The sequence below is a fragment of the Methylobacterium sp. WSM2598 genome (assembly GCF_000379105.1).
Lineage (GTDB): Bacteria > Pseudomonadota > Alphaproteobacteria > Rhizobiales > Beijerinckiaceae > Methylobacterium.
In genome coordinates this window covers 3,704,586-3,761,247 of record NZ_KB900609.1, presented here as the reverse complement: position 1 = coordinate 3,761,247, position 56,662 = coordinate 3,704,586, and the positions used below count along the sequence as shown (strand labels likewise).

At 71.6% G+C, this 56,662-nt stretch carries 50 protein-coding genes and 1 pseudogene (2 of these 51 only partly in view); 33 read left to right on the top strand and 18 right to left on the bottom strand.

The features are described from left to right. The 13 genes from MET2598_RS0117925 to MET2598_RS0117865 form a co-directional block, all read left to right on the top strand. On the top strand, nt 1-506 hold the 3' portion of the coding sequence (locus MET2598_RS0117925; RefSeq protein ID WP_012331806.1) for a branched-chain amino acid ABC transporter permease. It extends 367 nt beyond the left edge of the window; 506 of the gene's 873 nt are visible here — the last part of the coding sequence; its start codon lies off the left edge, out of view; its stop codon occupies nt 504-506. Continuing rightward, the gene (locus tag MET2598_RS0117920) at nt 503-1,459 is read left to right on the top strand and encodes a branched-chain amino acid ABC transporter permease (RefSeq protein ID WP_018261794.1); all 957 of its coding nucleotides are present in this window, start codon (nt 503-505) and stop codon (nt 1,457-1,459) included. The genes MET2598_RS0117925 and MET2598_RS0117920 overlap by 4 nt, the downstream gene beginning before the upstream one ends. 3 nt (nt 1,460-1,462) lie before the next feature. Next, nucleotides 1,463-2,206 (top strand): ABC transporter ATP-binding protein, encoded by a 744-nt coding sequence (locus MET2598_RS0117915; RefSeq protein WP_018261793.1) that lies wholly within the window; start codon nt 1,463-1,465, stop codon nt 2,204-2,206. Then, nucleotides 2,199-2,900 carry an ABC transporter ATP-binding protein gene (locus tag MET2598_RS0117910; protein WP_012331809.1) on the top strand — a complete coding sequence of 234 codons (702 nt, stop codon included), beginning with the start codon at nt 2,199-2,201 and terminating at the stop codon, nt 2,898-2,900. Before MET2598_RS0117915 ends, MET2598_RS0117910 begins: the two co-directional genes overlap by 8 nt. A 1-nt stretch (nt 2,901) precedes the next feature. Next, entirely contained in the window at nt 2,902-4,305 is a 1,404-nt protein-coding gene (locus MET2598_RS0117905; RefSeq protein ID WP_018261792.1) for an MmgE/PrpD family protein, read from the top strand. A 63-nt stretch (nt 4,306-4,368) separates the two neighbouring features. Next, nucleotides 4,369-5,268, top strand: coding sequence for an isocitrate lyase/PEP mutase family protein (locus MET2598_RS0117900; RefSeq protein WP_012331811.1), 900 nt, complete (start codon nt 4,369-4,371; stop codon nt 5,266-5,268). Next, nucleotides 5,265-6,950, top strand: coding sequence for a hydantoinase B/oxoprolinase family protein (locus MET2598_RS0117895; RefSeq protein ID WP_018261791.1), 1,686 nt, complete (start codon nt 5,265-5,267; stop codon nt 6,948-6,950). The genes MET2598_RS0117900 and MET2598_RS0117895 overlap by 4 nt, the downstream gene beginning before the upstream one ends. After that, nucleotides 6,947-9,019, top strand: a complete 2,073-nt coding sequence (locus MET2598_RS0117890; protein WP_018261790.1) for a hydantoinase/oxoprolinase family protein — start codon at nt 6,947-6,949, stop codon at nt 9,017-9,019. The genes MET2598_RS0117895 and MET2598_RS0117890 overlap by 4 nt, the downstream gene beginning before the upstream one ends. Next, on the top strand, nt 9,016-9,639 hold the full coding sequence (locus MET2598_RS0117885; RefSeq protein ID WP_018261789.1) for a cysteine hydrolase family protein: 624 nt from the start codon (nt 9,016-9,018) through the stop codon (nt 9,637-9,639). Before MET2598_RS0117890 ends, MET2598_RS0117885 begins: the two co-directional genes overlap by 4 nt. Beyond that, a complete protein-coding gene (locus MET2598_RS0117880) occupies nt 9,636-11,030 on the top strand; it encodes an FAD-dependent oxidoreductase (RefSeq protein ID WP_018261788.1) in 1,395 nt (464 codons plus the stop codon). Before MET2598_RS0117885 ends, MET2598_RS0117880 begins: the two co-directional genes overlap by 4 nt. Nucleotides 11,031-11,052: 22 nt before the next feature. After that, on the top strand, nt 11,053-12,459 hold the full coding sequence (gene leuC / locus MET2598_RS0117875) for a 3-isopropylmalate dehydratase large subunit (protein WP_018261787.1): 1,407 nt from the start codon (nt 11,053-11,055) through the stop codon (nt 12,457-12,459). A 2-nt stretch (nt 12,460-12,461) separates the two neighbouring features. Further along, complete coding sequence (gene leuD, locus MET2598_RS0117870) at nt 12,462-13,064, top strand: 3-isopropylmalate dehydratase small subunit (RefSeq protein WP_012331817.1); 603 nt, start codon at nt 12,462-12,464, stop codon at nt 13,062-13,064. 226 nt (nt 13,065-13,290) lie between these two features. Further along, entirely contained in the window at nt 13,291-13,737 is a 447-nt protein-coding gene (locus tag MET2598_RS0117865; RefSeq protein ID WP_012331818.1) for a DUF3617 domain-containing protein, read from the top strand. 204 nt (nt 13,738-13,941) lie between these two features. On the opposite strand, the gene MET2598_RS42865 is transcribed toward MET2598_RS0117865, so the two are convergent. From MET2598_RS42865 to MET2598_RS0117850, 3 genes are all read right to left on the bottom strand, one after another. Further along, nucleotides 13,942-14,256 (bottom strand): hypothetical protein, encoded by a 315-nt coding sequence (locus MET2598_RS42865; protein WP_018261786.1) that lies wholly within the window; start codon nt 14,254-14,256, stop codon nt 13,942-13,944. Between the two features lie 275 nt (nt 14,257-14,531). Next, complete coding sequence (locus tag MET2598_RS0117855; protein ID WP_018261785.1) at nt 14,532-16,124, bottom strand: hypothetical protein; 1,593 nt, start codon at nt 16,122-16,124, stop codon at nt 14,532-14,534. 492 nt (nt 16,125-16,616) lie between these two features. Then, the gene (locus MET2598_RS0117850; protein ID WP_012331821.1) at nt 16,617-16,799 is read right to left on the bottom strand and encodes a hypothetical protein; all 183 of its coding nucleotides are present in this window, start codon (nt 16,797-16,799) and stop codon (nt 16,617-16,619) included. 487 nt (nt 16,800-17,286) lie between these two features. On the opposite strand from MET2598_RS0117850, the pseudogene MET2598_RS40480 reads away from it, so the two are divergent. Together MET2598_RS40480 and MET2598_RS39360 are read left to right on the top strand one after the other, a co-directional pair. Then, nucleotides 17,287-17,473, top strand: a pseudogene (locus MET2598_RS40480) (DDE-type integrase/transposase/recombinase); the annotation flags it as partial. A gap of 251 nt (nt 17,474-17,724) precedes the next feature. Continuing rightward, a complete protein-coding gene (locus MET2598_RS39360) occupies nt 17,725-19,710 on the top strand; it encodes a multicopper oxidase family protein (protein ID WP_157182190.1) in 1,986 nt (661 codons plus the stop codon). Between the two features lie 472 nt (nt 19,711-20,182). On the opposite strand, the gene MET2598_RS0117835 is transcribed toward MET2598_RS39360, so the two are convergent. Further along, entirely contained in the window at nt 20,183-20,476 is a 294-nt protein-coding gene (locus tag MET2598_RS0117835) for a hypothetical protein (RefSeq protein ID WP_018261782.1), read from the bottom strand. A gap of 740 nt (nt 20,477-21,216) precedes the next feature. Here MET2598_RS0117835 and MET2598_RS0117825 point away from each other — a divergent pair. Then, on the top strand, nt 21,217-21,474 hold the full coding sequence (locus MET2598_RS0117825; protein ID WP_012331825.1) for a hypothetical protein: 258 nt from the start codon (nt 21,217-21,219) through the stop codon (nt 21,472-21,474). 806 nt (nt 21,475-22,280) lie between these two features. On the opposite strand, the gene MET2598_RS42195 is transcribed toward MET2598_RS0117825, so the two are convergent. Next, a complete protein-coding gene (locus tag MET2598_RS42195) occupies nt 22,281-22,571 on the bottom strand; it encodes a hypothetical protein (RefSeq protein WP_198293083.1) in 291 nt (96 codons plus the stop codon). A gap of 108 nt (nt 22,572-22,679) precedes the next feature. Between MET2598_RS42195 and MET2598_RS0117820 the strand changes: the two genes are divergently transcribed. Both MET2598_RS0117820 and MET2598_RS0117815 read left to right on the top strand, forming a co-directional pair. Next, on the top strand, nt 22,680-25,085 hold the full coding sequence (locus MET2598_RS0117820) for a M10 family metallopeptidase C-terminal domain-containing protein (RefSeq protein ID WP_236728741.1): 2,406 nt from the start codon (nt 22,680-22,682) through the stop codon (nt 25,083-25,085). A gap of 116 nt (nt 25,086-25,201) precedes the next feature. Next, complete coding sequence (locus tag MET2598_RS0117815) at nt 25,202-25,528, top strand: hypothetical protein (RefSeq protein WP_012331827.1); 327 nt, start codon at nt 25,202-25,204, stop codon at nt 25,526-25,528. A gap of 110 nt (nt 25,529-25,638) precedes the next feature. Here MET2598_RS0117815 and MET2598_RS0117810 read toward each other — a convergent pair whose 3' ends face one another. Next, nucleotides 25,639-26,187: a hypothetical protein gene (locus MET2598_RS0117810; RefSeq protein ID WP_236728740.1), complete on the bottom strand. Its 549-nt coding sequence runs from the start codon at nt 26,185-26,187 to the stop codon at nt 25,639-25,641. A 431-nt stretch (nt 26,188-26,618) separates the two neighbouring features. Here MET2598_RS0117810 and MET2598_RS0117805 point away from each other — a divergent pair, with 431 nt between their 5' ends. Further along, entirely contained in the window at nt 26,619-28,553 is a 1,935-nt protein-coding gene (locus tag MET2598_RS0117805) for a PHA/PHB synthase family protein (protein WP_018261779.1), read from the top strand. Nucleotides 28,554-28,936: 383 nt separating this feature from the next. Then, nucleotides 28,937-29,404 (top strand): hypothetical protein, encoded by a 468-nt coding sequence (locus MET2598_RS0117800; protein ID WP_036270424.1) that lies wholly within the window; start codon nt 28,937-28,939, stop codon nt 29,402-29,404. Nucleotides 29,405-30,061: 657 nt separating this feature from the next. Here the strand turns inward: MET2598_RS0117800 and MET2598_RS0117790 are convergent. Then, complete coding sequence (locus MET2598_RS0117790; RefSeq protein WP_018261778.1) at nt 30,062-31,492, bottom strand: pyridoxal phosphate-dependent decarboxylase family protein; 1,431 nt, start codon at nt 31,490-31,492, stop codon at nt 30,062-30,064. Between the two features lie 173 nt (nt 31,493-31,665). Then, entirely contained in the window at nt 31,666-32,589 is a 924-nt protein-coding gene (locus MET2598_RS0117785; protein ID WP_012331833.1) for a LysR family transcriptional regulator, read from the bottom strand. 176 nt (nt 32,590-32,765) lie between these two features. On the opposite strand from MET2598_RS0117785, the gene MET2598_RS0117780 reads away from it, so the two are divergent. The 7 genes from MET2598_RS0117780 to MET2598_RS0117750 all read left to right on the top strand — a co-directional run bounded on the left by MET2598_RS0117780 (nt 32,766) and on the right by MET2598_RS0117750 (nt 39,095). Further along, nucleotides 32,766-33,071, top strand: coding sequence for a Dabb family protein (locus MET2598_RS0117780; protein WP_012331834.1), 306 nt, complete (start codon nt 32,766-32,768; stop codon nt 33,069-33,071). Between the two features lie 4 nt (nt 33,072-33,075). Beyond that, a complete protein-coding gene (locus MET2598_RS0117775) occupies nt 33,076-34,143 on the top strand; it encodes a maleylacetate reductase (protein WP_018261777.1) in 1,068 nt (355 codons plus the stop codon). A 196-nt stretch (nt 34,144-34,339) separates the two neighbouring features. After that, nucleotides 34,340-35,215, top strand: a complete 876-nt coding sequence (locus tag MET2598_RS0117770; protein ID WP_018261776.1) for an intradiol ring-cleavage dioxygenase — start codon at nt 34,340-34,342, stop codon at nt 35,213-35,215. Nucleotides 35,216-35,293: 78 nt separating this feature from the next. After that, nucleotides 35,294-36,577 carry an MFS transporter gene (locus tag MET2598_RS0117765; RefSeq protein ID WP_018261775.1) on the top strand — a complete coding sequence of 428 codons (1,284 nt, stop codon included), beginning with the start codon at nt 35,294-35,296 and terminating at the stop codon, nt 36,575-36,577. Between the two features lie 14 nt (nt 36,578-36,591). After that, on the top strand, nt 36,592-37,464 hold the full coding sequence (locus MET2598_RS0117760; protein ID WP_018261774.1) for an NAD(P)-dependent oxidoreductase: 873 nt from the start codon (nt 36,592-36,594) through the stop codon (nt 37,462-37,464). Between the two features lie 120 nt (nt 37,465-37,584). Beyond that, on the top strand, nt 37,585-37,881 hold the full coding sequence (locus MET2598_RS0117755; protein ID WP_012331838.1) for a YciI family protein: 297 nt from the start codon (nt 37,585-37,587) through the stop codon (nt 37,879-37,881). Between the two features lie 284 nt (nt 37,882-38,165). Beyond that, a complete protein-coding gene (locus MET2598_RS0117750; RefSeq protein ID WP_018261772.1) occupies nt 38,166-39,095 on the top strand; it encodes a pirin family protein in 930 nt (309 codons plus the stop codon). 40 nt (nt 39,096-39,135) lie between these two features. Here MET2598_RS0117750 and glpK read toward each other — a convergent pair whose 3' ends face one another. From glpK to glpD, 10 genes are all read right to left on the bottom strand, one after another. After that, a complete protein-coding gene (glpK, locus tag MET2598_RS0117745; RefSeq protein WP_012331840.1) occupies nt 39,136-40,659 on the bottom strand; it encodes a glycerol kinase GlpK in 1,524 nt (507 codons plus the stop codon). A gap of 10 nt (nt 40,660-40,669) precedes the next feature. Continuing rightward, nucleotides 40,670-41,059 carry a type II toxin-antitoxin system VapC family toxin gene (locus MET2598_RS39355; RefSeq protein ID WP_084673864.1) on the bottom strand — a complete coding sequence of 130 codons (390 nt, stop codon included), beginning with the start codon at nt 41,057-41,059 and terminating at the stop codon, nt 40,670-40,672. 40 nt (nt 41,060-41,099) lie between these two features. Next, nucleotides 41,100-41,354, bottom strand: coding sequence for a type II toxin-antitoxin system Phd/YefM family antitoxin (locus tag MET2598_RS0117735; RefSeq protein WP_018261770.1), 255 nt, complete (start codon nt 41,352-41,354; stop codon nt 41,100-41,102). An 84-nt stretch (nt 41,355-41,438) separates the two neighbouring features. Next, a complete protein-coding gene (locus MET2598_RS0117730) occupies nt 41,439-43,205 on the bottom strand; it encodes an ABC transporter substrate-binding protein (protein WP_012331843.1) in 1,767 nt (588 codons plus the stop codon). Nucleotides 43,206-43,320: 115 nt separating this feature from the next. Beyond that, entirely contained in the window at nt 43,321-43,602 is a 282-nt protein-coding gene (locus MET2598_RS0117725; RefSeq protein WP_012331844.1) for a DUF2160 domain-containing protein, read from the bottom strand. An 11-nt stretch (nt 43,603-43,613) separates the two neighbouring features. Beyond that, nucleotides 43,614-44,411, bottom strand: a complete 798-nt coding sequence (locus MET2598_RS0117720) for a carbohydrate ABC transporter permease (protein ID WP_018261769.1) — start codon at nt 44,409-44,411, stop codon at nt 43,614-43,616. Next, the gene (locus MET2598_RS0117715; RefSeq protein ID WP_012331846.1) at nt 44,411-45,370 is read right to left on the bottom strand and encodes a carbohydrate ABC transporter permease; all 960 of its coding nucleotides are present in this window, start codon (nt 45,368-45,370) and stop codon (nt 44,411-44,413) included. The genes MET2598_RS0117720 and MET2598_RS0117715 overlap by 1 nt, the downstream gene beginning before the upstream one ends. Nucleotides 45,371-45,407: 37 nt before the next feature. Then, the gene (locus MET2598_RS0117710; protein ID WP_018261768.1) at nt 45,408-46,490 is read right to left on the bottom strand and encodes an ABC transporter ATP-binding protein; all 1,083 of its coding nucleotides are present in this window, start codon (nt 46,488-46,490) and stop codon (nt 45,408-45,410) included. 10 nt (nt 46,491-46,500) lie between these two features. Beyond that, a complete protein-coding gene (locus MET2598_RS0117705; protein ID WP_018261767.1) occupies nt 46,501-47,589 on the bottom strand; it encodes an ABC transporter ATP-binding protein in 1,089 nt (362 codons plus the stop codon). Nucleotides 47,590-47,600: 11 nt separating this feature from the next. Further along, nucleotides 47,601-49,130 carry a glycerol-3-phosphate dehydrogenase gene (gene glpD, locus MET2598_RS0117700; RefSeq protein WP_018261766.1) on the bottom strand — a complete coding sequence of 510 codons (1,530 nt, stop codon included), beginning with the start codon at nt 49,128-49,130 and terminating at the stop codon, nt 47,601-47,603. A 326-nt stretch (nt 49,131-49,456) separates the two neighbouring features. Here glpD and MET2598_RS0117695 point away from each other — a divergent pair, with 326 nt between their 5' ends. From MET2598_RS0117695 to MET2598_RS0117670, 6 genes are all read left to right on the top strand, one after another. After that, the gene (locus MET2598_RS0117695; RefSeq protein ID WP_018261765.1) at nt 49,457-50,677 is read left to right on the top strand and encodes an ABC transporter substrate-binding protein; all 1,221 of its coding nucleotides are present in this window, start codon (nt 49,457-49,459) and stop codon (nt 50,675-50,677) included. A 61-nt stretch (nt 50,678-50,738) separates the two neighbouring features. Continuing rightward, on the top strand, nt 50,739-52,619 hold the full coding sequence (locus MET2598_RS0117690) for an ABC transporter permease (RefSeq protein WP_018261764.1): 1,881 nt from the start codon (nt 50,739-50,741) through the stop codon (nt 52,617-52,619). Continuing rightward, nucleotides 52,616-53,395, top strand: a complete 780-nt coding sequence (locus tag MET2598_RS0117685) for an ABC transporter ATP-binding protein (RefSeq protein ID WP_018261763.1) — start codon at nt 52,616-52,618, stop codon at nt 53,393-53,395. The genes MET2598_RS0117690 and MET2598_RS0117685 overlap by 4 nt, the downstream gene beginning before the upstream one ends. After that, on the top strand, nt 53,395-54,105 hold the full coding sequence (locus tag MET2598_RS0117680; protein ID WP_012331853.1) for an ABC transporter ATP-binding protein: 711 nt from the start codon (nt 53,395-53,397) through the stop codon (nt 54,103-54,105). The genes MET2598_RS0117685 and MET2598_RS0117680 overlap by 1 nt, the downstream gene beginning before the upstream one ends. A gap of 91 nt (nt 54,106-54,196) precedes the next feature. Next, nucleotides 54,197-56,278 carry a hydantoinase/oxoprolinase family protein gene (locus MET2598_RS0117675; protein WP_018261762.1) on the top strand — a complete coding sequence of 694 codons (2,082 nt, stop codon included), beginning with the start codon at nt 54,197-54,199 and terminating at the stop codon, nt 56,276-56,278. Further along, nucleotides 56,275-56,662 carry the 5' portion of a hydantoinase B/oxoprolinase family protein gene (locus MET2598_RS0117670; RefSeq protein WP_018261761.1) on the top strand. The gene runs 1,301 nt beyond the window's last position, so 388 of the gene's 1,689 nt are visible here — the first part of the coding sequence; its start codon is at nt 56,275-56,277; its stop codon lies off the right edge, out of view. Before MET2598_RS0117675 ends, MET2598_RS0117670 begins: the two co-directional genes overlap by 4 nt.

Here is a 56,662-nt window from a genome sequence, read left to right as displayed (position 1 = left end):
CGATCGAGTCCGACGCGGCGCTCCAGGTGGTCGAGGTCGGGCCGCTGCTGCTCTCGACCCCGCGGCTGATCGGCCTCGCCGGCTCGCTCGTGGTCACGGGCCTGCTCTGGCTGCTCCTCAACCGCACCGACACGGGCCGGGCGATCCGGGCGGTCTCCCGCGAGAAGCTCGGGGCCCGCCTCGTCGGCATCGAGGTCGACCACGTCTACGCGGTCACCTTCGGCCTCGGCTGCGCCTGCCTGGGCGTGGCGGCATGCCTCCTGATGCCGACCTACTACGTCAATCCGCGCTCGGGCGCCGCCTTCGTGCTCGTCGCCTTCACCATCGTGGTGCTCGGCGGCATGGGCTCGATCACCGGCGCGCTGGTGGGCGGCCTGGTGATCGGGGTCGTCGAGAGCTTCTCCGGCCTCATCCTCGGCGACAGCCTCGGGCAGATCGGCATCTTCCTGATCTTCATCCTGGTGCTGCTGGTGCGGCCGACCGGCCTGTTCGGGGCGCGCGCATGACCCTTCGCGACGTCCTGCCCCCGCTCCTCGCCCTGGCGGCGCTGGGAGCGCTGGCCTTCCTCGGCCTCTCGGGCAGCGCCCTCAACTTCCTCATCACGACGCTGATCATCGCGCTCGCGGGCCTCGGCTGGAACGTGCTCGGGGGCTTCGGCGGCCAGTACTCCTTCGGCCACGCCGCCTTCTTCGGCACCGGCGCCTACGCCACGGCGGTGCTCCAGCTCAGGTTCGGCTGGAACGCCTGGGCCGGGCTCGCCGCCGGGATCGGCCTCGGCACCGCGACGGGGCTCCTGATCGGCACCCTGAGCTTCCGGGCCGGCCTGCGCGGCTCCTACTTCGCCCTGGTCACCCTCGCCTTCGCGGAAGTGTTCCGCATCCTCGCCAACGCCGCCGACCTCACCGGCGGGGCGGCGGGACTGCTCCTGACGCTCCAGCCCGGTTTCGGCACCATGCAGTTCGTCGACCGGCGCCTGTTCTGCCTGCTGGTGCTCGGCTTCGTCGGCGCGGCGCTCCTCGCCTCGCGCTGGATCGAGCGCTCGCGCTTCGGCGCCCAGCTGATCGCCGTGCGCGAGAACGAGGAGGCGGCCCGGGCGCTCGGCGTCGACGCCCTGCGGGTGAAGCTCGGGGCCATCGCCCTCTCCGCGGCGATCACCGCGGCGGCCGGGGCCCTCTACGTGCAGCACTTCCTCTACCTCGACGCCGGCGTCGCCTACGGCACCTGGATCTCCGTCGAGGCGCTGCTCGCGCCCATCGTCGGCGGCATCGGCACCGCCTTCGGGCCGCTCGTCGGGGCGCTCGCCCTCCAGGGGCTCGGCGAGGCGACCAAGCACCTCTCCGGCGGCGTCCCGGGCCTCGACCTCGTCGTGTTCGGCATCTGCCTCGTCGCCGTCATCGCCTTCGCGCCGCAGGGGCTCATCGGCCTCCTCCGCCGCCGGGCCGCGGCCGCGGGAGCCTGAACGATGCTCGCCGCCCAATCCCTCACCAAGCGCTTCCAGGGGCTCGTCGCGGTGAGCGACGCCTCGCTCGCGGTGCCGGCCGGCTCGATCACCGGGCTGATCGGCCCGAACGGGGCCGGCAAGACCACCCTGTTCGGGATGATCTCCGGCTTCCTCGCCCCGAGCGCCGGCCGGGTGCTGTTCGAGGGCCGGGACGTCACCGGCGAGGCGCCGCACCTGCGGGCGCGCCGGGGCATCGCCCGCACCTTCCAGATCGTCCAGCCCTTCGCCGGCCTCACCGTGGCCGAGAACATCGCGGTCGGCGCCTACCTGCGCCATCCGCGCCGGGCCGAGGCGGTGGCGCGGGCCCGCGAGGTCGGCACCCGCGTCGGGCTCGGCGGCCTGCTCGACCGGCCGGCCGCCAGCCTGACGGTGGCCGGGCGCAAGCGCCTGGAGGTCGCGCGCGCGCTCGCCACCGAGCCGCGGCTCCTCCTGCTCGACGAGGTGCTGGCCGGGCTCAACCCCTCGGAGATCCGAGACATCCTGCCGGTGGTGCGGGCGATCCGCGCCGAGGGGGTCACCATCCTGATGATCGAGCACATCATGCAGGCCGTGATGACCCTGTGCGAGGAGGTCCACGTCCTCGCGCAGGGGCGCATGGTCGCCTCCGGCCCGCCGCGCGAGGTCTGCCGCGACCCCCGGGTGATCGAGGCCTATCTCGGCCGGGGCGCCGCCGCCCGCCTGGAGGCGCAGGCCTCCGATGCTTGAGGTGACGGGCCTGCGCGCCGGCTACGGCGCCACCGAGGTGCTGCGCGGCCTCGACCTCGCGGTGGCGGCGGGAGAGATCGTCGCCGTGCTCGGCGCCAACGGCGTCGGCAAGACCACGCTCAACAAGGTCCTGTCCGGGGTGCTGCCGGCGCGCGCCGGCACGATCCGGTTCGACGGCCGCCCGATCACCGGCCTCTCCGCGGCCGCCATCGTCGAGGCCGGCCTGATCCACGTGCCGGAGGGGCGCCGGATCTTCCCGAACCTCAGCGTGCGCGAGAACCTCGAACTCGGCAGCTACCGGCGCGGCCGGGCGCGGCGCGGCGCCAATCTGGAGCGCGTCTACGCCACCTTCCCGCGCCTGAGGGAGCGGGCGGGGCAGGCCGCCGGCACGCTCTCGGGCGGCGAGCAGCAGATGCTCGCCATCGGCCGCGGCCTGATGGCCGAGCCCCGCCTGCTCATCCTCGACGAGCCCTCGCTCGGCCTCTCGCCGCTCCTCGTCGAGGAGATGTTCGCCCTCGTGGCGCGGCTCAACCGCGAAGGATTGCCGATCATGCTGGTGGAGCAGAACGTGGTGCAGTCGCTCGATCTCGCGACCCGCGCCTACATCCTGGAGAACGGGGCCGTCTCGCTGCAGGGCGAGGCCGCCGCGCTCGCCGCCGACCCGGCCCTGCGCCGGGCCTATCTGGGGCTCTGAGATGGGCATCGTCACCCCCGGCATCATACCGGCCTCGGAATTGCTCGGCCCCGGCGCGGCGCCCGCGCCGGCCTGGCTCGCGCGCTGGACCGGCTTCGCGGCGGATCTCACCCCCGCCGACTTGCCCGCCGCCGTAGTGGAGCGCACCAAGCTCGTCCTCCTCGACAGTCTCGGGGTGATCGCGGCCGGCCTGCAGGAGCCCGAGTGCCGGGCGCTGGCCGAGCGCCTCGCGGCCCGCCGCCCCGGCCCGGCGCCGGCGCCCGGCAGCGGGCTTCGCCTCGATCCCCGCGACGCCGCCCTCGTCAACGGCTGCGCCGGCACCGCCCTCGAACTCGACGAGGGCAACCAATATGCCCGCGGCCATCCGGCGATCCACGTGGTGCCGGCCGCCCTCGCCGCCGCGCAGGACCGCGGGACCGGCGGCCCGGCGCTGCTCGCCGCCATCGCCCTCGGCTACGAGATCGGTGCGCGCATCGGCATCGCCTCGCGCCTCGCCGTGGCGATGCACCCGCACGGCACCTGGGGCACGGTCGGCGCCGCCCTCGCGGTGGCGCGCCTCAACGGCGCCGACGCGGCCGGGATCGGCCGGGCGGCCGGCATCGCGGCGACCCTCGGGCTCGCCACCAGCCGGCGCACGATGCTGGAGGGGGCGACCATCCGCAACGCCTATGCGGGCTTCTCGAACCAGCTCGGGCTCACCGCCTGGGACCTCGCCGAGAGCGGATTCCTGCCCGAGCGCGACGGCATCGCCACCGTCTACGGGAGCGTCATCGCCGAGGGCTTCAGCGCCGCGGCGATGATTGAGGATCTCGGCACGCGCTGGGAGATCGCCCGCAACTACTTCAAGCGCCACGCGGCCTGCCGCTACACCCACGCTGCCCTCGACGCCCTGGCGCGGATCCGCGCCGAGGCCGGGCCGATCGATCCCGGAACGGTGCGCGCCGTCGAGGTCGCCACCTATGTCTGGGCGGCGCAGCTCGACCACCCGGCCCCCGCGACGATGCTCGCCGCCAAGTTCTCGCTGCCCTACACGCTCGCCGCCGCCCTGATGCGCGGAGAGGCCGATGTCGCGGCCTTCCGGCCGGAGGCCCGGGCCGATCCGCGCATCCTGGCGCTCGCCCGCCGGGTGAGCGTGCGGGAGGATCCGGCCATGACCGCGCGGCTGCCGGCCTTCCGCCCGGCCCGGGTCACGCTGAGCCTGGCGGATGGGCGCCGCCTCTCGGCGGAGGTCGAGACCAACCGCGGCGACACCGAGGATCCCTACGCCCCCGAGGAGGTCCGCGCGAAGTTCCGCGCCCTCGCCGGCCCCGTCTGGGGGAGCGCCCGGGCGGACCGCATCGCCGCGGCGGTGGCGGAGATCGACCGCGCCGCCGACCTCGGGCCGCTCCTCGCCCTGATCGCGTAGGCGGCTTTCCCCGCCGCGCGCCGAGACCATCCGTCAAGGACGACAATCAGGAAGTCCCGCGTCATGTCCCTGAAGTCCCGCCTCGCCGAGGACCGCGTCCTCGTCGCTCCCGGCGTCTACGACGCCCTCACCGCCTCGCTCGCGACCGACGCGGGCTTCGAGGCGCTCTACCTCTCGGGCGCGGCCATCGCCTATACCCGGCTCGGCCGGCCCGACATCGGCCTCGTGTCGATGAGCGAGGTCGCCGAGACCATCGCGCTGGTGCGCGACCGGGTGGCGACGCCCCTCGTGGTCGATGCCGACAACGGCTACGGCAACGCCCTCAACGTCGAGCGCACGGTGCGGCTGTTCGAGCGGGCGGGGGCGAGCGCGATCCAGCTCGAGGACCAGAGCTATCCCAAGCGCTGCGGCCATCTCCAGGACAAGAGCCTGATCGGCGCGGCCGAGATGGTCGGCAAGATCCGGGCGGCGCTCGATTCCCGGCGCAGCGCCGAGACCCTGGTCGTCGCGCGCACCGACGCGGTGGCGGTGGAGGGGTTCGAGCGCGCCGTCGAGCGGGCCCGGGCCTACGCGGAGGCCGGCGCCGACGTGCTGTTCGTCGAGGCGCCGCGCTCGGCCGAGCAGCTCGCCGCGGTCACGGCGGCGCTCGGGCCGGTGCGCCCCCTCGTCGCCAACATGGTCGAGGGCGGCGACACGCCGCTGTCCTCCGCGGCCGATCTCGGGCGCCTCGGCTTCCGGCTGGTGATCTTTCCCGGCGGCATCGTGCGGGCGCTCGCCCGCACCGCGCAGGCCTATTACGGCTCCCTGGCGCGCAGCGGCACCAACGCGCCCTTCGCCGACCGGATGTTCGACTTCGCGCAGCTCAACGCCCTGATCGGCACGCCAGAGATGATCGCCCGCGGCCGCTCCTACGAGGGGCCCGCGGGACCGCAGACCGTCCCCGGCCGGGAGGCCGGCCGATGACCGCGATCGATCCCGTCACCCTGGCGGTCCTGAAGGGCCGCCTGGAGCAGATCGCCGACGAGATGGACGCGACGCTCTACCGCTCGGCCTTCAACCCGATCATCGCCGAGGCCCGCGACGCCTGCCACGGCCTCTACCACGCCGAGACCGGGGACACCCTGGTCCAGGGCACCCGGGGCCTGCCGATCTTCGTCGGCGCCATGGCCTTCGCGGTGCGCGCGGTGATCGCCAAGGTGGCCCGCGAGGGCGGCCTGGAGCCGGGCGACACGTTCCTGTTCAACGACCCCTACGCGGGCGGCACCCACCTCAACGATTTCCGGCTGGTGAGGCCGGTCTTCCGCGAGGGCCGGCTGTTCTGCTGGCTCGCCTCGGTCGGCCATTGGCTCGACATCGGCGGCAACGTCCCGGGCGGCTACAACCCGAAGGCCACCGAGAGCTTCCAGGAAGGCGTGCGCGTCCCGCCCGTCAAGCTGATCGCGGCCGGGCGCCTCAACCAGGACCTCGTCGGCCTCCTCGCCGCCAATTCGCGGGTCCCGGTCTCGAACTGGGGCGACCTCAACGGTCAGCTCAACGCCCTCGACCTCGGCGAGCGCCGCTTCGCCGCGCTCCTCGACGCGTACGGCGACGCCACGGTGGCGACGGCCTTCGCGGCCTTCTCGGACCGGGCCGAGGCGCTGATGCGCGCCGCGATCCGGGCGCTGCCGGACGGCACCTTCGCCTTCGCGGACGTCCTCGACAACGACGGCATCGTGGACGCGCCCCTGACCATCGCCCTGGACCTCACGGTGGAGGGCGACCGGATGAGGCTCGACTTCTCGCGCTCCTCGCCTCCCGCGCAGGGGCCGATCAACATCTCCTACGCGACCGCCGTCGCGGCCTGCTACGTGGCGCTCAAGCACGTCTTCACCGACGTGCCGGCCAATGCCGGCTGCCTGCGGCCGATCACCTTCGTGATCCCGGACACCACGCTGCTGGGTGCGGGCGCCCCGAGGCCGATGGCGGGCTACACCGAGACCATCCTGCGGCTGATCGGGGTGGTGTTCGGCGCCCTCGCGCAGGCCGATCCGGCCCGGGCCACCGCGGCGCCCTTCGGCACGATCAACGCCCTCTCGCTCGCCGGGCACCGCCCGGACGGCAGCCGTTGGGTGATGTTCTCGTTCTTCGGGGGCGGGCTGGGCGGCAACCCGGAGACGGACGGGCTCAGCCACGCCAACAACCCGATCTCCACCGCGACGATCCCGCCGGTGGAGATCCTCGAGGCGGCCTACCCGGTCCTGTTCACCCAATGGGCCCTGCGCCCGGACAGCGCCGGGGCAGGGACCCATCGCGGCGGCCTCGGCGCGGTCTACGAGATCGAGGCCCTGACCGACGCCGACGTGTTCCTGATCGGCGAACGCGGCACCGTCCCGCCCTTCGGCGTGGCGGGCGGGCGCCCGGCCGCCCTCAACCGCTTCGCCTGGCAGACGCCGGGGGGCTGGGCGAGCCCGCCGATGATCTCGAAGGTCACCGACGTGCGCATCCGGGCCGGCGAGCGCGTGCGCCTCGAAACGCCCGGCGGCGGCGGCTGGGGCCCGCCCGCGGAGCGCGCCCGCGAGGCCCTGCGCCGCGACCTGCGCCTCGGCTACGTCACGCCGGGAGCCGCCGCCCGCGACTACGGCGTCGAACCCGGAGAGGCCCGATGAGCGATCCCGCCCGCGCCATCGTCGGCGTCGACGTCGGCGGCACCTTCACCGACCTGTTCCACTACGACGAGGCGAACGGCCGCTTCCGCACCGGCAAGGTGCCCTCGCACCGCGGCGACGAGGCGGTCGGCTTCCTCGCCGGCCTCAAGGGCTTCGGGCCGGTGGCGGGCCTCGCCTCGATCGTGCACGGCACCACGGTGGGCACCAACGCGCTCCTGGAGCGGAAGGGCGCCCGCATCGGCCTCATCACCACGGCGGGCTTCCGCGACGTGCTGGAGATGCGCCGGCGCGACCGGCGCCACACCTGGGGCCTGTGGGGCGACTTCGTGCCGGTGGTCGAGCGCGACCTGCGCCTCGAGGTCGATGAGCGCACCCTCGCGGACGGACGCGTGCGCAGGCCGGTGGACCCGAAGGAGGTCGCGGCGGCCGCCCGCCGGCTCCTGGACCTCGGCGCCGAGGCGCTGGCGATCTGCTTCGTCAACGCCTACGCCAACCCGGAGAACGAGCGCGCGGCGCTCGCCGCCGCGGCCGCCGTCTGGCCGAACGGGCACGTCGCCTGCTCGTCGGACATCCTGCCGGAGATCCGGGAATTCGAGCGCACCTCGACCACGGTGCTCAACGCCTACCTTCAGCCGGTGGTCGGGACCTATCTGGGCAAGCTCGGCGCGGCGCTCGCCGCCGAGGACTTCGCCGGCCGCTTCCACATCGTCCAGTCGAACGGCGGCGTGATGTCCACCGCCACCGCGCGCCGGCTCCCGGTGCGCACGGCCCTCTCCGGGCCGGCCGCGGGGGTCATCGCGGCGGCGGCGATCGCGCAGGCCGCGGGCTTCCCGAACGTGATCACCGGCGACCTCGGAGGCACCTCGTTCGACGTCTCCCTGGTGGTCGGGGGCGAGACCGCCCTCGCGGCCCAGACGGTGATCGATTTCGGCTTCGTGATCCGCACGCCGATGATCGAGATCAGCACGATCGGGGCCGGCGGGGGCTCGATCGCCCGGGTCGATGCGGGCGGGCTCCTGCAGGTCGGGCCCGAGAGCGCCGGCTCGCGGCCGGGTCCGGTCTGCTACGGCCAGGGCAACGCGCGGCCCACCCTCACCGACGCCAACGTGGTGCTCGGGCGCATCAACGCCGAGCGGCCGATCGGCGGGGCGCTCGCCCGCCTCGACGTGGGGGCCGCCCGCGCCGCCATCGCGGCGCACGTCGCCGAACCCCTCGGCCTCGACGTGATGGCGGCGGCCGAGGCGATCGTGCGGGTGGCGGACGCCAAGATGGCGGGGGCGATCCGCCTCGTCTCGATCGAGCGCGGCTACGACCCGCAGACCTTCGCGGCGGTCCCGTTCGGCGGCGGCGGCGCCCTGCACGTGGGGGCGCTGATCAAGGACGTCGGTCTGAAGGGAGCCCTGGTGCCGCGTTTTCCCGGCGTCACCTCGGCGCTCGGCTGCGTCATCGCCGACATCCGCCACGATCAGGTCCGGACCCTGAACCTCGCCCTCGACGGCCTCGATGCCGCCTCCCTCGACGCCCGCATGGTGGCGGAGGCCGGTGCCGCCCGCGCGGTGGTCGAGGCGGCCGGCCTGACCGTGTCGCGCATCGACACGGTGTTCGCGCTCGACATGCACTATGCCGGCCAGACCCACACGGTGGTGGTGCCGCTGCCCGTCCGGGTGACGGAGGGCACCACGGGGGTGAGCGCGGCGCTGATCCACGCGGCGTTCGAGGACGCCTACCGGACCTCGTTCAGCCGGCTCCTGCCCGGGGTGCCGGCCCGGATCGTCAACCTGCGCACCGCCGCCATCGGCCGGCGGCCGCATTTCGATCTCGCGGCCCTGGCGCCCGGCCCGGACGCCTCGTTCGAGGCCGCCCGCCGCGGCAGCCGGCCGGTGTGGTTCGACGGCGCGTGGCACGAGGCGGCCGTGTTCGCGCGGCTCGACCTGCCGGTCGGGGCGGAGATCCCCGGCCCGGCGATCCTGGAGCAGCCGGACGCCACCACGGTCATCGATCCCGACCTGACCGCGCGGATCGACCGGCTGGGCAACGTCGTGGTCACCCGGACAGGCGAGGCCGCATGAGCGACGCCACGATCCCCCTGGCGCGCACCGCGCTCCTGATCTGCGATCTCCAGAACGACTTCCTGCACCCGGACGGCGCCTACGGCCGGGCCGGGCAGGCGGCGCCCGAGATCGCCGCCCTGCCGGCGCGGCTGAAGCCCCTCGCGGACGCGCTCCGGGCGCGGGGCGGCTTCGTCGTCTCGACCCACTTCACCCTGGTGCCGGGCCGGGGCGGCGAGCCGCTGATCTCCCCCCACCTGCGCGAACTGCGCCCGTTCCTGACGCGGGGCGACTTCCTGCCCGGCGCCTGGGGACACGCCCTGGTGGACGACCTGCAGCCCGCCGACCTCACGGTCGAGAAGGTCGCCTACTCGGCCTTCTACATGACGCGGCTCGAATGGGTCCTGCGCAAGTGCGGCATCGAGCGGCTGATCGTGTCCGGCATCGTCACCAACGGCGGCGTCGCCTCGACGGTGCGCGACGCCCACGTGCGCGACTTCGCGGTGACGCTGCTGTCGGATGGCTGCGCGGCCTTCTCGGCCGAGGTCCACGAGACCGCCGTCGAGGCCCTGCGCCCGGTCTGCCGGGTGGCGACGGTCGCCGAGATCCTGGCTGAGATCATGGCGGAGACCGGCGCATGACCGTCGCCTGCGCCGAGGGCATCGCATTCGCCGCTGCCGTGCCGGTCGCGGTGATCGGCGCGGGTGCCGCCGGCCTCGTGGCGGCGCTCGCCGCCCGCGAGGCCGGCGCCGAGGTGCTGGTGCTGGAGCGCGATCCCGTGCCGCGCGGCTCGACCGCGCTCTCGGCCGGCCTGATCCCGGCCCCCTTCACGCGATGGCAGCGGGCGGCCGGCATCGCCGACAGCCCGGAGGACTTCGCCGCCGACATCATGGCGAAGGCCGGGAGCGAGCCCGACCCCGGTCTGGTCCGCCTCCTGACCCGGACCATCGGCCCGGCCCTCGAATGGCTCGCCGACCGCCACGGCCTCGACCTGTCGGTGATCACCGACTTCCGCTACCCGGGCCACCGCGTCCATCGCATGCACGGCCTGCCGAGCCGCTCCGGCGAGGAATTGGTCGACCGCCTGCGCGCCGCCGTCGAGGCCGCCGACATCCCGATCCTGTGCGGGGCCGCCGTCGACACCCTGTTCGCCGGGCCGGGGACGATCCGGGGGCTCGGCCTCGTGCGCCCCGACGGCACGCGGGACACGCTCGCCTGCGCGGCGCTGGTGCTCGCCTGCAACGGCTACGGCGGCAACAAGGCCCTGGTCGCCCGCCACGTGCCGGAGCTCGCGGGCGCCCTGTATTTCGGCCACGAGGGCAATCGCGGCGACGCGCTGCTCTGGGGCGAGGCGCTCGGCGCGGCGACCCGCCACCTCTCCGGCCACCAGGGCCATGGCTCGGTGGCGCACCCGCACGGCATCCTGATCACCTGGGCGACGGTCACCGAGGGCGGCTTCCAGGTGAATGCCGAGGGCCGCCGCTTCGCGGACGAGAGCCGCGGCTATTCCGAGCAGGCCGCCGAGGTGCTGCGCCAGCCCGGCGGTACCGCCGTGACGGTGTTCGACGCCCGCATCGCCGGCATCGCCGCCCAGTTCGAGGATTTCCGCCGGGCGCAGGACGCGGGCGCGATCGTGGCGGCCGACACCGTTGCGGATCTCGCCGCCCGCCTCCACCTCCCGGAGGACGCGCTGGCCGCCACCCTGGCCGAGGTCGAGGCGCTCAAGGAAGCGGGCGGGCGCGACGCTTTCGGACGCTCCTTCGCGGGCGTGCCGGCGCTCGTTGCGCCCTATCGGGCGGTGCGGGTCACCGGCGCCCTGTTCCACACCCAGGGCGGCCTCGTTGTGGACGACGCGGCCCGGGTGCTCACGGCGGCGGGCGGCGCGATCCCGAACCTGTTCGCCGCCGGGGGCGCGGCCTGCGGCGTGTCGGGGACCGGGCCGGGCGGCTACCTGTCGGGCAACGGGCTCCTGGCGGCGGTGGCGCTCGGCCGCGTCGCCGGGGCGAGCGCCGGCGCGCTCGCTGCCGGCTGACGAGACACCGGGAGGAGGCTCCATGACCCAGACGCCCCGCACCCTGTTCGACAAGGTCTGGGACGCGCACGTGATGGCCGCGCGCCCGGACGGGCAGGCCCTGCTCGCCATCGACCGGCACCTGCTGCACGAGGGCTCGTTCCACGCCTTCGGGATGATCGACCATGCCGGGCGGGCGGTGCGCCGGCCCGACCTGACCTTCGCGATCGCCGACCATTACGTGCCCTCGCGCGGGCGCGACCGCCCGATTCCCGATCCCGAGATCGCCGCCATGGTGTCGGGCCTCGCCGAGAACGCGGCCCGCCACGGCATCCGCCACTTCGGCCTCGACGATCCGGGCCAGGGCATCGTGCACGTGCTCGCCCCCGAGCAGGGCCTGACCCTGCCGGGCCTCACGATCGTGTGCGGGGATTCCCACACCTCGACCCACGGGGCCTTCGGGGCGCTCGGCTTCGGGATCGGGGCGACCGAGGTCGCGCACGTGCTGGCCACCCAGGCGCTCTGGCAGCGCCGGCCCAAGACCCTGCGCGTGACCATCGACGGGACGCTCGGCGCCCACGTCACCGCCAAGGACGTCATCCTGGCCATCATCGGCCGCATCGGGGCGGGCGGCGCGGTCGGGCACGTGCTCGAATACGCCGGCAGCGCGATCCGCGCCCTGTCGATGGAGGGGCGGCTGACCATCTGCAACATGTCGATCGAGGCGGGTGCGCGCGCCGGGATGGTCGCCCCGGACGACACGACCTTCGCGTTCCTCGACGGGCGGCCCTTCGCGCCGAAGGGCGAGACCTTCGCGCGGGCCGTGGCGGCGTGGCGGCGCCTGCCGAGCGATCCCGGCGCGCGCTTCGACCGCGAGGAGTGCCTCGAGGCGGGCGCCATCGCCCCGACCGTCACCTGGGGCACCAGCCCCGAGACGGCGGTGCCGGTGACCGGCACCGTGCCCGATCCGGCGGCCGAGTCCGATCTCGGCCGCGCCGGCCAGATGCGGGCGATGCTCGACTACATGGCGCTCGCGCCCGGGACGCCCCTCGAAGCGGTGACCATCGACCGGGTGTTCATCGGCTCCTGCACCAATGCGCGCATCGAGGACCTGCGCGCCGCGGCCAGCGTGCTGCGCGGCCGGCGCGCGGCGGTGCCGGGCCTCGTGGTGCCCGGCTCCGGCCCCGTGCGCCGGCAGGCGGAGGCCGAAGGGCTCGACGCGGTGTTCCGGGAGGCCGGCCTCGAATGGGGCGAGCCGGGCTGCTCGATGTGCGTCGGCATCAACGGCGACCTCGTGCCGCCGGGCGAGCGATGCGCCTCGACCACCAACCGCAACTTCCCGGGCCGCCAGGGCCCGAACGCGCGCACCCACCTGATGAGCCCGGCCATGGCGGCCGCCGCGGCCCTGACCGGCCGCCTCACCGACGTCCGCCGCCTCGGAGCGCCCTGACGATGCAGCCCTTCACGACCCTCACGGCGGTGGCGATCCCTCTCGGCGTCGCCAACGTCGACACCGACCAGATCCTTCCCGCCCGCTTCCTCAAGAAGCCGCGCAGCGCCGGCTACGGCGCCTTCCTGTTCCACGACGAGCGTCGCCGGGGCGACGCGATGCTCCTCGACGCGCCCGCCTACGCGGGCGCCGGGATCCTGGTCGCGGGTCGCAATTTCGGCTGCGGCTCCAGTCGCGAGGGTGCGGTCTACGCCCTCGTGGACGGCGGCATCCGCTGCGTGATCGCCCCGAGCTTCGGCGACATCTTCGCCTCGAATGCCGCCAAGAACGGCCTCCTCACCGTCGCACTGCCGGAGGAGGTCGCGGCGGCGCTGAGGGCGCGCCTCGCCGCCGCCCCGGGCGCGACGCTCACGGTCGACCTGCCGGCCGAGCGCATCACCGATCCCGACGGTGCCGTGATCCCCTTCGCGATCGACCCGTTCCGCAAGCGCTGCCTCGTCGAGGGGCTGGACGACATCGACCTGACCCTGGCGCACGCGGCGGCGATCGACGCCTACGACGCGCGGGCAGAGCGCGAGACGCCGTGGCGGATCCCGCCGATGTAGACGGGCGGCGGAGCGGCCGTCGCCGGGCCTGCCCGGTCGCGAGGCCGGGCAGATCGCGGGACGCCGCCGGCGACGGAGCGCCGCGCATCTCGGGCCTGCTCCCGGGCGAAGGCCGCACGCGCGGCCGGCGCGAATGCGGACGCAAGAACCGGGATGCGCTGCGGGCTCCGCCGTGGTCCGCTGCGGTCGGGCGACGGGAGGGCGAAGGATGCGGCGGGGGAGAGCAGTGGGGATCGGCTGCGGCCTCGCGCTGGTGGCGCACGCGCCGCTCGCGGCATCCGGCGTGCCGGAAAGCGGACGCTACGAGGTCGAGGTGAGGCTGGAACTGCCGCATGTCGAGAGCGCGGCGGCCAGGAAGACGGTCCGCGTCTGCCTGGCGGGCGGCCCCGTCGTCGGCGACCATGGCCTGGCGGTGCTGAGCGACAACAACCCGCTCGCCACATGCCCGGCCTCGAACGTCCGGCAGGACGGTGACGAACTCACCTTCGACATCGCCTGCGCCGGCAGGAATGCCGGCTGGGCGACCGCGCGATTCCTGCTGGCGCCGACGGGCTTCCGCGGCCGCATCGCCATGTGGCTGGGCGGCAAGAACATGACCATGGCGGAGGTCCAGGCCGGTCGCCGGATCGGCGACTGCCGCGGCCCCGGTGCCGAGTCGGCGCCTGAGCCGTGACACCGTCGTCCACCCGCCATCGCCCTCCGAAGATGAGCGGCCGCGTCATACCACCGGTCATTTCCAATGACCGGTGGTGCTGCTCTCGAATTTTCGCCAAGCCTTTGATTCGCAATCGAAAATTCGAGATGGAGCAGCGGCTCGATGCGTCGGCATCCTGAGCCGTTGGGATCAGATGGTCGTGCGCCCGAACCGGCCCGAGCGCTACAGTCCGAGCGTCACCTCGGCCCAGCGCGTGACGGCGTCGCCGCGGAGGAATTCGATCACGGCCTGCTCCTGCCTCGCCGGCTGGTCGACACCCAAGGCCGCCGTGGCAACGATCATGTCGCACCGCTCATGCAAGGCCACCGCGATCGCCGATTTCGCCGCCGCACCGCGGCCTCCGAGGGCGTAGCTGCGGCTGCGCCCCTTCATGGAGCGCACCTCTATGGCCTGCCCCGGACCGAGCGCCCTGCGCTCGGGGGCGATGAGATCGACGTCGCCGACGCGGTCGACGTCGTCATCGTCGATCGTCGTCACGCACCCGCACAACCCGAGCTTTGCCCGAACGGAGACGACAATCTCTGCGCCGCAGGACTCAGCTGGGCAGCGATAGGCCTTGCCTTTTCCCCACGGATCCGCCGGAAACGGCCATGCCGTCTCGGCCCAGACGGGGGTCGGAGTGGCGTCGGTGGCCTCGGGATGAGCTGTGCGGCTGACGAGCAGGCCGACTGCCCCGAGCGCCCCAGCTGCAGCCAGGACAGCCGCCGCCGTGGTCAGGGTGGTCCTTCTCGCTGGCCTCGGCATGACCGTGCCTAATTCATCGCGACGAACGTGCGTGCGGCTCCGATCTCCGGCCGTTCAGAGGCCGAATTCGCCGCGAGCGCCAGCAGCTTCTCGTAATTCGCCTTCGCAGTTGTTCTATCGCCAAGCATCTCGGCGGCTTTGGCAGCGCCGAAGAAGCCGCGGAAGCGGTTCGGCTCCCTGACCTGACTCGCCTCGAAAGCGGCAAGCGCCTCCCTCGGCATGCCGCGCTCGAGCAGCATCTCGCCGTAGAGTTCCCGCGCCGGTGCGAGCGGCCCAGGCGTGACCACGTGCTTGTTCGTCCTGTCCTCGAGATCCGCCGCGGCGCTCATGGCCTTCAGCGCCTCGTCGTGCCGGCCTTGTGCGTGGAGCACCCAGGCGGCTGCGACCTGTCGCTGGATATCCACGATCTCCGCCCAGTAGACATCCTTCGCGTCGCGCAGGTTGTCGCGCAGCCCGGCGAGCGTCGCGATGTCGGGCGCGGCCGCCTCAGGCTGGCCCGAGCGCGCCGCACCGAGCGCGCGAGCGAAGTGCGTGATCGCCGTCACGTACGCGAACGGGCTTGGCCGCACGGAGAGTTGCGACGCCGCGGACCACTCGCCGCGCTCGACGGCGTAGCGCGCCGGCGAGGCCGCGAGCGCGTAATGGGCAGCCAGCACGGTCGCCTTGAACTCGGTCTCGTGCATCATGTCTTCCACGACAGCACGCGCCTGATCATCCTGGCCGAGCTGCAGATAGGCATAAACCATGTAATCCTGTGCATGCAGGTAATTGCCGATCGACTTCTCGGCCCGCGCAGCCTTCCAAGAGGCGGTGTTCGAGTCAATCGAGTCTTTCCAGTGCCCGACGCGCGTGTAGATGTGAGATGGCATGTGCTGCGCGTGCGGCGCGGCCGGCGCGATCTGCGCGTATCGATGCGCCGCCTCGAGTCCTCTGGCGGCAAGTTCCGGGTAATCGTAGAGGTGGATGAGGTAGTGCGTGACGCCAGGATGCCGAGGCAGGCGCTTTGAGAGCGGCTCGAGGATCGAGATGCCTTTCAGCTGCTGGGCGTAGGTCTTGTCGTTGAGGTCGGCCGAGGTGTTAAGCGTGATGGCGTAGGCGATCTGTGCCTCGTCATCATGCATGTATTTTGCTGCCATCTTCTCCTGGGCGTCGCGGAAGAGCCGAATGCGGTGGCCATGGCTGAGTTTATCAAAGTCGGTGTACATCAACGCCAGCGCGTCAATGTAATCGCGTTCGCGCTCAGTCCTCGGATCCAGCGCCTTGGCGCGCTGAATGGCGGCGAGCCCCGGAGCGAGGTTGGGCTGCGGGATTGGGTTGTGAGGGTTGTCCAGGTAGGTCAGGGCGATGCCCCACTCGGCGATGGCGCAAGCGGGATCGGCTTTGAGGGCTTCCTCGAAGACCTCCCTGGCGGCCGAATACCAGTAGGAGTGCTGGTAGCGCATGCCGCGATCGAAGCGACGCTGCGCGACCTCGTTGCAGGACGTCTCGAAGTGAACGCTTCCGAGCTGCTGGTCGACCTCAGCCTGCGCGACGGCCGCCTGGCCGGACGCGAGGGCGATGACAGCAACGCTGGCGGCGGCCGCGAGCAAGAACGTGCGCATCGGATCACCCTCCTGTCGGCTGCGCCGCTGTCGGCTGCGCCGCGACCTCCTCCGGGCGTCCCGGCACTATACGCTCCCGCGACCGCTTCGCAAGCATCCAAGTCCTGTCGGCAAAGTTGCACAAAGTTATAATGTCAACTGTGCAAGTTGTTTGAATGAGGAATTGCGCTGAAAAACGTATGTGCTTCAACGCACAGTGCTGCCGGTCCGTATCTGCGACCTCATAGGAAACGCGGAGCAGCGGAAATGAGTGAGCAAGCCCGACTGAGATGGATCTCTGTTGTGTTCGCGCTGCTGTGGACAGCAGCGATGCTGTGGTGGTCTGCCCCGCTCGAGGCGGCGGCGGTCGTGATATGGATCATTGCGGGCGCGGTCGTCGGCTTTCTCTGGCATTGGCTGATGAGCCGATGGCAGAGATGGTACCTCGGTTCAGGACGCGGGTCCTGACATCCGGAGCCCATGAGACGCGGCGAGCGCTCCCGGACCTCGTGCTCAGGCGAGGTGGCGGCGAGCCATGGCGATCAGGATCGCCATGCCGATCACCAGATAGATCAGCGCCAGCGTGGGAGAGACGCAGATCCAGAGCCAAACGAACCCGAGCGCGAAGGGAAGCTTTCGCAGGCGCGGGATCGCCGCGAGCGCGAAAGCGGCGACGAAGCCGAAGAACCACCACATCGCGTCCCTCCCAGCATGACCACCGAGGTCGCGAGAGGCAGTCTGGCCCGCTCGAAGGTGAATGCAAGGGGGCACGTCACCGCGACGGCGTGGCGGCGGATGGGTCCACCCGCCAGCAGGTCCGCTAGAGCAGCACCCGATCACGTTGCAATCGGGTACTGCCCTAGGTCTTTGATTTTGCCGCATTTTGTGCGACGAACCGGCATCCACTTCGTCGGAAAATGCTCTGGGCCGTGCGACACTGCGCCTCCGCCGCCCTCGTCCTCACCGTCGCGGTCCGCGTCGGGAGTGCCGACGCAGCCTCCCCGACGCAGTCCGACCGCAGGGCCCTGAAACGGCCTGCACAGGGGATTGCGCCACCTGCCGCGGCAACCTCCCGCCGGACGGCGAGGAGGTGCGCGCCTGCTTCCGTGAGAACATGGCCAAGCGATCACCCCCGTGCCGAGCCGAGATCGGCCGCTACGAGGGGAGCGGCAGGACGGGCTGACGGGCCAGCGACCAGCGCGGGGACGCGGTCGACTTCCTGCTCACCGCCAGCCGCGATCTGCACGCCGCCAAGCGCTTCTTGCCGCGTCCTGCGCAAGATGCTGCAGCCGCAGGCGCTCCTCGGGCCGGACCGGATCGGCACCGATGACGCTGGCCCCGATTCGCCGGCGACCGCCGCAAGTCGCAAGCAGCGGCGCGGCGCACGATCCAGGGCGTCGAAGTCATGCTGCGACCACGCAAGCGCTTCGGGTTCTCAAGAGTGCGGACTCGTCGGAGGTAGAACCCGGTGCTCGCGCCAAGCTAAGCTTTATAGCTGGTCCGCTAGTGTGGCACTCGCTCCTATCGGGAGTTGATACACTTATTTGACAAAGATCAATGTCAGCTATGTCATGCGATATTATTTATGCGCATTCTTGGGCTCGGAAATGGAGAGAACTCCATGTCTAGGAAGCGGGATACCTACGGCACATATAGCGCCCAGATGCAATTCACACAACACGCATATCAGAACAGTCTGCCCATACCGCAAACTATTGACACGGCCACGCGCGATCATATTACACTTCAAGTTCGACAGACAAACCAGTTTTTAGGCCTCTACGACTCATTCGGAAACATTATCGAGACAACTGTTTGGGGATACGGCACTGGTCAGACCGTCACTTACCCCGGACCAACTATTCTGGCCTACGAAAACCACCCGGTGACGGTGACATGGCAGAACAAACTGCCAAAAACGGGGCACATCCTGCCGGTTGATACCTCGATCAACATTGCGGACTCAAATACTCACCCGCTTTCTTCTGGGTTCGTACCAATCGTCACTCACTTGCACGGGGGGCACAACGATTCAAAGTATGACGGCCTACCAGACCAATGGTTTACACAGAACGGAGGCCGTGGAAGCACCGGACCCCGCGATGTCGGTGCGATGTTCGAGACTTCAACCAGCGTATATCAGAATGATCAACACTCTGCTACTCTGTGGTATCATGACCATGCGCTGGGAATAACCCGCCTTAATGTGTACGCGGGCCTTGCTGGGTTCTACATCCTCCAGGATCAAGAGCGAGCCAACCTGGTGAGCGCCGGAGTCCTGCCGAGTGGGGCAAACGACGTCGGGGTAGCGATCCAGGATAGAGCTTTCACCAGCACCGGGCAGCTCTATTATCCAGCGTACCAGAACGACATACTGTCGGGCCAATTTAATGATGATGGCACACAAATGCGCGTAAAGGATGTTGTTCCGCAAGAGTTCTATGACGCGCATGGTGCAAATGCACCTTCCGTGGTTCCCGAATTCTTCGGAGGTACCATTCTTGTCAATGGCATGGCATGGCCTAATCAGGATGTTGCCGCAGGAACACAAGAGCTCCGTCTGCTCAACGGTTCGGACTCCCGATTTTATGTGCTGAAGCTCGATGATCCTAATGTCAAAGTGACCTTGGTCGGCACAGACGGCGGCTTGCTGCCGCATGCTGTGACGATCATGGACGGCGATGGTGTGCAGGAGGACGATGAGTTCCTGGTTTTGGCCCCTGGCGACCGCACCGATCTTGTCTTCGATTTCAGCAACGTCCACCTTGATCCAGGAGAGGCGACCCACGCCGTACATCTCCAGAATGTGGGGCCCGCTTACTCGCCGTTTCAAGGCCTGAACGATGATGGGTCCCTCGCGGGTGACGGACGGGCGGCCACAGCCTCGGATCCGATCGGCAACATCATGCAGTTTACGGTCGATGCGCGCCTGGTGGCCGGCCATGCCACCGTGACGGATGGTACCGTGCTGTCGAGCAACTTCCACGACTTGGCGGTCGATAGCGACCACGACGGCATCGCAGACGGTGCCACGCAGGTCCGCAAAGTCGGATTGTTCGAGCAGGCAGATGAGTACGGCCGGACGATGCCCTTGCTCGGGACGGCTGAAGAAGGTGCCGTGCGCACCAGTCGAACCGAACTACATGCAGGGGAGACTTTTGGCCCGTTGGCCTATGATGCACCTGTGACTGAAACACCAGCTTTGTTCTCAACAGAGGATTGGCAGGTGTTCAATTTCACAGCAGACAGTCATCCAATACATCTCCATTTGGTGCAATATCAAGTAGTCGAAAAGCGCCATATCGATTTTCAAGACGCTAACGATGATGGTGTCCCGGACGACACGAATCATGACGGTGTCATCACTTATGGACACGACTCAGTGCCGGACTACAACTCAGCCGACATCTGGATTGGGGATCCAATGGCGCTGCGGCCTGAAGAAAGCGGCTGGCAGGATACGGTTGAGGTAGACCCGCATCAAATGATGTCGATTGTAGCGACGTTCGACAAGCCAGGAGAATACGTGTGGCACTGCCACATTCTTTCCCACGAAGACAACGAAATGATGCGACCTTTTACCGTGAATGATCCACTGCTCGCGTGATCGTTATCAGCACGCAAATCGAGCAGGGCCGCGATCAGAATGGCGTTCCGGATCCCGGCCTCGATCTTGAGGATGACCCCGGGGCTTGAAGCCTGAAGGCAGCTAAGAGTATTTCCCGCTGAAGTGGTTGCCAGTTCAGCCGGACATGCAGCAAAGTCAGAAACCTAGAGCAGACGTCATGCCTCATCCTGAGCGAAGCCTGCTCTCGTCCTGATCTGCCTGGCGCTTCAGGCTGTGTCCGTGGCGGAACGAGGTGTCAAGAAGACGACCGATCCTATGACCTGGCCGCCCTCGCGGCCGGCGGCGTGCCAAGCTGAGAGCGCGGCCGGGGAACGCGCGCGGGAGCGCGGGGCGCACGGCTTCCAGGCTCCGCCGCCGGGACGGCCGGCGCGTCCCGCATCCTCCCCGACGGCGCGTGACCCGGATCGAACGTCACGGCGCGCCGAGCCGGGTCGCCCACGCGCCGCGGACGCTACCTGCCGCTCGGCGCGGCCGTGCTCCCGGTGGCGGCATTGCCGCGGCTGTAACCCGCCGGTGCACCGCGGGTGACGTTGTTGAAGCGCCCTCCGCCGCGCATCATGCCCCTGCGGTGGTGGCGGTGGTGCCGCACGTGATGGTGGTGACGGCGCACGCGCGCTTCGCTGACGATGCCGTTGGGCACCGCGAGCGCCTGGTCGGGGCTGACCGGCAGGGCAGCGGCGGGCTCGGAAAGGGTCGCCGCGCCGATCCCGGCGAGGAAAGCGGCTGTGATGATGGCAATCCGCACGCGATCGAACTCCTCTGTCCGTCCCTGATGACGGCACGTCCCGGCCGAGAGGTCGGAACACGTGCGGGCTAACGCGAGGTGGCGACTTTGGATCCGGTCACGCACCCGGCCGCGGTCCGGGAGCGGCGGGCGCTCCGCCGGCGCCTCCGGCCGGTCGCGCGGCGATCGTCCGGCCGCCTCTGCCGGGCAGGGGCCTTCCGGGCAGGACGGGCGCGTGATCGCCGACCCGGCCGGGCCCTCCCAAGGCGGCGGATCCGCTGCCCGCGCCGGGTCAGGTCACGACGGACCACGCGGCCTCGGCCGCGCGAGACCCGTTTTCGGCGAACGGCCCCCACCACCGACAAGAGTTGCGCAGCGTTCCGAGGTGAGATGAGCGCGATCCTGCGGCGCCTCTCCAGCAGACACCGCATGGAACCGATATCTAAGGTTTTCGTTGGATCAGCGAAACGGATGTGGCAGGTAATCTATGCTTGCGCTTGTTGCAGCGGCTGTCGTCGGCGGTCCCCTCACCGCGGCTTTGTTCTGGCACGAGGGGGTGTTGACGGCGGTCATGGCTGCGCCTGTCGGGGGGAGCCTGTGTGCCGCGGCGGCAGCCGCCTATCTCGGTCTGCGGTCCGGGGCGGCGGCGGGACGCCGCCGCGCCGCGCGGGCCGTGTCCGCCCGCTTCGGGTCGGAATGGCACGCGACGGCGCATTGAGCCGCGATCCGGCCTTGACGACGATGCCGCCGGGACCGCCATCATGCCGCTCTATGACCACGACGAGCCCGCCACGGCCTTCGGCACCGTCGGGTGGCAGATTCCGTTCCGCACCTCCGCGGGCGACCTCGTTCTGGTCAATGTCACGTCCGGCGCGGTCCAGGACGCCGGATTCGGCGACAGGCCGGACGACTTCCTCCCGCTCTATCGTCCCGCAATCCAGTTCCTCGCGGGCCTCAAGTACGATGAGGACCACAAGCTCCGCGAGATCACGATCGGGACGGATGATCTGAACACGTGACGGCGGGCACGCCGCCGGCGGCGTGCCGGTGACCGTTCGCGCGTCCGGCGCGGGCGGCCCTTCCGCGTCGGGGCACGCCCGGCGCCCGGGAACCGCGAGCAGGCCGCGCGGCGTCCGGAGGCGGGCCCGGCCGTCCGCGCCGGGCCGCCGACGCGCCCGGCCGAAGGCCGCGGTCCCGCGCCCGGCCTCCCGTCGAGATCTCACGATTCGGACCTGCCCGGAGCTCTGAGCCAGCAATCCGCCAGGATTCTCGCCGCATCGGGTGCTGGATAGCTTCCCGGTGCGGACGATGCACTGTGGCGCCCGTTGTGCGACTACGCACATCGCGGTGTCGGACCCGGCGCGATGGTTTCTCTCGACGTCGGCGGACTGGGGCAATTCGGATCTGCAACAGGTAACCATTTTGAAATAGGCGGCGGGACAGATGGCGCGCGCCCTAATGGAAGCCCGGTTCCCAAGGCCGTCAAGATGATGAGTGCCCTTATGTGCAGGGAGCTTATAGGAGCGCTTGTTCGGCAAGATAGAGTGTGATGTGGTGACTCTGTGCGCAGATGCAGGGATTCGTGGAAAAGACGTAATTGCGGCGGGCCAGATTGTGCAAAGAGATATGTTCTTGAGCATTATTGATCTAACGCGGCTCTTGGCTTGACTTTTACGCCGATTTGGGTAAAAATACAACCTGGCTGACAGTGGAGGCCACGATGAATAAGAAGTTGCAGTTCAATTCTAATAATTCAGATAGCGATATTATGAATGACATGTCCAACAGCATGTCTTGGGCGATTTATTCTTCAAGGTCAAATCCGTCAGATGTAGATGATCGTGACAATATTGTCGGCTCGGTTATAAATATTTCTGACAGTGGTTTGTCTGCGTTGGACGATTTTATCTTGAGTGATGCCGACGCAGCTGCTCCAGCTGCCAGTGGGCATGATCATGATGACATCAAGATTAATGGGGATGACGTTGGAATTGCGACGTTCTTTGGGGAAACCGTGATCCAGGCGGACGGCGCCGATGATGGAATGCCGCGGACGATCCCGGTCGCTTTCGACGACGTGGCGGCCCTCCTCACGGCGAGCACGCCTCCCGATCATGGCGGGACCTCCGCGCCAGCCCTGCTCCCGACCGGGCCGATCGCCGAGGCGCCGGCATGGGTCGGGGGCGCGGCCGGGCCGGGTTCGTCGGGCGGTTCGCGCGATCCGGTGATCGCGGCTCTCCTCGACCCGACGGGGACCGGCCTCAAGGACGGCGCCGCCGCCTACGACCCGATCTTCGCGAACGCCTACGACGGCGAGGTCAGCTTCATCTCCGGCGTCGACGCGACCAAGAAGGTCGTGGGCACGAGCTTCTGGACCTGGAACAGCAACAACCCGGCGACCTACGCCACCACGTCGAAGGCCCACAAGTTCGGCTCGACGGCGATCGGCAGCGCCGGCGGCACCGTGACCTACTGGTTCGACACCAACTCGAACTGGACCACGACGGAGCGGAACGCCCTGATCTCCGGCATGGGCCTGTGGTCGGCCGTCGCCAACATCCAGTTCGCGCAGGCCGCCAGCGCCGCGACCGCGAGCTTCACCTTCATCCGCGGCAGCGACGGCAGCGCCTACGAGAACAACGGCATCGTCGCCTCGGCGATCGGCAGCACGACGATCAACAACCCGACCGGCGCCATCATCTCGATCGACACCAGCGTGGCCGGCTTCGGCCCGATCGGCGGCTCGTTCGACACCTACGGCGGCTACCCCTACCAGACCCTCGTCCACGAACTCGGACACCTGATCGGCCTCGGCCACGGCGGCGCCTACAACGGTAACGTCAACTCGGCCACCCAGCAGTTCAGCGCCTACGACACCCGGCTCTGGACGCTGATGTCCTACATCGATCCGTTCGACACGTCGGCCAAGTACTATAACCAGTATCCCGTCACGGGAACGTCCTGGGGCACCAGCCCGACCAATGGGCTCTACTATTATCGCGAGCCGACGACGCCGATGTTCCTCGACATCCTGGCGGCCCAGCAGATCTACGGGGCGCCGACGACGAGCACGCTCAACAACGTCACCTTCGGCTTCAACAGCACCGTGCCGGGGCTCATCAACCAGTACTTCAACTTTACCGTCAACCAGCATCCCGTCGTCACCCTGTTCGCGACGGGAGCGAGCAACACTCTCGACCTCTCCGGCTGGTCGAACGGCGCCACCATCAGCCTCACCCCCGGCACCTTCACCAGTGCCAACGGCATGATCAACAACATCGGCATCGGGCCGAGCACCATCCTCACCAAGGCGATCGGCACGACCGGCAGCGACACCTTCCTGCCGAACCCGAGCTACGTCACCACCATGACGGGCAACGGCGGGAACGACACCTTCAAGTCGACGATGTTCGGCCTGTCGCTGGACACGATCACCGACTTCGCCCAGGGCGACAAGATCATCCTCACCGACGGCGCGTCGTCCACCTTCACCTACCGCCACACCGGCACCGTCCTGGCCTACGGCAACGGGGCCACCTCCTACAGCATGAACCTGACGGCCCCCCTGGCCGGGCGCCTCGTCAAGTCCGCCGACCCCTCCGCCGGCGTCGACCTCACCGTCACCCGCATCGACCAGGACGACCTCAACAACGACGGGCTCAGCAACATCGTCTGGCGCAGCTCCGCCGGGCAGCTCGTGTCCTGGGACGTCTCCGGCGCCCAGATCACCGCCTCCCAGGCCCTCACCTCCAACGGCACCCCCGTCGCACCCGACGCCTCCTGGACCCTGGCCGGCACCGCCGACGATTTCGGCACCGGGCGCGCCAGCCTGATCTGGCGCAGCAATGCCGGCGGCCTCGTCAACTGGACCATGAACGGCGCCCAGGTCCAGGCCAGCAGCCCCTTCACCTTCCAGGGCGTCGCGGTCGCCCCCGACGCTTCGTGGTCGATCGCCGGCTTCGGCGACTTCAACGACGACGGCAAGACCGACATGCTTTGGAGGAACAGCGCCGGCTTCCTCACCGAGTGGCAGCTCAACGGCACGCAGATCACCGCCAGCCAGACCATCACCTCGCAGGGTACGGCCGTCCAGCTCGACCCGTATTGGACGGTGGCGGGGATCGGGAACTTCGACGGCGATCCCTACTCGGACCTGCTGATGCGCAACACCTCGACCGGGCAGCTGGTCGAGTGGCTGATGAACGGCTCGCAGATCGTGTCGAGCAGCGCGCTGACCTACCAGGGCACCGCGATCGCGCCCGACCTGTCGTGGTCCGTGGCGGGGGTGGGCGACTTCGACGGGGACCACGAGGCGGACATCCTGTGGCGGGGCAGCGACAGCACGCTGGCGCTGTGGAAGATGGACGGGTCGCAGGTGGGGTCGAGCAGCGCGCTGACCTACCAGGGCGGCGCGATCCGGCCGGACGCGTCGTGGAGCATCCAGCAGGTCGGGGACTACAACGGCGACGGGAAGTCGGATCTCCTGTGGCGGTCGACGGGGAACACGCTGTCCGAGTGGATCATGAACGGCAGCCAGATCGCCTCGACGGGCCTGCTGACGTCGAACGGCACGCCGGTGCAGCCGGACGGCAGCTGGTCGATCCAGAGCGACCCGCACAACTTCGTCTGAGGTCATCGGCGAACCTGGCCGGCGCAGATCGGCCGCAGGAGCCGCGCCCGGGTCCGGCCCGGGCGCGGAACCGCTCCGAGGGACGACGTTGCCCCAACCCGCATCAGGAGCGCCGCATGGGAAACGCCAAGGTTTTGGCACTGCCGCTGGTTGGGATCCTGGCCCTCGGCGGGTGCTACGACGAGAAGAAGGAGAGGGCCGAGACGGGGGCGGCGGGCACGACCGCGACGAACACCGCCACAACCCTCTCGAAGAAGGAGACCGGGGCGGACCCGGTCACCGGCCCGTCGACGGCGAGCCCCGCCGAACAGAAGGCCCGGGACGCGACCACGACCGGCTCGACCACGGCCGCGACGCCCCCGGCCCCCACCACCTCCGCGGCGCCGGTCGCCGGCCGCGCGGCGGATCAGGGCGTGGCCCCGGCGGACGGCAAGAAGCACTGAGCGCCGCTCGCCGAACCGGCGAACGGGCCCGTCGCGCGGCCCCACGGGCGGGCCGCGCCGTCCCGGCGGGCCGCCGCAGCGCGGTCACGGTCGCCGGGACGGCCGGGCGCTCAGGAGCGACGGGCCGGCGGGACGCGCGCGCCCGCCTCGCGCCCCGGTGCCGCGCCGCGCTTTCGGCCGACCGTCCCGAGGGAGAGCCCGCGCTCGGATTGCGACCAAGCCCGGCGCCGCGGCGGTCCCGAGGAGCCTGAGGGAGGTCCGACGCTCATCTCGTGCAGGATGGCGCCGACGACGAACGCGGCCGTCTCCCGCGAGATCGGGTGCGCCGTCATCGCCTTCGAGATCAGCCGCTCGGTCCGCTGCGGCGCCTCCGCGGACGGGTCCGGCCCGGCCGAAGCCCGACTCGGCTCCGAGGCGAGCGAGATGTTCTGGAGGGCGACAGAGCTCGTGACCGACCTGTAGTTGATCCAGAGCACGTAGACAGCGACATGGCCGCCTTCGAGGTACATTCGAGAGGTGTTTCCGTCCTTGTCGAAGAATTTCCAGGACGCGATCAGGCCGCGTCGCGCCCGATAATGCGGTCCATCGAGGCCGGGCTGCGACAGAAAGAGGTCCGAGTACACTACCGGCGCCGAGACCGCGAGATCGGACATCTGCATCGGCGGGCGCATCGCAGGTTTCCCTTCGGGCCGAACCCTATCGGGAAAGTGCCATCAGACTCTTAAAGGCGCGGCGCGGTGCGGGCAGGCCCGCATCCCGGCTTCGCGCCGGTCTCGAGAAGCTTTGGGCCGGGACGCTCCCCAGGGCTCCGGCCGCGGCCGAACGCGCGGCCCGGCCGCGGCCGGGGGAGGGGCCGGCATCGTTTCGGCGCGAGGGGGCGCCCCCTTCCGGCGCCTCGACAACCGGCGGAAGCGTCCCGCGCGCGGCAACGATCGCCCCACCTGCGCGGTTGTCCCCGGCCCGCCGCGCCGGCGTTGCGACGGAGGGAGCCTCCCGGCCGGGGCCGGACGACGGGCCCGGGGAACGGGAGGGTGTGACCGAGAGACGTCGCGCGCCTACAATGAAGCAACACGACATCGGAGGATACGCCATGGTCGACCGAGTCACCGGCACGGGGGCGCCGCCGGCCCCCGATCACGCGCGCAGCACCTCGCCCCTGCACAGCCCCGACCAGATGCTCGGCCTGTGGGCGGGATGGATGGAGCAGGTCTCGGCGGCGCCGCAGGCGGTCCAGGCGCAGGCCTGGGCGGCGCCGTTCCCGTCCGTCCTCCTGTCGGAGGGCGAACTCGCCCAGCGCCTCGCCCAGGACCCGCTGCTGCGCTCGATCGATCAGATCTGGAACGCCAACCCGCTGCGCGACGTGGTGCCGATCGACTGGGGCGGCATCGCCTGGGCCCTGCGCACGGTCTGGCTGCGCGCCATGAACAAGCCCGAGGCCGCCGCGTCGCTGATGGATCTCGGCCAGGGCGTGTGGCAGTCGCTCCTGACCAGCTGGGAAGAGGCCGGGCGGACCTGGCTCGGCCTGTTCGGCCTCGCTCCGGAGCAGAGCCGGCCGGGCGGGCGGACCGACAAGCGGTTCTCCGCCCCGGAATGGCGGATGAACCCGGCCTACCTCGCGCTCAAGGAACTCTACCTCCTCGCCTCCGACTGGCTCCTGGAGCGGGGCGACATCGACGACCTCGATCCGGCCGAGCGGCACCGCCTGACCTTCCACCTGCGCCAGTTCGTCGACGCGATGAGCCCGGCGCTGGTGCTGATGTCGAACCCCGTCGCCCTGCGCAAGGCCCTGGAAACCGGAGGCGCGAGCCTCGTCGACGGGGCCCGCCACCTCGCGGAGGACATCGCGGCCGGGCGCCTCAGCATGGTCGACGCCGACGCCTTCGCCCCGGGCCGCAACCTCGCCCTCACGCCCGGCAAGGTCGTCCACCGCAACGCGCTCATGGAACTGATCCAGTACGCGCCGGCCACCGAGCAGGTCCGCGAGATCCCGCTCCTCATCGTGCCGCCCTGGATCAACAAATACTACATCCTCGACATGCAGCCGAAGAACAGCATGGTGCGGTACCTGGTGTCCCAGGGCTTCACGGTGTTCCTGATCTCCTGGCGCAACCCCGACGCGTCGATGGATGCGATCGGGATCGAGGACTACATCGATCTGGGGCCGATGGCGGCGAGCGAGGTGATCCGCGAGATCACCGGCAGCGAGCGCGTGAACGCGATGGGCTACTGCATCGGCGGGGTGCTGCTCACGCTCACCCTGGCAATCCTCGCCGCCAAGGGCGATCAGCGCTTCGCCTCGGCGAGCTTCATGGTCTCGCCCCAGGATTTCTCGCGGATCGGCGACACCGCGGTCTTCATGGACGAGCCGACCATCGACCTCGTCGAGCAGCAGATGATGGAGCGCGGCTACCTCGACAGCCGCGCCATGAGCAACATGTTCAACCTGCTGCGCTCGAACGATCTGATCTGGTCGAACGTCGTCAACAACTATCTTCTCGGTAACAGGCCGCCGGCTTTCGACCTGCTCTACTGGAACAGCGACAGCACTCGAATGACGCGTGCGGCGCACAGCTGGTACCTGCGCAACACCTACGTCGAGAACAACCTGATCGTGCCGGGCAAGATCCAGCTCAAGGGCGAGGCCGTCGACCTCGGGCGGATCCGGCAGGACACCTACGCGGTGGGCTGCGAGCGCGACCACATCGTGCCCTGGGACTCGGCCTGGCGCATCACCCAGCTGTTCGGCGGGGCCGTGCGCTACGTCCTGGCGTCGAGCGGCCACGTGGCCGGCATCATCAACCCGCCGGGCGGCAAGGGCCAGTACCGGACGGGGCCGGCAGGGCAGCCCGCCGCCTCCCCGGAGGCGTGGCTGAAGGCGGCCGAGGCGCATGCCGGGAGCTGGTGGCCGGACTGGTCGGCGTGGCTGGCGGAGCGCTCCGGCGCCCTGGCGGCGCCCCCGCAGATCGGGAGCGCGCAGAACCCACCCCTGCACGACGCGCCGGGCACCTACGTGCTGCAGACCTGAGCGCCGGGGCGGCGGGCGGCCGAGGGCGCCTCGGCCCGCCCCTCAGGCGTCGAGGGCGTGGAATAGGGAGAAGCCGGCCGCGCGGCTCGCCGGTCCCGCGCCGGCGCCACCGCGCCCTGCCCCACCGCGCCCTGCCGCGGGGCCCGGGCCAACGCGCGCCCGCCCGAACGGTTCACGGCACCTCGCGCGGCGCGGCGTTACATGATGTGAGGCGGTGATGTCGCCGATGCGGCTCGCATTCGATCGATCGCGCTCAGAACAATTGCCGTCTATTCCTTCATTCTCCGTGTATCTCCTGCCTTTCCAGCACGGGAACCATACCCAGTTCTGGGAGATGTTTTTCATGTTTGGTGTTCGCACCGACCCAGAATGAGGAGGAGCCCATGCGAGCGGCTTCAACGCTGGTGAGCACTGTTGCCATCCTAACCCTCTCGGCGGCCGCCGCGCTGGCCGGACCGTGCACGACGGGTACGACCGGGCGCAGCGGGCAGCAGGCGGGCAATCCGGCGAGTTCGAGCGCGGATCATTCCACCAAGAACCTCGCGGACGGCCAGCAGCCCAGCTCGGCCAAGACCGTGGGGGCGATGAACAACGTGGCGAGCGACCGGGCGACTTCCCCGGCCGACGTCACGCTCCAGGCCCAGGGCAAGCCCACGATGGCGCAGCAGGGCCGGGGCGAGACGGCCGCGAACGACCGGAGTTCGGATGCCGACCGCTCGACGCGCAACACCGCGGGCGGCCAGCAGCCGAGTTCGCCGAAGACGGTCGGCGCCATGAACAACGTGGGAGCCAACGAATTGCCGGCCGGTCAAGCCGGCCAAGCGGGCGGGGGCAGCGACGAGGGCTGCTGACGCGGGAAGGCCCTGATCGGGGCGGGTCGCGCCCCGGCGCCGCGCGGACCGCGACCGGCCTCGTGCAACCAAAGCCGGACCGGCGCGATTGACTCCACTGGTCTGCTCCGGACCAAGGGAGGTGCGTCATGGGTTTGGTGTTCTTCCTCGTCTTCATCGGGCCCTGGCTGGCCCTGGCCGTGCTGAGCGCGCTCGGCGTCGCCAAGCCGAAGCCCTACTGACGGTCGCGAGGCGTTCGCGACGCGACGGCGTCCGGTCCGGATCCGGGCCCTCGGGCCGGCGGGCGCATCCTCGGCCGCCGGGGGCCCGCTCCGGCGACGCCCCGGCCGCCGCCTTCGGGCGGATGAGGCCGGCCCGGCGGGCCGGCCGTCTCGCGGCGGGCCGGATCGGCGCTCATCGTCCGCGAGGGCGCCGCCCGAGCGTTCCCCGGCCGAGCGTTCGCAGCCCGAGAATTCCCCGCGAGAATTCCCCCAATGACGCCCGCCCTGCCCGAGGCCCGGGCGTACCGCCTCGGCGATGCCCGCATCCCGGCCGCCTTCCTGACGGACGGCGTTCCCGCGGGGGCCGCGCGCGACCCGGACGGCACCGCGCGCCTCGACCTCGCGGTCGGGGAGGGGCGCATCGCCGCCCTGGTCCCGGCGGGGATCATGGGATTGCCTAGCCGGCGCCCGCCCCGCTCCGCAGCGTCGCGGCGATCTCCTGCACCGCCTCCCAGGCGATCTCGACGTCCCGCCACGTGGTCGTGGTCTGACCGATCTGGAAGCGGATCACGAAGTGCCCGTCGTGCCGGGTCTGGGTCAGGTAGGTGCGCCCGTCGTCGTTGATGCGCGCCACCAGCCGCTCGTTCAGCGCGTCGAGGTCCTGCGCCCCCGCGGGCGCGTACCGGAAGGTGAGGAGCGACAGGATCGGCCCGGTCACGAGTTCGAATTCCGGATGCGCCGCGATGCGCGCCGCGAGGTCCCGCGCGAAGGCGACGTGGCAGCGGATCATCTCCCGCAGGGCCTCCACCCCGTAGGAGCGGATCACGAACCACAGCTTCAGGGCGCGGAAGCGCCGACCGAGCGGGACCGACCACTCGCTGTAATCGACCACGCCCTCGCGCTCGAGGGTGCGCAGGAAGGGTGGGCGCAGGCCGAGCGTGTCGGTGAGCATCCGCGGGTCCTTCACGAAATGCGCCGAACAGTCGAAATGCGTGAACAGCCACTTGTGCGGGTTGAAGACGAGGCTGTCGGCCAGCGCGGCGCCCCGCATCAGGTCGCGGAATTCGGGGCAGATCATCGCGCTGCCGGCCCAGGCGGCGTCGACGTGCAGGAACAGGCCGTGGCGCCGCGCCACCTCCGCCACGGCGTCGATCGGGTCGCAAGCCCCGATGCTGGTCCCGCCGAGGCAGGCCACCACGGCGGCCGGGAGATGGCCCGCCTCCCGGTCCGCCGCGACCGCCGCCTCGAGCGCCGCCGGGTCCATGCCGTGGAGCGGGCCGCGCACCGGGATGCGCACGAGGTTGCCGTCGCCGATCCCGGCGATCCGCACCGCCTTGTCGACGGAGGAATGCACCTGCGCCGAGGCGTAGACCCGCACCGCGCGCTGGCCGCTCAGGCCCTCCCGGTTGCCCGCGAAGCCGAGCGCCCGCTCGCGGGCGGTGAGCAGGGCCGCGAGCGTCGCGCCCGAGGCGGAATCCTGGATCACCCCGGAGAACTCGCCGGGCAGGCCGATCATGTCCCGCAGCCAGTCGGTGACGCGGCTCTCCAGCTCGGTGGCGGCCGGCGAGGTTTGCCAGAGCATGCACTGCGCCGCCATCGCGGCGGTGACGACCTCCGCCACCAGCGAGGGCGGGCTGGCATTGGCCGGGAAATAGGCGAAGAAGCGCGGGTGCTGCCAATGCGTCATGCCCGGCAGGATGACGCGGTCGAGATCGGCGAAGATCGCCTCCATCGGCTCGCCCGCCTCGGGCGGCGCGGCCGGGATCTGCCGGAAGACCTCGCCCGGCGCGACCTGGGCGCGCACCGGACGCTCGCCCACGCCCGCCAGATACGCCGCCGACCAATCCGCGGCCCGGTGCATCCAGGCGCGGAGATCCTGCTCGTCCATGCGGCCCTCCAGATGAGAAAATACTCGTTACAGCGGCAGGGCGCTCCTCCCGCGAGGAGGGGCTTGTACGGCATTTCGCGGGGCGGTGAAGGGCAGGCGGCCGGGGCCCGCCGGTCGACAGCAGCGTCCGAATTGTCTTCGACGAACCGGCATCCCCGTCGTCGGACAAGGCTCTATCCCGCCCGGCCGGTCCACTTGCGGGAGAAGTCGTGCGCCTCGAAATGCGCGGTCATGAACGCGATGAAGGAGCGCACCTTGGCCGAGAGGTGCTTGCGCGTCGGATAGGCGAAGTTGATCCGCAGGCGCGGCAGGTCCCAGGCATCGAGCACGGGCACGAGGCGTCCCGCCGCGACGTCGTCGTGCACGATGTAGGTGGGCTGGACCAGGAGGCCGAGCCCGTTGAGGGCGGCGGCGCGCAGGATCTGGCCGTCGTTCGATTCGAGCAGGCCGTGGGCCGGCACCCGCACGGTCTCCTCGCCGCGGGTGAAGGTCAGCTCGTTCGGATTGTTGGCGTAGACGTAGATCAGCAGGGCGTGGCGCGCGAGGTCGCGCGGGTGGGCCGGACAGCCCGCCCGGGCGAGGTAGGACGGCGCCCCCGTCAGGATGCGGCGGGTCTCGGCGAGGCGGCGGATCGTGATGGCCCGGTCCGGCTCGAACTCGCGGGTGCGGATGGCGACGTCGATCCCGGCATCGATCAGGTCCACGTAGCGGTTGGAGATTTCGACGTGCACGCGCACGTTCGGGTAGCGGGCGTGGTAGGCGGGCAGGAGCGGCGCGATGTGCAGCAGCCCGAAGGAGAGCGAGGCGCTGACCCGCAGGAGCCCGCTCGGATCGAGCGCCGCCCCGGTGACCTCGGCCTCGCTGTCGGCGACGTCCGCGAGGATGCCGCGGGCGCGGGCCAGGAACTTCCCGCCCTCGTCGGTGAGCGAGAGGGTGCGGGTGTTGCGCCGCACCAGCAGCACGCCGAGCCGCTCCTCCAGCGCCGCGAGCGTCCGGCTCGCCGCCGCGACCGAGAGGCCGCGCGCCTGCGCGGCGCCGCTGATCGTCCCGGCTTCGGCGATCGCCACGAGGAGTTCGAGCTGGCCGAGCCGGTCCACGTTTCTCGCCTGGCGCAAAACTGATTCACGTTCGGCCCATCTTATCGCGCGTTTCCGAAAAACTTAAACATGCCGGCAAGGCGTGCCGGGACCACCGGCTCGCGAAGGAAGGCGTGCCGGGACCACCGGCTCGCGAAGGAAGGCGTGCCGGGACCGCCGGCTCGGGGAGGAGCGCGATGATCAAGCACATCGTCATGTGGCGGGTCGCCGGAACCTCCGCGGCCGAGCAGGCCGGCAATGCCCAGCGGATCCGCGCGGCCTTCGAGGGGCTGCGGGGCCGCATCCCCGGCCTCCGGCACCTGGAGGTCGGGGTCGATCGGAGCCGCGTCGCGGAAGCCTGCGACGTCGTCCTCTACAGCGAGTTCGACACGCAGGCGGCCCTCGACCTCTACCGCGACCATCCCGAGCACGGCCGGGTGCGGGCCGAGCTGCAGGGCCTGCGGATCAGCCGCCACCAAGTCGACTACGCGGTGGGAGGGTGAGCCCATGGACCCGTTCCGGTTCGGCGGCATCCCGACCCGCGTGGTCTTCGGCCACGGGACCCTGGCGGAGCTGCCGGGGGAGATCGAGCGGCTCGGCCGCTCCCGGGCGGTGGTGGTCGCAACTCCCCGCCAGCGCGCCCGGGCCGAGGCGCTCGCCGCCCGGCTCGGGGCCCGGGCCGCGGGCGTGATCGCCGCGGCCGCGATGCACACGCCGGTCGCCGTGACCGAGGCGGCGCTGGCCGAGCTGCGGAGGCTCGACGCGGATTGCGTGGTGGCGCTCGGCGGCGGCTCGACGACCGGCCTCGCCAAGGCGATCGCGCTGCGCACCGACCTCGACCAGATCATCGTGCCGACGACCTACGCGGGCTCCGAGATGACGCCGATCCTCGGCGAGACCCGCGACGGCGTGAAGACGACGCAGCGCTCGGACCGGATCCTGCCCGAGACCGTGATCTACGACGTCGATCTCACCCTCGGGCTTCCGGTCGGGCTCAGCGCGACCTCGGGCATGAACGCGATCGCCCACGCGGTCGAGGCGCTCTACGCGCGGGACCGCAACCCGATCGTCTCGCTCATGGCCGAGGAGGCGATCCGGGCGCTCGCCGGGGCCCTGCCGGCGATCCTGCGCGATCCGGGGGACCGCGCCGCCCGCGCGGACGCGCTCTACGGGGCGTGGCTCGCCGGCACCTGCCTCGGCGCGGTCGGCATGGCGCTGCACCACAAGCTCTGCCACGTGCTCGGCGGCTCCTTCGACCTGCCCCATGCCGAGACCCACACGGTCGTGCTCCCCCACGCCGTCGCCTACAACGCGGCGGCGGCACCCGACGCGATGGCGCGGGTCGCCCGGGCCCTCGATGCGCCGGAGGCGGCGCGGGGCCTGTTCGACCTCGCGGCCTCGCTCGGGGGGCCGACCGGGCTCGCGGCTCTCGGCATGCCGGCGGAGGGACTCGACCGTGCCGCCGATCTCGCGGCGGCGGGCTCCTCCTGGAATCCGCGGCCGGTGGAGCGCGCCCCGATCCGGCGCCTCCTCGAGGACGCCTATCACGGTCGCAGGCCCGCGGGCGCCGCCTGAGCATCCTTCGCCGAAGGGGTCACCGGTCCGGCGGCGAACATGATGCGAGAACGAGGCGTCCAGGCAGAATTGCCCCGCGCCGTTCCGCTTGGCATCGCGGACCGGACGCGGCGCGGGCGCGGCCCCGCGATGGCGAGGCGCCGCGGGGGCCGGTCAGGCGCGGCGCCGCCGGAGAACCGAGACGAGGGACAGGCCGATGCGCGACTTCGACGAGTTCACCATCACCCGGGCGGTGATCGACCGCTTCGCCGACACGCCCGATCCGCGCCTGAGGCAGGTGATGACCAGCCTCGTGCGGCACCTGCACGACTTCGTGCGCGACGTCGACCTCAGCTTCGCGGAGTGGCAGCAGGCGATCGCCTTCCTGACCCGCACCGGCCAGATGTGCGACGCGCACCGGCAGGAATTCATCCTGCTGTCCGACACGCTCGGCGTCTCGATGCTGGTGGACGCGATCAACCACCGGATGCCGGAGGGCGCCACCGAGACGACGGTGCTCGGCCCCTTCTACGTGAAGGAGGCCCCCGAACTCCCCAACGGCGCCGACATCGCCGGGCCGCTCGAGGGCACGCCCCTCCTCGTCACCGGCTCGGTCGCCTCGGCGGGAGGAGGCATGCTCGCCGGGGCCACGGTCGATGTCTGGCACGCGGACGAGGACGGCGCCTACGACGTGCAGCAGCTCGACGCGCTCGGCGGGCTCGCCGGCCGCGCCCGCTTCCGCACCGACGCGGAGGGGCGGTTCCACTTCTGGACCATCATGCCGGCCTGGTACCCGATCCCGGATGACGGGCCGGTCGGCGACATGCTGAAGGCCGCGGCCCGTCACCCGAACCGGCCGGCCCACGTCCACTTCATGATCGCGGCCGAGGGCCACGAGACGCTGATCACCCACGTCTTCGCGGCCGACAGCCCCTGGCTCGACTCCGACGCCGTCTTCGGGGTCAAGAATTCCCTGATCGCCGAATTCGCCGCGCACCCGGCCGGCCCCGCCCCGGACGGGCGGCGCATGGAGCGGCCGTTCCGGCACCTCGCCTACGATTTCGGGCTCAAACCGGTCCGCACGCGGGACTGAGACCCCGGTCCACGGGGCACCCGCACCACGCAAGCATCACGGCAAGCATCACGGCAAGCACCACGGGAGGTCACCACCATGAGCGAGGCAACGACCGGCGCCGTCGGCGCCGTCCCGGCCGCGGGCCGGGGCACCTGGATCTCCGAACTCGGGACCAAGGAGAAGCGGGCGCTCGGCGCCTGCGTGGGCGGCTGGGCGCTCGACGCCATGGACGTCCAGCTCTACAGCTTCGTCATCCCGACGCTGATCGCCACCTGGGGCGTGACCCGGGCCGAGGCCGGGGCGCTCGGCACCGCCGCCCTGCTGACCTCCGCCATCGGCGGCTGGCTCGCGGGCTTCCTGGCGGATCGCTGGGGGCGGGTGCGCACCCTGCAGATCGCCATCCTGTGGTTCGCCGGCTTCACCTTCCTGTCGGGCCTCGCGCAGAGCTTCGAGCAGCTCTTCGCGGCCCGCGCGCTGATGGGCCTCGGCTTCGGCGGCGAGTGGGCGGCGGGCGCGGTGCTGCTCGGCGAGACGATCCGGCCCGAGCATCGCGGCAAGGCGCTGGGCACCATGCAGTCGGGCTGGGCGCTCGGCTGGGGCGCGGCTGCGCTGCTCTACACCCTGTTCTTCTCGCTGATGCCGCCCGAGACGGCGTGGCGCGCCCTGTTCTTCGTCGGCATCGCCCCGGCGCTCCTCGTCTTCGTGCTGCGCCGCTACGTCGAGGAGCCGGACGTCTACCGGGAATCGCAGGCGAAGATCGCCGAGACCGGCGACAAGCCGTCCTTCTTCGAGATCTTCCGGCCGCCGCTCCTGCGCATCACGGTCCTGGGCGCCCTGATGGGCACCGGGGCCCAGGGCGGCTACTTCGCGGTCACGACCTGGCTGCCGACCTTCCTGCGCACCGAGCGGGGCCTGTCGGTGCTGAATTCCGGCGGCTACCTCGCGGTGCTGATCGTCGGCTCCTTCTGCGGCTACCTGTCGGGGGCCTACCTCGCCGACCGGATCGGCCGGCGCGCCACCTTCCTGGTCTTCGCCATCGGGGCGGGGGTCATCGTGACGACCTACACGATGGTGCCCTTCGGCAATGCCGCCATGCTGGTGCTGGGCTTCCCCCTCGGCTTCTTCGCCTCGGGCGTGTTCAGCGCCATGGGCGCCTTCTTCACCGAGCAGTTCCCGACGCGGGTGCGCGGCGTCGGCCAGGGCTTCGCCTACAATTTCGGCCGGGCGATCGGCGCGATCTTCCCGACCCTGGTCGGGCTGCTCTCGGCCTCGATGCCGCTCGGGCAGGCGATCGGCCTGTTCGCGGCCGCCGCCTACGCCACCATGGCGGTCGCGGCCTTCCTCCTGCCCGAGACCAAGGGCAAGGCCCTCACCGCCTGATCGGAGCCTCACCCATGCGGATCGGCTGGATCGGCCTCGGCAAACTCGGCGCGCCCATGGCGCGCCACCTCGTGGCGGCGGGACACGCCGTCCTGGCTTTCGACCGGGATCCCGGCCGGCTCGCCGCGGTCCCGGGCGCCGAGGCCGCGGACCTGCCCGGCGTCGCCGCCTGCGGCGTCGTCGTCACGAGCCTGCCCGACGACGCGGCCCTCGCGGCCGTCGCCCTCGGGCCCGAGGGGCTCCTCGCCCGGATGGCCCCGGACGGGGTCCTGGTCGAGACCAGCACCGTCTCGCCGGAGACGAGCGCGGCATTGCGCGAGGCCGCCGAGGCGGGAGGGATCCTCTACCTCGCCGCGCCGGTCTCGGGCTCGACCGCGACGGCCGAGGCCGCCGCCCTCACCCTGTTCTGCTCCGGGCCGGAGACCGCCCTGGAGCGGGCCCGGCCCCTCCTCGCGACATTCGCCCGGACCATCCACGCGGTCGGTCCCGGCGAGGAGGCGCGCTTCCTCAAGCTCGCCATCAACCACTTCGTCGGCTCGACCGCGCAGGTCGCCGCCGAGGCGCTGACGCTCGCGCGCCGGGGCGGGGTCGCCTGGGACACGGTCCTGGCGGTGCTCGGCAGCTCGGTCGCGGCCTCGCCGCTCGTCGCCTACAAGCTCGACCCGCTGCGGCGGCGCGACTTCTCGCCCGCCTTCTCGATCGCCCAGATGCTCAAGGACATGAGCCTCGGCGTGGCGGCCGGGGAAGCGGTGGGCGTCGCCATGCCGGTGGCGGCCCTGGTGCGCGACCTCTACGCGGCCCAGGCCGGGACCGACCTGCGGGACCTCGACTTCTTCGCCGCCCTGCTCGCCGCCGAGCGCGGCGCCGGCCTCGGCGAGCCCGACTGATCCGCGCTCCGGACGATCACGTCCGGACCGCGGATGAGAAGCCCGCGCGGCGCGTGAGATGCCGACATCCGCATGGCGACGCAATCCGCCGGATGTCGTATGACCCTCCGGGAGACGACCATGCCCCACTACGCGATCCACGCCCTCGACCACGCGGGCGCCCTGGAGCGGCGCCTCGCCCATTACGAGGCCCACAAGACCTATCTCGGCGGGACGCTGCCGGTGCGCATCGTGGTGTCCGGACCCCTCCTGGCGGAGGACGGCGAGACGATGATCGGCAGCCTGTTCGTGGTCGAGGCGCCCGACCGCGCCGCCGTGGAGGCCTTCCACGCCGCCGACCCGTTCAGGGAGGCGGGGATCTGGGAGCGGGTGACGATCACGGGCTTCCGCCTGCGCCAGGCGGCCCTGCCGGCCTGACGCCGGCGGGACTCGGGTCCCGACCAGGCCGCGGAGCAGGACCATCGGCTCGCTCTGCCGCGACGTGCCGGCCTTCGCCGGGATGTGCGTCGGGTGCGCCCTTGCCGTCGCGATGCCGCTTCGACGCCGACGCGCGCGCCCCGTCTCCGCGGGCGGCGCGACCCCCGAGGCCGTCCGGTCGACCCGCGCCTCCGGGGAGCGCGGGCCGCGGCGCGGCCCGCGGCGCTTGCAACGCGGGACGCCGATCCCGCACAGAGGCAACGACACGAGCGAGGAGAGCGCCGATGAGCTTCCATTCCGCTGAGGATCCGGTCCCGGGCGACCGCTTCTCCTGCGACGCGATCGAGACCCTGATCGTGCCGCGCGCCCGCGACATCGGCTCCTTCGAGGTGCGCCGGGCGCTGCCCTCGGCCCGGCGCCAGATGGTCGGCCCCTTCATCTTCTTCGACCAGATGGGCCCGGCCGAGTTCCTGCTCGGCGCCGGCATGGACGTGCGGCCCCACCCGCATATCGGCCTGTCCACCGTCACCTACCTGTTCGACGGCGAGATCATGCACCGCGACTCCCTCGGCACCGCCCTGCCGATCCGGCCGGGCGAGCTCAACTGGATGACGGCGGGGCGCGGCATCACCCACTCGGAGCGCACGGCGCCGGACCTGCGCGCCGCCGGCTCGCGGCTCTTCGGCATCCAGAGCTGGGTGGCGCTCTCCGCCCGGGACGAGGAGGCGGCCCCCGCCTTCGAGCATTACGACGCGGCCGACCTGCCGGTGCTCACCGGCGAGGGCAAGACCGTGCGGGTGATCGCCGGCGAGGCGCTCGGCGCCCGCTCGCCCGTGCGCACGTCGAGTCCCCTCGTCTACGCGGACGTGCAGCTGGAGCCGGGCGCGAGCCTGCCCCTCGACCCGACCTTCGAGGAGCGGGCGATCTACACGGTGTCCGGGTCGATCGCGGTCGCGGGCGACGGGTTCGGGCCGGGCCAGCTCCTGGTCTTCCGGCCGGGGGACCGCATCACCGTGCGGGCGAGCACCGCCGCGCGCCTCATGCTGCTCGGCGGCGAGCCGATGGACGGCCCGCGCCACATCTGGTGGAACTTCGTCTCCTCGCGGCCCGAGCGGATCGAGCAGGCCAAGGCCGATTGGCGCGCCGCCCGCTTCGACAGCGTGCCGGGCGAGACCGAGTTCATCCCCCTGCCCGAGGCGCCCCGCGCGCCCTGAAGGCGCGCCCCGGCGCCCTGGAGGCGCGCCTCCAGGGCCGTCACGGCACCGGCTCGGTCCGCCCGAGCAGGCAGCCCACCGCCTTGCGCCAGCCGGCGAGCTTGCGCGCGCGCACGGGCGCGTCCATGGCCGGCGCGAAGCGGCGCTCCAGGCGCCAATGGTCGGCGAAATGCTCCGGGTCCGGGTAGAGCCCGCAGGCGAGGCCGGCGAGGTAGGCGGCGCCGAGCGCCGTCGTCTCCTTCACCTCCGGCCGGTCGACCGGGGCGGCGAGGAGGTCGGCGAGGCGCTGCATGGTCCAGTCCGAGGCGACCATGCCGCCGTCGACCCGCAGCACGGTGGCGCGCCCGTCCCCGTCCGGCCAGTCCGCCCGCATCGCCGCGAGCAGGTCCGCGGTCTGGTAGCAGACGCTCTCCAGGGCGGCGCGGGCGAGTTCCGCCGGGCCGGTGTTGCGGGTGAGGCCGTAGAGGGCGCCGCGCACGTCCGGCTCCCAGTAGGGCGCGCCGAGTCCCACGAAGGCCGGCACGAGGTACACGTCCTGGGCCGGATCGGCCCGCTCGGCGAGGTCCCCGGTCTCGGCCGCCGAGCCCACGACCTTGAGCCCGTCGCGCAGCCACTGCACCGCCGCCCCGGCCACGAAGATCGAGCCTTCGAGGGCGTAGGTGCGCCGGCCGTCGAGCTGGTAGGCGATGGTGGTGAGGAGCTTGTTGCCCGACGCGACCGGCTGCGCGCCGGTGTTGAGGAGCGCGAAGCAGCCGGTGCCGTAGGTCGACTTCACCATGCCGGGCCGGAAGCAGGCCTGGCCCACGGTCGCGGCCTGCTGGTCGCCGGCGACGCCGCGGATCGGGATCGCGGCGCCGAACAGGTCCGGGTCCGTGGCGCCGAAATCGCCCGAGGAATCGCGCACCTCCGGCAGCATGGCGCGGGGGATGCCGAGGAGGCCGAGGAGGTCGTCGTCCCAGGTGCCGCGGTGGATGTCGAAGAGGAGCGTGCGCGCCGCGTTGGTGGCGTCCGTGACGTGGAGCCGCCCGCCGGTGAGCCGCCACAGCAGGTAGCTGTCGACCGTGCCGAAGGCGAGGTCGCCCGCTTCCGCGCGGGCCCGCGCGCCCGGCACGTTGTCGAGGATCCAGGCGATCTTGGTGCCCGAGAAGTAGGGATCGAGGATGAGGCCGGTCCGCGCGGCGACCAGGGGCTCGTGGCCCTGCGCCCTGAGGCGGGCGCAGAGCCCGGCGGTGCGCCGGTCCTGCCAGACGATCGCCCGGTGCACCGCCTCGCCGGTGCGGCGGTCCCAGACCAGGGTCGTCTCGCGCTGGTTGGTGATGCCGATCGCCGCGACGTCGCCCGCCCGCGCCCCCGCCCGCTCCAGGGCGGCCCGGCAGGTGGCGAGGGTGGTGCGCCAGAGGTCGTCCGGCTCGTGCTCGACCCAGCCCGAGGCCGGGAAGTGCTGCGGGAACTCGGCCTGGGCGAGGGCCGCCACCGACGTGTCGGCGCGGAAGAGCAGGGCCCGCGTCGAGGTGGTGCCCTGGTCGATGGCCAGGATGAGGGGAGAGTGCGGGGGCGACGCCATGGCTCGGGGCTCAGAGGGGAGGGGGCTCGGTCACCGCGAGGCCGAGGGCGAGGGCGGCCGCGCGCATCCGGACGTCGAAGGTGGCGAGGGGCAGGCCGGTCGCCTCGACGAGGGCGAGGTGGAGCGCGTCGGGCCCGCGCAGGCCGAGGGAGGCCTGCTCGACGAAGCCGCGGGCGACCGCGAAGGCTCGGCGCGTGACGACGAGGGGGCGGCCCCGGGCCTTGCGCCAGCGACCGAACAGCTCCACGACCGTCCGTGCCTCGTCCGCCGACGCACGCCTCTCCCGAACAAGCCTGGACATCGTCGCCGAGAATTCGAGGACGACGAGGTCCGAGATGACCGGCGTGATCGCGGGGCCACGGAGCCACGCTTCAATGCGCAGACTCTCCGCCTCCGCCACGAATAGGGGAAGGAGGAGGTTGGGTCCAGGTAGACGCGGCTCAAGGGTCTTCGTCCCGCATTTCGCGGACGCGGGCGGTGAAGCCGACCTGCTCCGCGAGCGTCACCCTGTTCGCGCGCAACCACGCGATCTCGGCTTCGGTGACCGGTCCCGGCGCGACCAACTCCTGATCCTCGGCCACGAGGCGGACGGGCTCGCCGTCCGGCCGCGTGATCACCACCTCCTCGCCCTCCGCCGCCCGGTCCAGGAGTTCGGGCAGGCGCGCGGCGGCTTCCTTGGCCGTGTAGGTTGCCATGGGGGTCTCCCTGGTTCCGCCCGATCCTACCGGGGCGGTCGGTGCCGGGGAAGCGAGGGGCCGGGCGCGCCCGGCCCCGCCCGGTCAGCTGCGGCGCGGCGGCGAGGCCGGCCAGCTCTTGATCAGCGTGTCGTAATCCACCGTCTCGCCCTTCGGCTTCTCGGTGGAGAGCTTGCGCTGGGGCGCGATGGTGCCGCTCGTCTCGGCCCTCTTGTACCATTCCTCGGCCGAGGATTTGGGGTTGAGCTTCGGCCCGCACTCGCCCTGGACCTTGGAGCGTTCGAGCCGGGCCATCACGTCGTCCTGGGCGGCCGCGAGCGCGTCCATGGCCGCCTGCGGGGTCTTGGCGCCCGAGGAGGCGTCGCCGATGTTCTGCCACCAGAGCTGCGCCAGCTTCGGGTAGTCCGGCACGTTGACGCCGGTCGGCGTCCACTGCACCCGGGCCGGCGAGCGGTAGAACTCGATCAGCCCGCCGAGCCTCGGCGCCCGCTCGGTGAAGGACTTGTCCCAGATGTCGCTCTCGCGCGTGAAGGTGAGGCCGACGTGGCTCTTCTTCAGGCTCACCGATTTCGAGTTGATGAACTGGAGGTACAGCCAGGCGGCCTTGCGGCGCTCGACCGGGGTGGAGTTGAGCAGCGTGACCGAGCCGGCATCCTGGTAACCGAGCTTCATGCCCTCCTTCCAGTAGGCGCCGTGCGGCGAGGGCGCGACGCGCCATTTCGGCGAGCCGTCCGGGTTCACCACCGGCAGGCCGGGCTTGACCATGTCGGCCGTGAAGGCGGTGTACCAGAAGATCTGCTGGGCGACGTTGCCCTGCGCCGGCACCGGCCCGGATTCCGAGAAGGTCATGCCGGCGGCCTGCGGCGGCGCGTACTTCTTCAGCCACTCGACGTACTTGGTCACGGCGTAGACGGAGGCCGGGGCGTTGGTGTCCCCGCCGCGCTCGACCGAGGAGCCGACCGGCCGGCAGCCGTCGAGGCGGATGCCCCACTCGTCCACCGGCTTGCCGTTCGGGATGCCCTTGTCGCCGTTGCCGGCCATCGAGAGCCACGCGTCGGTGAACCGCCAGCCCAGCGACGGGTCCTTCTTGCCGTAATCCATATGGCCGTAGACCCGCTGGCCATCGATCTCCTTCACGTCGTTGGTGAAGAATTCCGCGATGTCCTCGTAGGCCGACCAGTTCACCGGCACGCCGAGTTCGTAGCCGTACTTGGCCTTGAACTTCTCCTTGAGGTCGGGGCGCTGGAACCAGTCGTAACGGAACCAGTACAGGTTGGCGAATTGCTGGTCGGGCAGCTGGAACAGCTTGCCATCGGTCCAGGTGCCGAACGACTTGCCGATGAAATCCTCGACGTCGAGGCTCGGCAGGGTGACGTCCCGGCCCGCGCCGGCCATCCAGTCGGTCAGGTTGACGGTCTGGTTGTAGCGGGCATGGGTGCCGATGAAGTCGGAATCGTTGATCCAGCCGTCGTAGATGTTCTTGCCCGACTGCATCTGCGTCTGGATCTTCTCGACGACGTCGCCCTCCTGGATGACGTCGTGGCGGATCCTGATCCCGGTGATCTCCGTGAAGGCCTTGGCCAGGGTCTTGGCCTCGTACTCGTGCGTGGTGAGGGTCTCGGAGACGACGTTGATCTCCTGGCCGACGAAGGGCTTCGCCGCGTCGACGAACCACTGCATCTCCTTGAGCTGCTCGTCCTTGGACAGGGTCGAGGGCTGGAACTCGGTCTCGACCCAGCGCCTGGCCTCCTCCATGCCGGCCCGCGCGGGGGCGGCGGGGCCGAGCGCGAGGGCGGCGCCGAGCGCGAGCGCGCTCGCACCGTGGAGCAGGGCGCGGCTGTGGCGTGTCATGGCTTTCTTCTCCTCCCTTGAAGTCTCTGCCTTGAAGTCTCTGCCTTGAAGTCTCGGCCTCAAGGTTGTTGCCCCGGCGGTCTCGGGTCGTCGGTGGGGTGGGCGGCGCGCGGCCTCAGGCGAAGCGGAACAGCGCCGCGCCGTACAGGAGCGAGAGGCCGAGCGCCCATTCGAGGCTCGGACCGACGAGGCCGAGCCAGGCGAGGTGGATGAAGGCGGCGCCGAGGAGCGTCAGGAACAGCCGGTCGCCCCGGGTGGTCGGGATGCGCAGGATCCCGACCCGTGGCGTCTCGGGCCGCAGGATCGCCAGCACCGTCATGACCAGGAGCAGGGACAGGATCGCCGCGAAGAAGGCGGCGGTCTCCCAGGTCCAGGCCATCCAGGCGAGATCGGGCATCGCTGTCCCCCTCACACCCGCCCGAGGGCGAAGCCCTTGGCGATGTAGTTGCGCACGAACCAGATCACGAGCGCGCCCGGAACGATGGTGAGCACGCCCGCCGCCGCCAGCAGCCCCCAATCCATGCCCGCCGCCGAGACCGTGCGGGTCATGGTGGCGGCGATCGGCTTGGCGTCCACCGAGGTGAGCGTGCGCGCGAGCAGCAGCTCGACCCAGGAGAACATGAAGCAGAAGAACGCCGCCACCCCGATGCCCGAGGCGATCAGCGGCATGAAGATCCGCACGAAGAAGCGCGGGAAGGCGTAGCCGTCGATCGCCGCCGTCTCGTCGATCTCCCGCGGCACGCCGGACATGAAGCCTTCGAGGATCCAGACCGCGAGGGGGACATTGAACAGGCAATGGGCGAGCGCCACGGACCACGGCGTATCGAACAGGCCCACCGCCGAGTACAGGTTGAAGAACGGCAGCGCGAAGACCGCGGGCGGCGCCATCCGGTTCGAGAGCAGCCAGAAGAACAGGTGCTTGTCGCCGAGGAAGCTGTAGCGCGAGAAGGCGTAGGCCGCCGGCAGCGCCAGCCCGATCGACAGCACCGTGTTGATCGCCACGTAGGACAGCGAGTTGAGGTAGCCGCCGTACCAGCTCGGGTCGGTGAAGATCTTGCGGTAGTTGTCGAACGTGATCTCGCGCGGCCAGAGCGTCATGGCCCCGGTGATCTCGGTGTTGGCCTTCAGGCTCATGTTGACGAGCCAGTAGATCGGCAGCATCAGGAAGACGAGGTAGAGCGCCATGACGAGGGTGCGCGCGCGCATCAGGCCGCCCTCCGGTCGAGGTCGAGGCGGGCGGCGGGCGGGATCGTCGCGGCCGCCGGCTCGTCCTCCGCGCCCGCCCCGGCGCCGGTCCCGGCCTGGGTCATCACCGTGTAGAAGACCCAGCACACGCTGAGGATGATGAGGTTGTAGACGAGCGACATCGCGGCGGCGCGGCCGAGGTCGAACTGCCCGAGCGCCAGCTTCACGAGGTCGATCGACAGGAAGGTGGTGGCGTTGCCGGGGCCGCCGCCGGTGAGCACGAAGGGCTCGGTGTAGATCATGAAGGAATCCATGAAGCGCAGCAGCACGGCGATCAGCAGGACGCGGCGCATCTTGGGCAGCTGGATGGTGCGGAACACGGCGAGGCGCGAGGCCCCGTCGATGCGGGCGGCCTGGTAGTAGGCGTCCGGGATCGACTTCAGGCCGGCGTAGCAGAGGAGCGCCACCAGGCTCGTCCAGTGCCAGACATCCATGACCAGGATGGTGGCCCAGGCCGCCAGCGGGTCGCCGACGAAGTTGTAGTCGAGGCCGAGCCGGGTCAGGGCGGCGCCGAGGAGCCCGATATCGCCGCGCGCGAAGACCTGCCAGATGGTGCCGACCACGTTCCACGGGATCAGCAGCGGCAGCGCCATCACCACGAGGCAGAAGCCGACGGCGCGGCCCTCCCGCGGCATGGCCAGCGCCACCGCGATCCCGAGCGGCACCTCGGTCAGCAGCACCAGGGCGGAGAACAGCAGGTTGCGCCAGAGCGCGTCGAAGAAGCGCTCGCCGAACTGGGTCGAGGGGTCGAGCAGCTCCTGGAACCAGCCGAGCCCGTTCCAGAAGAACTGGTTGTTCCCGAACGTGTCCTGGACCGAGTAGTTCACCACGGTGATCAACGGCAGCACCGCCGAGAAGGCGACGACGAGGACGACCGGCAGGACGAGGAGCCAGGCCTTCTGGTTGACGGTCTTGGTCATGGGCGGGGCCCTCCCGGCCGTCCGACGCGCCGCGCCATCACGCCGCCTCCCCGGGCACCAGCGCCCCGTCCGCGTAGATGTGGATCCGGCGCGGATCGAGGCTGAGCGCGGCCTCGTCCCCGTCCAGGCTCTCGCCCTCGCGCAGGGTCGCCACCAGGGGCCTGCCGGCGAGTTCGACCCGGGCGAGCCGGAGGCGGCCGAGATCGTCGACGCGCCTCACCCGCACCGGCAGGCCGGGGCCGCGGGCCGTGAGCGCGGCGAATTCCGGCCGCACCCCGAGCTCGATCCGGCCCCCCGGCAGGGGCGGATAGGCGCGGGCGAGCGGGATCGCGTGGCCCTCGACCAGCGCCGTGCGGCCCTCGACCCGCGCGGGCAGCAGGTTCATGCCCGGCGAGCCGATGAAGTGGCCGACGAAGGTGTGGGCCGGGCGGTCGAACAGCTCCTCGGGCGTGCCGGTCTGGACCACGGCGCCGTCATGCATCACCACGACCGTGTCGGCGAAGGTCAGCGCCTCGGTCTGGTCGTGGGTGACGTAGATCATCGTCAGGTCGAGCTTGCGGTGCAGCTCCTTCAGCGTCGAGCGCAGGCGCCATTTCAGGTGCGGGTCGATGACGGTGAGCGGCTCGTCGAACAGGATCGCCGCCACGTCGGGCCGCACGAGGCCGCGCCCGAGGGAGATCTTCTGCTTGAGGTCCGGCGTCAGGTTCTGCGCCCGGCGGTCGAGGAGGCCGCCGAGGTCGAGGAGGCGCGCGATCTCCTCGACGCGGGCCCGGATCGTGGCCGCCGGCACCCGCCGGTTGCGCAGCGGGAAGGCGAGGTTCTCCCGCACCGTCATGGTGTCGTAGACGACCGGGAACTGGAAGACCTGGGCGATGTTGCGCGCCTCGGTCGGCAGGGCGGTCACGTCGCGGCCGTCGAACAGGATGCGCCCGCGCGTCGGCACCACCAGCCCCGAGATGATGTTGAGCAGGGTGGTCTTGCCGCAGCCGGAGGGGCCGAGCAGCGCGTAGGCCCCGCCCTGGCGCCAGACGTGGTCGATCTCCCGCAGGGCGTAATCCTGCGGCCCGGCCGGATGCGGCCGGTAGGAATGGGCGAGGTGGTCGAGGGTGATGCGGGCCATGGCCGCCCCGTCAGGCCGCCGCCTGGGCGGGCGTCGCCGCGGCCCGCCGCCCGGCCTCGTCGAACAGCAGCAGGTGGTGCGGGTCGAGGTGGACGCTCACCGCCGTGCCGGGCTCGAGCCGGCGCACGCCGGGCCGCTGCACGACGAAGCGGTGCTCCCCCGCCGCCACGTGGACGAAGCTCTCGGAGCCGGTGATCTCCGCCACCTCGACGCTGGCCGGGACCGTGATCGCCTCCGGCCCGAGTGGGTCGAGGGAGAGGTGATGGGCGCGGATGGCGAGCGTGTAGGGTCCGTCCGGCACCGCCGCGAGGGGGCCGGCGGCGCGGGCCTGCCCGCCCGTCGCGAGGGCGACGCGCCCGCCTGCCTTGGTCCCGGCGAGCGTGTTGAGGGGCGGGTCCGAGAAGACCTGCGCGGTGACGAGGTCGTCCGGCCGGCGATAGACCTCGGCCGTCGGGCCGAACTGCGTCACCCGGCCCTGGTGCAGCGTCGCGGTGTGGCCGCCGAGCAGCAGGGCCTCGGCCGGCTCGGTCGTCGCGTAGACGAAGATCGCCCCCGTCGCCGCGAAGATGCGCGGCAGCTCCTCCCGCAATTCCTCGCGCAGCTTGTAGTCGAGATTGGCCAGCGGCTCGTCCATCAGCACGAGGTCGGCCCGCTTGACCAGCGCCCGGGCGATGGCGGTGCGCTGCTGCTGGCCGCCCGACAGCTCCAGGGGCCGCCGCTGCAGGTAGGGGTCGAGCCGCAGCAGCCGCGCCGCCTCGCGCACCCGGGCCTCGATCTCCGCCCGCGGCAGCCGCGCCACCCGCAGCGGCGAGGCGATGTTCTCGAACACGGTCAGGGACGGGTAATTGATGAATTGCTGGTAGACCATCGCCACGTTGCGCCGCCGCACCGGCCAGCCGGTGACGTCCCGGCCCCCCGCGCGCACGCGGCCCTCGCTCGGGACGTCGAGCCCCGCCATCAGGCGCATCAGCGAGGTCTTGCCCGCCAGCGTCTGGCCGAGCAGCACGGTGAGCGAGCCCGCGGCGAGCGACAGGTCGACCGGGTGGAGGTGGGTCCGCGCCCCGACCCGCTTCGTCACGCCCTCCAGCACGAGGCCCATGGCGCCCTCCCTCAGGCCGCCGAGGACGCGGCCGCGTCCCCGCGCATGAACCCGTCGAGCGCCGCCGCCTCGGCCGGGCTGAGCCGCAGCCCGAGCTTCGAGCGCCGCCACAGCACGTCCTCGGCGCCGACCGCCCATTCCCGCCGCATCAGGTAGCGCACCTCGCGCTCGGTCAGGTCGGCCCCGAAGACCCGGCCGAGATCGGCCGGGCCGCGGGCGCCCTGCAGGATCTCGCGCGCCTCGGTGCCGTAGGCCCGCACCAGCCGGGCGGCGTGGGCCGGGTCCAGGAAGGGGTACTCGCGCCGGATCGCCGCCGCCAGGGCCGCGTAGCCGGTCGCCGGGAAGTCGCCCCCGGGCAGCCGCGCCCGCGCCGTCCAGGCGGGCGCGCGGGCGGCGCCGAGGTGGTCGCGCAGCTGCTCCAGGGCCGCCTCGGCGAGGCGCCGGTAGGTCGTGATCTTGCCGCCGAAGACCGAGAGCAGGGGCGCGCGGTCCCCGCCCGCGTCGAGGGTCAGCACGTAGTCCCGCGTCGCCTCCTGGGCCTTGCCGGCGCCGTCGTCGTAGAGCGGGCGCACGCCCGAATAGGTCCAGACCACGTCCTGCGGCCGGATCGCCTCGCGAAAGTACTCGCTCGCGGCGGCGCACAGGTAGGCGATCTCCTCCTCGCTCGCCGCGACCGCGGCGGGGTCGCCCCGGTAGTCGCGGTCGGTGGTGCCGATCAGGGTGAAGTCGCGCTCGTAGGGGATCGCGAAGACGATGCGCCCGTCCGGGTTCTGGAAGATGTAGGCGCGGTCGTGCCGGAAGAGCCGGCGCACCACGATGTGGCTGCCCTGGACGAGGCGCACCCCCGCCGCCGCATTCGCCCGCACCACGCCGGTGAGCACCTCGGACACCCAGGGCCCGGCGGCGTTGACGAGGATGCGGGCCCGCACGGTCTCGCGCCGTCCCCCGGCCTCGACGGTCAGCTCCCAGTGCGCGGGCCCGCGCGCGGCCGCCACGACCCGGGTGCGGGTGCGGATCTCGGCCCCGCGGGCGGCCGCGTCGCGGGCGTTGAGCACGACGAGGCGCGCATCCTCGACCCAGCAATCCGAGTACTCGAAGGCCCGCCGGAACCCCGCCTTGAGGGGCGCGCCGGCCTCGTCGCGGGCGAGGTCGAGGCTGCGCGTGCCCGGCAGCAGCCTGCGGCCGCCGAGATGGTCGTAGAGGAACAGGCCGAGGCGCAAGAGCCAGGCCGGCCGCAGGCCGGGCAGGTGGGGCAGGACGAAGCGCAGCGGCCAGACGATGTGGGGGGCGCTGGCCCACAGCACCTCGCGCTCCATCAGCGCCTCGCGCACGAGGCGGAACTCGCAATGCTCCAGGTAGCGCAGGCCGCCGTGGATCAGCTTGGTGGAGGCCGAGGAGGTGCCGCCGGCGAGGTCGCCCTGCTCGAACAGCACGACCGACGCGCCCCGTCCGGCCGCGTCGCGGGCGATGCCGGTGCCGTTGATGCCGCCGCCGATCACGGCGAGGTCGTAGAGGCCGGGCTGCTCGGGCCGCAGGCTCAAGGACGCCTCCCAGATTCAGGCCCGCCAGATTCGGGCTCGCGGGCCCTTTCGCTTCTCGCGCGAAACGAACCTAGGTGAGCCCGAAAGCGAAGACAAGCGGCGGGATGCGAAAGGCGATTGGTTTCGGATGGGCGGGCCGGCCGGGGCCCGGAGGCGCGGCGTCCCGCCCTGCCCATTCCCGCATCACGGCCCGCCCGACATTTCCGCAGCCCCACCTCTTGCGCTCGCCCCGGAGCATCGTATCGTTCGTACACGAACGACTTGCAGACATTCGGCGACGCGCCCGATAGTCGTGTCGACACCCGTCGATGCCGGAGATTCGTGTCATGAGCCTGCCCCCGCTCTCTCGCCGCGCCGTGGTCGGCGGGCTCGCCGCGGCCCCGTTCGGGCTGCGGGCCGCGCGGGCCGCCGAGGGCCCGATCCGCATCGGCGAGCTCAATTCCTACGGGCGCATGGCGGCCTTCGCGGGTCCCTACCGGAACGCGATGCTGCTCGCGCAGGACGCGATCAACCAGGCCGGCGGCATCAAGGCCCTCGGCGGACGCCCGATCGAGATGGTCTTCCGGGACGACGGCTCCACGCCGGGCGACGCCGTGCGGGTGGCCGAGGAGCTCCTCACCCGCGAGAACGTCGCCTTCCTGTGCGGCACCTTCCTGTCGAACGTGGGCCTCGCGGTGGCGGATTTCGCCAACCAGCGCAAGGTGATGTTCCTGGCCACCGAGCCCCTCACCGACGCGCTGACGATGGGCGGGGGCAACCGCTACACCTTCCGGGTCCGGCCCAGCACCTACATGCAGACGAAGATGCTCGTCGAGGCCGTGAAGGGGCGGGGCGTCAAGCGCTGGGCGATCGTCGCCCCGAACTACGAGTACGGCCAATCGGCCGCGGCGAATTTCAAGCGGCTGATGGGCGCGGCGGTGCCGGGCTTCGAGGTCGTGGGCGAGCAATATCCGGCCCTGGGCAAGATCGACGCCGGCGCGACGGTCGGGGCCCTGGCGCAGACGAGGGCGGACGGGCTGTTCAACGTGCTGTTCGCGGCCGACCTCACGGCCTTCGTGCGCGAGGGCAACACCCGCGGCCTGTTCGAGAAGCGGACCGTGGCGAGCCTGCTCACCGGCGAGCCCGAATACATGATCCCGCTCGGCGACGAGACGCCGGAGGGCTGGATCACCACGGGCTATCCGTGGGAGACCATCGCCACCCCCGGCCACCGGGAATTCGTGGCCGCCTACCGGGCCCGGTTCTCCGACACGCCGCGGCTCGGCTCGCTCCTCGGCTACGTCGTGGTCCACATGATCCGCGACCTCCTGGAGACGGCGAAGTCCACCGACACGGAGGCGCTGATCGCCGCCCTCGAGGGGCTGACCTCCGAGACCATCGCCGGGAAGGTCACGATGCGCGCCCTCGACCACCAATCGACGCTCGGCGCCTGGATCGGCGAGACGGCCCTCGACGGGCGCAAGGGCACGATGCGCAATGTCCGCTACGCGGACGGGGCGGATTACCTGTTTCCCGAGGCGGAGGTGAGGGCGGCCCGCAAGGCCTGACCCGGGATGCCGGACCCCTCTCCCGGCCGGGAGGAGGGGACACGATGAGCGACGCGAGCGCATGGACCCTTCCTTCCTCGTCCTGCAAGCCCTGTCCGGCCTCGCCAGCGCCGCGTCGCTGTTCGTGATCGCCTCGGGCCTGACCCTGGTCTTCGGCGTCACCCGCATCGTGAACTTCGCGCACGGCTCCTTCACGATGCTCGGGGCCTACCTGGCGGTCTCGCTCGTCCCGCGCCTCCTCGACCTGAGCTACACGCCCGCCTCCTTCTTCCTCGGCGTGCTGCTCGCGGCCCTCCTCGTCGGGCTGATCGGCGTCGCGGTGGAGATGCTGCTGCTGCGCCGCCTCTACCGGGTGCCCGAACTGTTCCAGCTCCTCGCCACCTTCGGCGTGGTGCTGATCGTCGAGGATCTGGTGCTGGCGATCTGGGGGCCGGTCGACCTCGCCGGGCCGCGGGCGCCCTCCCTGCGCCACGGCGTCGAGATCCTGGGCCAGCGCTTCCCGGCCTACGACCTCGTGCTGATCGGGATCGGGCCGGCCCTGCTCGGGCTGCTCTGGCTCCTGATGCACCGCACCCGCTTCGGCATCCTGATCCGCGCCGCCACCCAGGACCGCGACATGGTCGGGGCGCTCGGCGTCAACCAGGCGCGGCTCTTCACCCTCACGCTGTTCCTCGGCGCGGCTCTGGCCGGGCTCGGCGGCGCGCTGCAGATCCCCCGCGTGCCGGCCAACGGCCACATGGACCTCGCGGTGATCACCGACGCCTTCGTGGTCACGGTGATCGGCGGCATGGGCTCGGTGCCGGGCGCCTTCCTCGCCGCCCTGCTGATCGGCGAATTGCAGGCCTTCGGCATCCTGCTCCTGCCCAAGGCCACCCTGGTCCTCGTCTTCGCCCTGATGGCGGTGGTGCTGGTGGTCAAGCCCTGGGGCCTGCTCGGCCGGCCCGAGATCGCCGCGTCGGGCCGCTTGCCCGAGGGCATCCTGCACCTGCGGCCCTTCCGCCCCGCCGAGGCGGCGCTGACCGGGCTCGCGGTTGCGGCCCTGCTGGCGGTCCCGCTCGTCGGCGACGCCTACCTCGTCAAGGTCGCGACCGAGATCCTGGTCTTCGCGCTCGCCGCCTTCTCGCTGCAATTCCTGGTCGGCGTCGGCGGCCTCGTCTCCTTCGGCCACGCCGCCTATTTCGGCCTCGGCGCCTACGCGGCCGGGCTCCTCGTCACCGGGCCGCTGCGGGCGCCGATGGAGCTCGCGCTCCTCGCCGCGCCGCTCGCGGGCGCGCTCGGGGCCGCCCTGTTCGGCTTCTTCATCGTCCGGCTGTCGGGGATCTACCTCGCCATGCTGACCCTGGCCTTCGCGCAGATCGTCTACGCGATCGGCTTCCAGTGGGTGGAGGTGACGGGGGGCGACAACGGCCTCGTCGGCGTCTGGCCCTCCGCCTGGGCCGCCGGCCGCACCACCTACTTCTACCTCGTGGCGGCCGCGACCCTCGCGTGCATCGCGGCGCTGCGCCGGATCGTCTTCGCGCCCTTCGGCTACGGCCTGCGGGCCGCCCGCGATTCCGCCACCCGCGCCGAGGCGATCGGGCTCGACACCCGCACGCATCGCTGGCTCGCCTTCACCCTGGCGGGCGGCGCGGCCGGCCTCGCCGGGGGGCTCTACGCCTTCCAGAAGGGCTCGATCGACCCGACCCTCGCGGCGATCCCGACCTCGATCGACTTCCTGGTCATGGTGTTGGTCGGCGGCATCCGCACCCTGATGGGTCCCCTGGTCGGGGCGGGCTTCTTCCACGCGCTCAAGGACGCGGTGATGCCGCTCGCGGCCTATTGGCGCCTGCTGCTCGGCCTCGCCATCATCGCCACCGTGCTGGCCCTGCCGCACGGCCTCGCCGGGGCGGCCGACCTCCTGCGCCGGCGCCGCCGGCCCGTCCCCGCGGAGGCGCGCGCGTGACCCTGCTCGCCGTCGACCGCCTGACCAAGTCCTTCGGCGGGGTCGCCGCCGCCCGGGACGTGTCCTTCACGCTGGCGGCGGGCGAGATGCTGGCGATCATCGGCCCGAACGGGGCGGGCAAATCCACCACCTTCAACATGGTGGGCGGGCAGCTGAGGCCCGATTCCGGCCGCGTGACCCTGGCGGGGCGGGACGTCACCGGCCTGCCGGCCCGGGCGATCGGGCGGGCCGGGGTCGGGCGCACCTTCCAGGTCGCCCAGACCTTCGTGTCGATGAGCGTCGCCGAGAACGTCCAGATGGCGCTCGTCGCGCATCGCGGCCGCAGCCGGGCGCTCTTCGCCGACGCGCGCCGCCTGTACCGGGACGACGCGCTCGCCCTCCTCGGCGAGGTCGGGCTCGGGGCGGAGGCCGACCGGCCGGTGGCCGAACTCGCCTACGGCGACGTGAAGCGGGTGGAGCTCGCGGTGGCGCTGGCCGCGCGGCCGAAGCTCCTGCTGATGGACGAGCCCACCGCCGGCATGGCGCCGCGCGAGCGCGGCGGCCTGATGGCCCTCACCGCCCGCCTCGCCCGCGGCCAGGGCATCGGGGTGCTCTACACCGAGCACGACATGGAGGCGGTGTTCGGCCATGCCGATCGGGTGCTGGTCCTGGTGCGCGGCGAGATCATCGCCGCCGGGCCGCCCGAGGCGGTGCGGGCCGACGCCCGGGTGCGCCAGGTCTATCTCGGCGAGGCGGGGAGTGCCGCGGCCCTGCGCGCCCGCCGGGAGGTGGCCTGATGGAGGCGCTCCTCGACGTGACCGGGCTTCGCGCCGCCTACGGGCAGGCAGAGGTGCTGTTCGGCGTGACGCTCAGCCTGCGCCGCGGCGAGGTGGCGGCGCTGATGGGGCGCAACGGGGCCGGGAAATCCACGACCCTCAAGGCGATCATGGGGCTCCTGGTGCCGACGGCAGGCCGCGTCGCCTTCGAGGGCCGCGCCGTGACCGGCTGGGAGCCCTTCCGCATCGCCCGCCTCGGCCTCGGCTACGTGCCGGAGGAGCGGCGCATCTTCACGGATCTCTCGGTCGAGGAGAACCTGGAGGTCGGCCGCAAGGGCCCGACCGACGGGCGGGCGCCCTGGACCCTGGAGCGCCTGTTCGCGATCTTCCCCAACCTCGCCGAGATGCGCCGCCGCCGGGCCTCGGCCATGTCGGGGGGCGAGCAGCAGATGCTCACCATCGCCCGCACCCTGATGGGCAACCCGCACGCGGTCCTCCTCGACGAGCCCTCCGAGGGGCTGGCGCCGGTCATCGTCGAGCAGATGGCCGAGGCGGTGCTGCGCATGAAGCGGGAGGGGCTGGCGGTGCTGCTCTCCGAGCAGAACCTGACCTTCGCGGCGGCGGTCTGCGACCGGGCCTTCGTGATCGAGAAGGGCGCGGTCCGCTTCGAGGGCGCGATGGCCGAGCTGGAGGCGAACGAGGCGGTGCGGGACGCGTACCTGACGGTGTGAGGCGGGGAAGGCGGGGCGGGACCGCGCGGCGGGACCGTTCGTAGACGAACGATCGGGGTTGCGGGATGGCCGGTCACGGAACGGGAACGGGATGCGCGACGGGCCGACGGGGCCGCGCGGGCGGAGCCGCCCGATGAGGCGCGTCGCCGGCATCGACGTCGGGGGCACCTTCACGGACCTCCTCCTCACCGAGACCGGGCCGGACGGGACCCTGCGGGTGCGGCTCGCCAAGGTGCCGACCACGGCGCGCAACCAGGCCGAGGGCGTGCTCGCCGCGATCGCGGCGGCCGGGACCGCGCCCGCCGCCCTCGACCTCGTCATCCACGGCACCACCGCCACCACCAACGCGGTGCTGGAGCGCAAGACCGCCCGGGTCGGGCTCGTCACCACGGCGGGGTTCCGGGACGTGCTCGAACTCGGCCGCCGCACCCGGCCGAAGCCCTACGGTCTGTTCGGCACCTTCGAGCCGCTGATCCCCCGCGAGCTGCGCCGCGAGGTGCCCGAGCGCATGCGGGCGGACGGGCAGGTGCACATCCCCCTCGACGAGGCGGCCGTGGAGGCGGCCGTGCGGGCGCTCCTGGCCGAGGGCTGCGAGGCCCTCGTCATCCACTTCCTGCACGCCTACGCCAACCCGGCCCACGAGCGGCGGGCGGGCGAGATCGCCCGGGCGCTGTGGCCCAACCCCTACGTCACCCTCGGCCACGCGCTCCTGTCGGAGTTCCGCGAGTACGAGCGCGGCACCACCGCGGCGGTCAACGCCGCCGTGCAGCCGATCCTCGACCGCTACCTGCGCCGCCTGCAGGACGAGCTCGGGGCGGGGGGTTTCGCCCGCGACCTCCTCGTGATGAACGGCAACGGCGGCACGGTGCCGGCCGCCCGGGTGGTCGAGGCGGCCGCCAAGACCGTGATGTCGGGCCCGGCCTCCGGCGTGATGGCCGCCGCCGCGACGCTCGCGCAGGCGGGCCTGTCGAACGCCGTCACCTACGACATGGGCGGCACCTCGACCGACGTCGCCCTGATCGCCGGCGGCGTGCCGGAAGTCTCGGCGGAACTGACCCTCGCCTACGGCCTGCCCATCCACCTGCCGATGGTGGACGTGCACACGGTCGGGGCCGGCGGCGGCTCGATCGCCGCGGTGAACCGGGCCGGGATGCTGCAGGTCGGCCCCGAGAGCGCCGGCTCCGAGCCCGGCCCGGTCGGCTACGGGCGCGGCGGCGCGCGGCCCACGGTGACGGACGCCAACCTCGTGCTCGGCCGCCTCGACCCCGAGGGGCTCACCGCCGTGCGGGAGCGCGTTCCCCTCGGGGCGATCCGCGGCGCCTTCGCGCGCGACCTCGCCCGCCCCCTCGGCCTCTCCGTCGAGGAGGCGGCCGCGGCGGTGATCCGGCTCGGCAACGTCCACATGGCGGGGGCGATCCGGATGGTCTCCCTCGCCCGCGGCTACGACCCGCGCGACTTCGTGCTCTTCGCCTTCGGGGGGGCCGGGCCGCTCCACGCGGTGGCGCTGGCGCGCGAACTCGGCATCCCGGAGGTGCTGGTGCCGGCCCGCCCCGGCCTCACCAACGCCCTCGGCTGCCTGGTGGCGGACCTGCGCCAGGACCGGGTCAACACCCTCAACCGCCCCCTCGACGGCCTCGCCATGGACGAGGTCCGCGCCGTGCTGGCCGCGCAGGAGGCGCAGGCGCGCGCGCTGATCGAGGCCGAGCGGGCCGAGATCGAGGCGGTCACGGTGACCTACGGCGCCGACATGCAGTTCCGCGGCCAGACCCACCTGATCCGGGTCGCGCTGCCGCGGCCCGACCTCGGCCGCGCGGCGCTGCAGGAGCTGTTCGAGGCCGCCTATTTCCGGCGCTTCCAGGTCCGGCTGCCGGAGATCCGCGCCGTCCTCGTCAACCTCGTCACCTCGGTGATCGGCCGCCGCCGCGCCTTCCCGCTCGGGAGCCTGCTCGATCCCGCCGCGCGCACCGACCTCGCGGGGGCCCGGCTCGGGACCCGGCCCCTCCACGCCGAGGGGCGCTGGCACGAGGCCGCCATCTACGCCCGCGAGCGCCTGCCCGAGGGCGCGCGCATCGCCGGTCCGGCCGTCATCCAGCAGGTCGACGCCACCACGGTGATCGAGCCCGGCGCGCACGCGACCGTCGACGCCATCGGCAACCTGAGGATCCGCGCATGAGCGCCCTCGACCCCCTCACCCTGGCGGTGATCCAGGCGGGATTGCAGCAGGTCTGCAACGAGATGGACATCGCCTTCTCGCGCTCGGCCTTCTCGCCGGTGATCGCGGAGGCCGACGACCGCTCGGACGGCATCTACGACCGCGACACCGGCGCGCTCATCGCCCAGGGCGAGTACGGGCTGCCGGTCTTCGTCGGCACGATGCAGCACTCGACCGGCGAGCTGATCCGGCTGATCCGCGAGGGCCGGGCCGGCGCCCCGGAGCCCGGCGACGTCTACATCGTCAACGACCCCTACCTGGGCGGCACGCACCTGATGGACGTGCGCTTCGTGCGCCCGGTCTTCGTCGAGGGCGAGCTGTTCTGCTGGCTCCAGAATACCGGCC

What these genes read in the sequence shown, in the direction of transcription:
- MET2598_RS0117920 (WP_018261794.1), top strand. Translation starts at nt 503, where the DNA reads ATGACCCTTCGCGACGTCCTGCCCCCGCTCCTCGCCCTGGCGGCGCTG.
- MET2598_RS0117915 (WP_018261793.1), top strand. Translation starts at nt 1,463, where the DNA reads ATGCTCGCCGCCCAATCCCTCACCAAGCGCTTCCAGGGGCTCGTCGCG.
- MET2598_RS0117910 (WP_012331809.1), top strand. Translation starts at nt 2,199, where the DNA reads ATGCTTGAGGTGACGGGCCTGCGCGCCGGCTACGGCGCCACCGAGGTG.
- MET2598_RS0117905 (WP_018261792.1), top strand. Translation starts at nt 2,902, where the DNA reads ATGGGCATCGTCACCCCCGGCATCATACCGGCCTCGGAATTGCTCGGC.
- MET2598_RS0117900 (WP_012331811.1), top strand. Translation starts at nt 4,369, where the DNA reads ATGTCCCTGAAGTCCCGCCTCGCCGAGGACCGCGTCCTCGTCGCTCCC.
- MET2598_RS0117895 (WP_018261791.1), top strand. Translation starts at nt 5,265, where the DNA reads ATGACCGCGATCGATCCCGTCACCCTGGCGGTCCTGAAGGGCCGCCTG.
- MET2598_RS0117890 (WP_018261790.1), top strand. Translation starts at nt 6,947, where the DNA reads ATGAGCGATCCCGCCCGCGCCATCGTCGGCGTCGACGTCGGCGGCACC.
- MET2598_RS0117885 (WP_018261789.1), top strand. Translation starts at nt 9,016, where the DNA reads ATGAGCGACGCCACGATCCCCCTGGCGCGCACCGCGCTCCTGATCTGC.
- MET2598_RS0117880 (WP_018261788.1), top strand. Translation starts at nt 9,636, where the DNA reads ATGACCGTCGCCTGCGCCGAGGGCATCGCATTCGCCGCTGCCGTGCCG.
- leuC (WP_018261787.1), top strand. Translation starts at nt 11,053, where the DNA reads ATGACCCAGACGCCCCGCACCCTGTTCGACAAGGTCTGGGACGCGCAC.
- leuD (WP_012331817.1), top strand. Translation starts at nt 12,462, where the DNA reads ATGCAGCCCTTCACGACCCTCACGGCGGTGGCGATCCCTCTCGGCGTC.
- MET2598_RS0117855 (WP_018261785.1), bottom strand. Translation starts at nt 16,124, where the DNA reads ATGCGCACGTTCTTGCTCGCGGCCGCCGCCAGCGTTGCTGTCATCGCC.
- MET2598_RS0117850 (WP_012331821.1), bottom strand. Translation starts at nt 16,799, where the DNA reads ATGTGGTGGTTCTTCGGCTTCGTCGCCGCTTTCGCGCTCGCGGCGATC.
- MET2598_RS39360 (WP_157182190.1), top strand. Translation starts at nt 17,725, where the DNA reads ATGTCTAGGAAGCGGGATACCTACGGCACATATAGCGCCCAGATGCAA.
- MET2598_RS0117825 (WP_012331825.1), top strand. Translation starts at nt 21,217, where the DNA reads ATGCCGCTCTATGACCACGACGAGCCCGCCACGGCCTTCGGCACCGTC.
- MET2598_RS42195 (WP_198293083.1), bottom strand. Translation starts at nt 22,571, where the DNA reads ATGATCGGGAGGCGTGCTCGCCGTGAGGAGGGCCGCCACGTCGTCGAA.
- MET2598_RS0117815 (WP_012331827.1), top strand. Translation starts at nt 25,202, where the DNA reads ATGGGAAACGCCAAGGTTTTGGCACTGCCGCTGGTTGGGATCCTGGCC.
- MET2598_RS0117810 (WP_236728740.1), bottom strand. Translation starts at nt 26,187, where the DNA reads ATGCAGATGTCCGATCTCGCGGTCTCGGCGCCGGTAGTGTACTCGGAC.
- MET2598_RS0117805 (WP_018261779.1), top strand. Translation starts at nt 26,619, where the DNA reads ATGGTCGACCGAGTCACCGGCACGGGGGCGCCGCCGGCCCCCGATCAC.
- MET2598_RS0117800 (WP_036270424.1), top strand. Translation starts at nt 28,937, where the DNA reads ATGCGAGCGGCTTCAACGCTGGTGAGCACTGTTGCCATCCTAACCCTC.
- MET2598_RS0117790 (WP_018261778.1), bottom strand. Translation starts at nt 31,492, where the DNA reads ATGGACGAGCAGGATCTCCGCGCCTGGATGCACCGGGCCGCGGATTGG.
- MET2598_RS0117780 (WP_012331834.1), top strand. Translation starts at nt 32,766, where the DNA reads ATGATCAAGCACATCGTCATGTGGCGGGTCGCCGGAACCTCCGCGGCC.
- MET2598_RS0117775 (WP_018261777.1), top strand. Translation starts at nt 33,076, where the DNA reads ATGGACCCGTTCCGGTTCGGCGGCATCCCGACCCGCGTGGTCTTCGGC.
- MET2598_RS0117770 (WP_018261776.1), top strand. Translation starts at nt 34,340, where the DNA reads ATGCGCGACTTCGACGAGTTCACCATCACCCGGGCGGTGATCGACCGC.
- MET2598_RS0117765 (WP_018261775.1), top strand. Translation starts at nt 35,294, where the DNA reads ATGAGCGAGGCAACGACCGGCGCCGTCGGCGCCGTCCCGGCCGCGGGC.
- MET2598_RS0117760 (WP_018261774.1), top strand. Translation starts at nt 36,592, where the DNA reads ATGCGGATCGGCTGGATCGGCCTCGGCAAACTCGGCGCGCCCATGGCG.
- MET2598_RS0117755 (WP_012331838.1), top strand. Translation starts at nt 37,585, where the DNA reads ATGCCCCACTACGCGATCCACGCCCTCGACCACGCGGGCGCCCTGGAG.
- MET2598_RS0117750 (WP_018261772.1), top strand. Translation starts at nt 38,166, where the DNA reads ATGAGCTTCCATTCCGCTGAGGATCCGGTCCCGGGCGACCGCTTCTCC.
- glpK (WP_012331840.1), bottom strand. Translation starts at nt 40,659, where the DNA reads ATGGCGTCGCCCCCGCACTCTCCCCTCATCCTGGCCATCGACCAGGGC.
- MET2598_RS0117735 (WP_018261770.1), bottom strand. Translation starts at nt 41,354, where the DNA reads ATGGCAACCTACACGGCCAAGGAAGCCGCCGCGCGCCTGCCCGAACTC.
- MET2598_RS0117730 (WP_012331843.1), bottom strand. Translation starts at nt 43,205, where the DNA reads ATGACACGCCACAGCCGCGCCCTGCTCCACGGTGCGAGCGCGCTCGCG.
- MET2598_RS0117725 (WP_012331844.1), bottom strand. Translation starts at nt 43,602, where the DNA reads ATGCCCGATCTCGCCTGGATGGCCTGGACCTGGGAGACCGCCGCCTTC.
- MET2598_RS0117720 (WP_018261769.1), bottom strand. Translation starts at nt 44,411, where the DNA reads ATGCGCGCGCGCACCCTCGTCATGGCGCTCTACCTCGTCTTCCTGATG.
- MET2598_RS0117715 (WP_012331846.1), bottom strand. Translation starts at nt 45,370, where the DNA reads ATGACCAAGACCGTCAACCAGAAGGCCTGGCTCCTCGTCCTGCCGGTC.
- MET2598_RS0117710 (WP_018261768.1), bottom strand. Translation starts at nt 46,490, where the DNA reads ATGGCCCGCATCACCCTCGACCACCTCGCCCATTCCTACCGGCCGCAT.
- MET2598_RS0117705 (WP_018261767.1), bottom strand. Translation starts at nt 47,589, where the DNA reads ATGGGCCTCGTGCTGGAGGGCGTGACGAAGCGGGTCGGGGCGCGGACC.
- MET2598_RS0117695 (WP_018261765.1), top strand. Translation starts at nt 49,457, where the DNA reads ATGAGCCTGCCCCCGCTCTCTCGCCGCGCCGTGGTCGGCGGGCTCGCC.
- MET2598_RS0117690 (WP_018261764.1), top strand. Translation starts at nt 50,739, where the DNA reads ATGGACCCTTCCTTCCTCGTCCTGCAAGCCCTGTCCGGCCTCGCCAGC.
- MET2598_RS0117680 (WP_012331853.1), top strand. Translation starts at nt 53,395, where the DNA reads ATGGAGGCGCTCCTCGACGTGACCGGGCTTCGCGCCGCCTACGGGCAG.
- MET2598_RS0117675 (WP_018261762.1), top strand. Translation starts at nt 54,197, where the DNA reads ATGCGCGACGGGCCGACGGGGCCGCGCGGGCGGAGCCGCCCGATGAGG.